The organism is Rhizobium sp. N621 (genome assembly GCF_001664325.1).
In the GTDB taxonomy this organism is placed as follows: domain Bacteria; phylum Pseudomonadota; class Alphaproteobacteria; order Rhizobiales; family Rhizobiaceae; genus Rhizobium; species Rhizobium esperanzae.
In genome coordinates, this window is sequence record NZ_CP013497.1 from 173015 (window position 1) to 230332 (window position 57318).

At 58.2% G+C, this 57318-nt stretch carries 54 protein-coding genes and 2 pseudogenes (2 of these 56 only partly in view); 41 read left to right on the top strand and 15 right to left on the bottom strand.

The features are described from left to right. The 5 genes from AMK00_RS23430 to AMK00_RS23445 form a co-directional block, all read left to right on the top strand. A protein-coding gene (locus AMK00_RS23430) for an ABC transporter substrate-binding protein (protein WP_004671529.1) crosses the window boundary here: on the top strand, positions 1-728 show its 3' portion. Its footprint begins 442 nt before the window's first position; 728 of the gene's 1170 nt are visible here — the last part of the coding sequence; the start codon falls outside the window, past its left edge; its stop codon occupies positions 726-728. Beyond that, on the top strand, positions 728-2023 hold the full coding sequence (locus AMK00_RS23435; RefSeq protein ID WP_406869908.1) for an LL-diaminopimelate aminotransferase: 1296 nt from the start codon (positions 728-730) through the stop codon (positions 2021-2023). The genes AMK00_RS23430 and AMK00_RS23435 overlap by 1 nt, the downstream gene beginning before the upstream one ends. A gap of 11 nt (positions 2024-2034) precedes the next feature. After that, entirely contained in the window at positions 2035-2433 is a 399-nt protein-coding gene (locus AMK00_RS31260; protein WP_010029274.1) for a GFA family protein, read from the top strand. A gap of 360 nt (positions 2434-2793) precedes the next feature. Further along, positions 2794-3312 (top strand): NAD(P)H-dependent oxidoreductase, encoded by a 519-nt coding sequence (locus AMK00_RS23440; RefSeq protein ID WP_004671524.1) that lies wholly within the window; start codon positions 2794-2796, stop codon positions 3310-3312. Positions 3313-3328: 16 nt separating this feature from the next. Then, entirely contained in the window at positions 3329-4609 is a 1281-nt protein-coding gene (locus tag AMK00_RS23445) for a bifunctional 3,4-dihydroxy-2-butanone-4-phosphate synthase/GTP cyclohydrolase II (RefSeq protein WP_004671523.1), read from the top strand. A 236-nt stretch (positions 4610-4845) separates the two neighbouring features. Here the strand turns inward: AMK00_RS23445 and AMK00_RS23450 are convergent, their stop codons facing one another. Both AMK00_RS23450 and AMK00_RS23455 read right to left on the bottom strand, forming a co-directional pair. Continuing rightward, positions 4846-5952: an NAD(P)-dependent alcohol dehydrogenase gene (locus AMK00_RS23450; protein WP_004671520.1), complete on the bottom strand. Its 1107-nt coding sequence runs from the start codon at positions 5950-5952 to the stop codon at positions 4846-4848. A 364-nt stretch (positions 5953-6316) separates the two neighbouring features. Further along, complete coding sequence (locus AMK00_RS23455; RefSeq protein WP_008534389.1) at positions 6317-6946, bottom strand: 2,3-bisphosphoglycerate-dependent phosphoglycerate mutase; 630 nt, start codon at positions 6944-6946, stop codon at positions 6317-6319. Between the two features lie 255 nt (positions 6947-7201). Here AMK00_RS23455 and AMK00_RS23460 point away from each other — a divergent pair, with 255 nt between their 5' ends. The 10 genes from AMK00_RS23460 to AMK00_RS23505 all read left to right on the top strand — a co-directional run bounded on the left by AMK00_RS23460 (position 7202) and on the right by AMK00_RS23505 (position 21437). Next, positions 7202-8290 (top strand): substrate-binding domain-containing protein, encoded by a 1089-nt coding sequence (locus AMK00_RS23460; protein ID WP_064811973.1) that lies wholly within the window; start codon positions 7202-7204, stop codon positions 8288-8290. A gap of 55 nt (positions 8291-8345) precedes the next feature. Continuing rightward, positions 8346-9875 carry a sugar ABC transporter ATP-binding protein gene (locus AMK00_RS23465; protein ID WP_004671513.1) on the top strand — a complete coding sequence of 510 codons (1530 nt, stop codon included), beginning with the start codon at positions 8346-8348 and terminating at the stop codon, positions 9873-9875. A 12-nt stretch (positions 9876-9887) separates the two neighbouring features. Next, on the top strand, positions 9888-10829 hold the full coding sequence (locus AMK00_RS23470) for an ABC transporter permease (protein ID WP_004671512.1): 942 nt from the start codon (positions 9888-9890) through the stop codon (positions 10827-10829). Between the two features lie 5 nt (positions 10830-10834). Next, positions 10835-11833, top strand: a complete 999-nt coding sequence (locus tag AMK00_RS23475; protein ID WP_026188838.1) for an ABC transporter permease — start codon at positions 10835-10837, stop codon at positions 11831-11833. A 58-nt stretch (positions 11834-11891) separates the two neighbouring features. Beyond that, on the top strand, positions 11892-12995 hold the full coding sequence (locus AMK00_RS23480) for an NAD(P)-dependent alcohol dehydrogenase (RefSeq protein WP_004671507.1): 1104 nt from the start codon (positions 11892-11894) through the stop codon (positions 12993-12995). Positions 12996-13007: 12 nt separating this feature from the next. Further along, the gene (locus AMK00_RS23485; RefSeq protein ID WP_004671505.1) at positions 13008-13319 is read left to right on the top strand and encodes a putative quinol monooxygenase; all 312 of its coding nucleotides are present in this window, start codon (positions 13008-13010) and stop codon (positions 13317-13319) included. A 62-nt stretch (positions 13320-13381) separates the two neighbouring features. Continuing rightward, entirely contained in the window at positions 13382-14647 is a 1266-nt protein-coding gene (locus AMK00_RS23490) for an NAD(P)/FAD-dependent oxidoreductase (protein WP_004671504.1), read from the top strand. Between the two features lie 296 nt (positions 14648-14943). Beyond that, positions 14944-15909, top strand: a complete 966-nt coding sequence (locus AMK00_RS23495; RefSeq protein WP_008534397.1) for a helix-turn-helix transcriptional regulator — start codon at positions 14944-14946, stop codon at positions 15907-15909. A gap of 292 nt (positions 15910-16201) precedes the next feature. Next, a complete protein-coding gene (locus AMK00_RS23500; RefSeq protein ID WP_008534399.1) occupies positions 16202-18463 on the top strand; it encodes a methyl-accepting chemotaxis protein in 2262 nt (753 codons plus the stop codon). 175 nt (positions 18464-18638) lie between these two features. Then, positions 18639-21437: a sensor domain-containing protein gene (locus tag AMK00_RS23505; protein ID WP_004671498.1), complete on the top strand. Its 2799-nt coding sequence runs from the start codon at positions 18639-18641 to the stop codon at positions 21435-21437. 747 nt (positions 21438-22184) lie between these two features. Here AMK00_RS23505 and groEL read toward each other — a convergent pair. Beyond that, positions 22185-22408 (bottom strand): annotated as a pseudogene (gene groEL, locus AMK00_RS33210) (chaperonin GroEL); the annotation flags it as partial. Between the two features lie 294 nt (positions 22409-22702). Between groEL and AMK00_RS23515 the strand changes: the two are divergent. Continuing rightward, the gene (locus AMK00_RS23515; protein ID WP_064811974.1) at positions 22703-23623 is read left to right on the top strand and encodes an ArdC family protein; all 921 of its coding nucleotides are present in this window, start codon (positions 22703-22705) and stop codon (positions 23621-23623) included. Between the two features lie 110 nt (positions 23624-23733). Here AMK00_RS23515 and AMK00_RS23520 read toward each other — a convergent pair whose 3' ends face one another. Both AMK00_RS23520 and AMK00_RS23525 read right to left on the bottom strand, forming a co-directional pair. Next, on the bottom strand, positions 23734-23916 hold the full coding sequence (locus AMK00_RS23520) for a hypothetical protein (RefSeq protein WP_016737443.1): 183 nt from the start codon (positions 23914-23916) through the stop codon (positions 23734-23736). A 771-nt stretch (positions 23917-24687) separates the two neighbouring features. Continuing rightward, on the bottom strand, positions 24688-25059 hold the full coding sequence (locus tag AMK00_RS23525) for a hypothetical protein (RefSeq protein ID WP_042120136.1): 372 nt from the start codon (positions 25057-25059) through the stop codon (positions 24688-24690). Positions 25060-25157: 98 nt separating this feature from the next. On the opposite strand from AMK00_RS23525, the gene AMK00_RS23530 reads away from it, so the two are divergent. The 13 genes from AMK00_RS23530 to virB11 are packed head-to-tail and all read left to right on the top strand — an operon-like array spanning position 25158 to position 35286. After that, complete coding sequence (locus AMK00_RS23530; RefSeq protein WP_064811975.1) at positions 25158-25694, top strand: hypothetical protein; 537 nt, start codon at positions 25158-25160, stop codon at positions 25692-25694. Between the two features lie 3 nt (positions 25695-25697). Continuing rightward, a complete protein-coding gene (locus AMK00_RS23535) occupies positions 25698-26357 on the top strand; it encodes a lytic transglycosylase domain-containing protein (RefSeq protein WP_064811976.1) in 660 nt (219 codons plus the stop codon). After that, positions 26354-26653 carry a TrbC/VirB2 family protein gene (locus tag AMK00_RS23540; protein ID WP_009997887.1) on the top strand — a complete coding sequence of 100 codons (300 nt, stop codon included), beginning with the start codon at positions 26354-26356 and terminating at the stop codon, positions 26651-26653. The genes AMK00_RS23535 and AMK00_RS23540 overlap by 4 nt, the downstream gene beginning before the upstream one ends. Positions 26654-26658: 5 nt before the next feature. Continuing rightward, positions 26659-26997, top strand: coding sequence for a type IV secretion system protein VirB3 (locus tag AMK00_RS23545; protein WP_009997888.1), 339 nt, complete (start codon positions 26659-26661; stop codon positions 26995-26997). Beyond that, positions 26990-29356, top strand: a complete 2367-nt coding sequence (locus AMK00_RS23550; protein WP_064811977.1) for a VirB4 family type IV secretion/conjugal transfer ATPase — start codon at positions 26990-26992, stop codon at positions 29354-29356. The genes AMK00_RS23545 and AMK00_RS23550 overlap by 8 nt, the downstream gene beginning before the upstream one ends. Continuing rightward, positions 29353-30054, top strand: coding sequence for a P-type DNA transfer protein VirB5 (virB5, locus tag AMK00_RS23555; protein ID WP_064811978.1), 702 nt, complete (start codon positions 29353-29355; stop codon positions 30052-30054). The genes AMK00_RS23550 and virB5 overlap by 4 nt, the downstream gene beginning before the upstream one ends. Beyond that, on the top strand, positions 30051-30284 hold the full coding sequence (locus tag AMK00_RS23560; protein ID WP_010007459.1) for an EexN family lipoprotein: 234 nt from the start codon (positions 30051-30053) through the stop codon (positions 30282-30284). Before virB5 ends, AMK00_RS23560 begins: the two co-directional genes overlap by 4 nt. A gap of 3 nt (positions 30285-30287) precedes the next feature. Then, entirely contained in the window at positions 30288-31220 is a 933-nt protein-coding gene (locus AMK00_RS23565) for a type IV secretion system protein (protein WP_040111793.1), read from the top strand. Positions 31221-31259: 39 nt separating this feature from the next. Then, positions 31260-31541, top strand: coding sequence for a hypothetical protein (locus AMK00_RS33215; protein WP_080771758.1), 282 nt, complete (start codon positions 31260-31262; stop codon positions 31539-31541). A 1-nt stretch (position 31542) separates the two neighbouring features. Further along, positions 31543-32214 (top strand): virB8 family protein, encoded by a 672-nt coding sequence (locus AMK00_RS23570; RefSeq protein WP_064811979.1) that lies wholly within the window; start codon positions 31543-31545, stop codon positions 32212-32214. After that, positions 32211-33068, top strand: a complete 858-nt coding sequence (gene virB9, locus AMK00_RS23575) for a P-type conjugative transfer protein VirB9 (RefSeq protein ID WP_064811980.1) — start codon at positions 32211-32213, stop codon at positions 33066-33068. Before AMK00_RS23570 ends, virB9 begins: the two co-directional genes overlap by 4 nt. 8 nt (positions 33069-33076) lie before the next feature. Beyond that, complete coding sequence (gene virB10, locus AMK00_RS23580) at positions 33077-34249, top strand: type IV secretion system protein VirB10 (RefSeq protein WP_064811981.1); 1173 nt, start codon at positions 33077-33079, stop codon at positions 34247-34249. An 8-nt stretch (positions 34250-34257) separates the two neighbouring features. Beyond that, positions 34258-35286 (top strand): P-type DNA transfer ATPase VirB11, encoded by a 1029-nt coding sequence (gene virB11, locus AMK00_RS23585; RefSeq protein ID WP_010008207.1) that lies wholly within the window; start codon positions 34258-34260, stop codon positions 35284-35286. Between the two features lie 43 nt (positions 35287-35329). On the opposite strand, the gene AMK00_RS23590 is transcribed toward virB11, so the two are convergent. The 3 genes from AMK00_RS23590 to AMK00_RS23600 all read right to left on the bottom strand — a co-directional run bounded on the left by AMK00_RS23590 (position 35330) and on the right by AMK00_RS23600 (position 38046). Next, entirely contained in the window at positions 35330-35908 is a 579-nt protein-coding gene (locus AMK00_RS23590) for a PIN domain-containing protein (RefSeq protein WP_064811982.1), read from the bottom strand. After that, positions 35898-36344, bottom strand: coding sequence for a DNA-binding protein (locus AMK00_RS23595; RefSeq protein ID WP_225881772.1), 447 nt, complete (start codon positions 36342-36344; stop codon positions 35898-35900). Before AMK00_RS23595 ends, AMK00_RS23590 begins: the two co-directional genes overlap by 11 nt. A 511-nt stretch (positions 36345-36855) precedes the next feature. Then, positions 36856-38046 (bottom strand): DUF1173 domain-containing protein, encoded by a 1191-nt coding sequence (locus AMK00_RS23600; RefSeq protein WP_064811984.1) that lies wholly within the window; start codon positions 38044-38046, stop codon positions 36856-36858. A gap of 310 nt (positions 38047-38356) precedes the next feature. On the opposite strand from AMK00_RS23600, the pseudogene AMK00_RS33220 reads away from it, so the two are divergent. From AMK00_RS33220 to AMK00_RS32705, 5 genes and pseudogenes are all read left to right on the top strand, one after another. Then, positions 38357-38616, top strand: a pseudogene (locus AMK00_RS33220) (toprim domain-containing protein); the annotation flags it as partial. A gap of 385 nt (positions 38617-39001) precedes the next feature. Continuing rightward, entirely contained in the window at positions 39002-39268 is a 267-nt protein-coding gene (locus AMK00_RS23610; protein ID WP_004676093.1) for a type II toxin-antitoxin system Phd/YefM family antitoxin, read from the top strand. Further along, positions 39265-39663: a type II toxin-antitoxin system VapC family toxin gene (locus tag AMK00_RS23615; protein WP_064811986.1), complete on the top strand. Its 399-nt coding sequence runs from the start codon at positions 39265-39267 to the stop codon at positions 39661-39663. Before AMK00_RS23610 ends, AMK00_RS23615 begins: the two co-directional genes overlap by 4 nt. A gap of 605 nt (positions 39664-40268) precedes the next feature. Next, positions 40269-40592, top strand: a complete 324-nt coding sequence (locus AMK00_RS23620) for a DUF736 domain-containing protein (protein WP_004676095.1) — start codon at positions 40269-40271, stop codon at positions 40590-40592. A 345-nt stretch (positions 40593-40937) separates the two neighbouring features. Continuing rightward, positions 40938-41105: a hypothetical protein gene (locus tag AMK00_RS32705; RefSeq protein ID WP_167377216.1), complete on the top strand. Its 168-nt coding sequence runs from the start codon at positions 40938-40940 to the stop codon at positions 41103-41105. An 81-nt stretch (positions 41106-41186) separates the two neighbouring features. On the opposite strand, the gene AMK00_RS23625 is transcribed toward AMK00_RS32705, so the two are convergent. Beyond that, entirely contained in the window at positions 41187-41492 is a 306-nt protein-coding gene (locus AMK00_RS23625; protein ID WP_012489498.1) for a WGR domain-containing protein, read from the bottom strand. A 501-nt stretch (positions 41493-41993) separates the two neighbouring features. On the opposite strand from AMK00_RS23625, the gene AMK00_RS23630 reads away from it, so the two are divergent. Together AMK00_RS23630 and AMK00_RS23635 are read left to right on the top strand one after the other, a co-directional pair. Next, positions 41994-42476: a hypothetical protein gene (locus AMK00_RS23630; protein WP_064811987.1), complete on the top strand. Its 483-nt coding sequence runs from the start codon at positions 41994-41996 to the stop codon at positions 42474-42476. 158 nt (positions 42477-42634) lie between these two features. Then, positions 42635-42904 (top strand): type II toxin-antitoxin system prevent-host-death family antitoxin, encoded by a 270-nt coding sequence (locus AMK00_RS23635; RefSeq protein WP_008536018.1) that lies wholly within the window; start codon positions 42635-42637, stop codon positions 42902-42904. Positions 42905-42912: 8 nt separating this feature from the next. Here the strand turns inward: AMK00_RS23635 and traG are convergent, their stop codons facing one another. From traG to AMK00_RS23650, 3 genes are read right to left on the bottom strand one after another with little or no spacing between them, the layout of a single operon-like run. After that, positions 42913-44832: a Ti-type conjugative transfer system protein TraG gene (gene traG, locus AMK00_RS23640; protein ID WP_064811988.1), complete on the bottom strand. Its 1920-nt coding sequence runs from the start codon at positions 44830-44832 to the stop codon at positions 42913-42915. Then, positions 44823-45062, bottom strand: coding sequence for a conjugal transfer protein TraD (locus AMK00_RS23645; protein WP_009983795.1), 240 nt, complete (start codon positions 45060-45062; stop codon positions 44823-44825). Before AMK00_RS23645 ends, traG begins: the two co-directional genes overlap by 10 nt. Next, positions 45052-45339 (bottom strand): TraC family protein, encoded by a 288-nt coding sequence (locus tag AMK00_RS23650; protein WP_004676102.1) that lies wholly within the window; start codon positions 45337-45339, stop codon positions 45052-45054. The genes AMK00_RS23645 and AMK00_RS23650 overlap by 11 nt, the downstream gene beginning before the upstream one ends. Before the next feature lie 173 nt (positions 45340-45512). Between AMK00_RS23650 and traA the strand changes: the two genes are divergently transcribed. Further along, positions 45513-50210 (top strand): Ti-type conjugative transfer relaxase TraA, encoded by a 4698-nt coding sequence (traA, locus tag AMK00_RS23655; RefSeq protein ID WP_064811989.1) that lies wholly within the window; start codon positions 45513-45515, stop codon positions 50208-50210. Between the two features lie 103 nt (positions 50211-50313). Here traA and rctB read toward each other — a convergent pair whose 3' ends face one another. Beyond that, entirely contained in the window at positions 50314-50781 is a 468-nt protein-coding gene (gene rctB, locus AMK00_RS23660) for an SMa0974 family conjugal transfer regulator (RefSeq protein WP_064811990.1), read from the bottom strand. A 67-nt stretch (positions 50782-50848) separates the two neighbouring features. Continuing rightward, positions 50849-51862 (bottom strand): class I SAM-dependent methyltransferase, encoded by a 1014-nt coding sequence (locus AMK00_RS23665; RefSeq protein ID WP_010007887.1) that lies wholly within the window; start codon positions 51860-51862, stop codon positions 50849-50851. A 289-nt stretch (positions 51863-52151) separates the two neighbouring features. Between AMK00_RS23665 and AMK00_RS23670 the strand changes: the two genes are divergently transcribed. The 4 genes from AMK00_RS23670 (at position 52152) to AMK00_RS23685 (ending at position 56606) form a co-directional block, all read left to right on the top strand. Continuing rightward, a complete protein-coding gene (locus AMK00_RS23670; protein WP_210289346.1) occupies positions 52152-53003 on the top strand; it encodes a helix-turn-helix domain-containing protein in 852 nt (283 codons plus the stop codon). 71 nt (positions 53004-53074) lie between these two features. Further along, complete coding sequence (locus tag AMK00_RS23675) at positions 53075-54331, top strand: MFS transporter (RefSeq protein WP_064811992.1); 1257 nt, start codon at positions 53075-53077, stop codon at positions 54329-54331. A gap of 2 nt (positions 54332-54333) precedes the next feature. Further along, positions 54334-55740, top strand: a complete 1407-nt coding sequence (locus AMK00_RS23680; RefSeq protein WP_010004793.1) for a hypothetical protein — start codon at positions 54334-54336, stop codon at positions 55738-55740. 380 nt (positions 55741-56120) lie between these two features. After that, complete coding sequence (locus tag AMK00_RS23685) at positions 56121-56606, top strand: helix-turn-helix domain-containing protein (protein ID WP_064812015.1); 486 nt, start codon at positions 56121-56123, stop codon at positions 56604-56606. Positions 56607-56673: 67 nt separating this feature from the next. On the opposite strand, the gene AMK00_RS23690 is transcribed toward AMK00_RS23685, so the two are convergent. After that, positions 56674-57318, bottom strand: the 3' portion of a protein-coding gene (locus AMK00_RS23690; RefSeq protein ID WP_064811993.1) for a CapA family protein. It continues 591 nt past the right edge of the window; only the last 645 of its 1236 coding nucleotides appear in the window; its start codon lies off the right edge, out of view — the gene reads right to left on this strand; the stop codon is at positions 56674-56676.

The following is a 57318-nucleotide window of genomic DNA, read 5'->3' on the forward strand; positions in this document are numbered from 1 at the left end:
AAGGCGTGCCAGTCTTCTCAGTCTCGGGCTATGTCACATCACCCTACGCAATCAATGCCACAGAGAATAACACCGACGGTGGCTACAAGGCTGCTGAATGGCTTGCCAAGGAAATCGGTGAAAAAGGCAACGTCCTGATGGTATCGGGCATCCCCGGTTTCGCATCATCGGACAGCTTCGACATCGGCGCGAAGAACGCGTTCGATAAATTCCCCGGTATCAAAATTGTAGGCACGATAGCTGGCAAATGGACCGACCAGGTCGCCCAGGTTGAGGTTCAGAAGTTTCTTGCCACCAATCTTGCTGAGGTTAATGGCATTCTCGTTCAGTCCGCTTCAGAAAACGGTGTCGTGAACGCAGTACAGCAATCCGGCCGCGACATGATGCCTATCGTGCTCGGGGGTGAGGCTTCGGCAGCCTGCTACTGGCGTAAGAACCCTGATTTCATAAGCAAGAGCTTCCATTTCTGGCCGCCGCGGTCTGATGCCCGCCTTGTGTGGGACGTCATGATGCGAACGCTCGAAGGCCAGGGACCAAAGATCCAGTCGATTCTTCGTCCTGCGCTTCCTTACACCATTGATGACGTGAAGGAAGTGCTGAAGGAAGATTGCGATCCCAATTCCACGGATTGGATCGAGCCGAAGAACAACGGCTGGTGGCCTGCAGACGTCGCTGCAAACTACTTCGAACGTCCTGAAGATCCGTTAGCTTGGCGGCCGAAGAAGTAATGAATGTTCTCCGGAAGGAGACCTCCCAGCCTCCCGCGTCGGTTTCTATAATCGGCGCGGGAGGTATCTGCGATTTGATTGGAAATAGTGTGCTGGACTTTCACAGAATTCAACGTTTGCCGCCTTATGTTTTCGAACAGGTCAACCGTTTGAAAGCAAGCGCGCGAGCGGGCGGCGCCGATATCATTGATCTCGGCATGGGAAACCCCGACCTTCCCACTCCTCAGTCGATCGTCGACAAGCTGTGCGAGGTCGTGCAGGATCCGCGCACCCACCGCTATTCCTCCTCCAAGGGCATTCCGGGGCTGCGCCGTGCCCAGGCCGCCTATTATGCCCGCCGTTTCGGTGTCAAGCTCAACCCGGATACCCAGGTGGTCGCCACCTTGGGCTCCAAGGAAGGCTTCGCCAACATGGCGCAGGCGATCACCGCGCCCGGCGACGTGATCCTCTGCCCGAACCCGACCTATCCGATCCACGCCTTCGGTTTCCTGATGGCGGGCGGCGTGATCCGCTCGATGTCGGTTGAGCCGGATGAGAGCTTTTTCCCGCCGCTGGAGCGGGCGGTCCGGCATTCGATCCCGAAGCCGTTGGCGCTGATCCTCAACTATCCGTCGAACCCGACGGCCCTCGTCGCGACGCTCGATTTCTATAAGGACGTCGTCGCCTTCGCCAAGAAGCATGACATCATCGTGCTTTCCGACCTTGCCTATTCCGAGATCTACTTCGACGGCGCTTCGCCGCCATCGGTTCTCGAAGTGCCGGGTGCAATGGATGTGACCGTCGAATTCACCTCGATGTCGAAGACCTTTTCCATGCCCGGCTGGCGCATGGGCTTTGCCGTCGGCAACGAGCGGCTGATCGCGGCGCTCACCCGCGTCAAGTCCTATCTCGACTACGGCGCCTTCACGCCGATCCAGGTGGCCGCGACCCATGCGCTGAACGGCGACGGTTCCGACATTGCGGAGGTTCGCAACGTCTACAAGCGTCGCCGCGACGTCATGGTCGAAAGCTTCGGGAAGGCCGGCTTCGACGTGCCGCCGCCGGCTGCCACCATGTTCGCCTGGGCAAAGATCCCGGAAAAGTTCCGTCATCTCGGTTCGCTGGAGTTTTCCAAGCTGCTGGTCGAGAAGGCCGACGTCGCCGTTGCACCGGGTATCGGCTTCGGCGAAATGGGCGACGACTACGTCCGTCTGGCGCTCGTCGAGAACGAACACCGCATCCGCCAGGCTGCGCGCAACATCAAACGCTGGCTTAGCGGCGACGAGAAATTTGAAATCAACGTAATGAATCAGTGAAAGGATACCCGATGCCAATCTTCGGATCATGCCAATGCAAAGCGGTAACGTACCAGGTTCAGGAAATTGATGGACCCATGTGGAATTGCTTCTGTCAAACATGCCGGAAGTCACACGCCGCTGATCACAATACCGCTGCGAAGGTGAAAAGCGAGCACTTCAAGATCCTTACAGGCCAAGATACGCTTCATAGCTTCGAATCGACGCCTGGAAAGCTGCGGTGGTTTTGTTCGGTATGTGGCTCGCACGTTTATGCGGAGCGGCCGGCCAGCCCGGAGCTCAAAGTCGTTAGAGCCGGCACGTTCGATACCGATCCTGGAAGTGTGCCGATGTCAAACGTATGGGTATCGCATGCGGAACCTTGGCTCGCCCATGATCCATCGAAGGCAAGCTCACCAGAGTTCCCGTAAGTGACCGGGATACTACCTGTCGTAACTGAGGTGGAGCCACGGCGACCGTATATCAAGCGGCAACGCCTCATTCCGTGTCCAGGAGGTTCTAACGCAAACGTGCTGGGTCGGTAAAAGCGGCAGGGATTGCAGACAGTAGGTGCGCTTGCACGGCGAGCCCACCCATTGAGAGAATAAAGTCGTACGAGACAGAAGACTTCTGCGAAGCAATCCAGCCTTCGAGGTTGGGAAATTACGGGTTGTGAGGGCTCAGGACACCGCAGGACTATTTTTGCCCCCACGGGTCCTCAACGACCTCCATTGCGGTGTGAGTGAAAATTGTAAGATTGTCTTATGCGAGAATGTTGGGAGTCCTGTGACATGAAAGTTGTTGTAATAACGGGGAATTTATCGCGCCCCTCGAAAACCCGGGCCGTAGCAGACTTCATGGTGGATCGGGTGCGCGCGTCCGGCAACGAAGCAAGCTGCTGGGACCTTGTCGACCTTCATCCGCACCTTGGGGCAACAGTGTTGCCCTCCAGCGCCGCTGAGATTGTTAAAGCGGCACTCAACGATATTTTGGCTAGTGACGTGCTAGTTGTTGGTAGTCCGGTCTACAAAGCATCTTACACTGGGTTGCTGAAGCATTTATTCGACCTTGTCGACATGAAAGCGCTTAAGGGCCGCTATGTGATCCCTTTTGCAACCGGTAAAGCATCGAGTCACAAGCCGCTCGTCGAAGCCTCGATGGAAGCCTTATTCGACTTTTTCGAAGCGCAAATACATAGCCGTTTCATTTTCGCTCTCGATGAAGATTTTCAGAACGATGCTCTTTCTGAGAACCTGCGCGCGCTTGTCGACAGAGAGCTCGATGCCGCGCGTCGCGCCGTCAGCCCATAATAAGGAGGAGGATTCCATGTCTTTTTCGAGCATAGATGAGGCGATCGAGGCGATCGAAGCGGGCGAGATGGTTATCGTGGTCGACGACGAAAACCGGGAGAATGAAGGCGACCTAGTCGTTGCTGCCGAAAAAATAACAGCTGAGCACATCGCTTTCATGATGAAATATGCGAGAGGCCTTATCTGCGTGCCACTTCCAGCCGAACGTCTCGACAAACTCGAGATCCCCCTGATGGTCACACGTAATTCGGACTCACTGCAGACGGCATTTACCGTTTCCGTCGATTGCAAACACGGCACAACGACAGGGATTTCAGCCGAAGATCGAGCAGCAACCGTCAAGTCGCTCATCGATCCGCAGACGCGGCCGGAAGACCTATCGCGACCGGGTCACATTTTTCCTTTGCGTGCAAATCGTCTCGGTGTCCTGGGCCGTCCTGGCCACACCGAAGCTGCCGTGGATCTTGCACGACTTGCCGGCCTGGCGCCGGCTGGCGTAATCTGCGAGATCGCCAATGACGACGGAACCATGTCTCGACTGCCAGATCTCGAGAAGTTCGCAATCGAACATGGCCTGCACATAGTAACGATCGACGCTTTGATTGAGTACTGCAGGAGTCGTGATACGAGGGTAAAGCGTTACGCGCAGTCCTTTATGCCAACGCGGTTTGGGGATTTCAAGGCAATTGCTTATCGCGATAGTTTGACGGGAACGGAACACTTAGCTTTGACACTTGGCGAGTTGTGCGAGAAGGAAGACGTTCTGGTACGGGTGCATTCTGAATGTCTGACAGGTGAGGCGTTCCGGTCCATGCGATGCGACTGCGGTCAACAGCTCGAAATGGCTCTTCGGGCGGTCCAGTTAGCGGGCGCTGGTTGCGTGATCTACATGCGTGGGCAAGAGGGGCGTGGCATTGGCTTAGGAAACAAAATTGCGGCTTACAGCCTGCAGGATCATGGTCGTGATACTCTTGAGGCAAATCGGGAACTCGGCTTCGCATCTGATTCCCGCGAATATAACGCAGCGGCGGATATCATCCGCGACCTCGGTATCGGCAGCGTTCGGCTTCTGACCAACAATCCTACAAAAATAGAGGCGCTGCGAACGTCAGGCGTCATCGTGTCGTCTCGCCAGAGTCTGATCGCCGCATCTAGCGCGTCCAACATCACTTATTTTAAGACAAAGCGCGATCGGTTTGGCCACCTGTTGGACCAGGACACGTCAGCTGAACACGTCGGCCGGAGCAACGTCTTTTCAGTGTTTGGCGCGCAGGTGTTCTCTGGACCCCTTGGATAACGGAGCCGCCCTCGCCACTTACCTGCCGGTGATTGTAGGGGGCCGCCTTTGACCGGCAGAGTCCTAGAGCTTTTGCGTGGGCCCTGCCAGCACATCATTCGTGCAGGCCTATCGGAGTGATGTGGCCCGCGATTGCATCGAAAGCAGCGTTCGACCATATCTCGTCTTGAGCACGGCTGTTCCGACGGATCGCATTTAATCGCGGTCCGTCTTGTCTTTCGAAAAGTCTCGCAAAACTAATGCTTCATGCGAAGGATCGGCTTAATGACTTTGCCGCTCTCGGAATCAGCCATCGCCTCGTTGATCTGGTCGAGGTCATAGAACTGAACCAGTTTGTCGAACGGGAAAAGTCCCTGCTGCCAATACTCGATCAACTGCGGGACGAACTCGGACGGAACGCTTTGTCCTTCGACAACGCCGATCAATGTGCGGCCGAAAAGGAAGTTCCCGATATCGATCGTGCCTTCAGTGCCGAGAGCGGACGAGCCAACGAGACCGCATGTTCCCGGCGTACCAAGGCAGTCGACTGCCTGACGGAAAACTCGCGGCGAACTCGTGCATTCCAAGCTGAAATCAACGCCTGCGGGGACGATCTTCCTGATCGCGGCAACGCTGTCCAATTTGCGGGCATTTATCGTGTGCGTCGCCCCGAGTTCGCGCGAAAGTTCCAGCCGTTCATCGTTCAAGTCGATCACGATGATGGTCGCGCATCCGGCGATTTTCGCGGCCATCGTAGCCGCCATGCCAACCGCACCAGCACCGAACACTGCTATTGACGAGCCGGGCTTCGGCTTGAGGCAATTCAGTACCGCGCCAGCACCGGTCTGAAGCCCGCACCCGAGCGGTCCGATCAACTCGAGTGGAACATCCTTTGCAACCTTCACGGCGTTTCGTTCGCTGGCGATGGCGTAGGTTGCAAATGACGACTGCTCGAAGAAGCAGCCACTAATCTGTTTCCCGTGAGAATCATGGATCGGGCAGGTGCCATCCGGACGAGTGCCGCGGAAATTGCGACCGAAGAAGTCCTCGCAGTAGAAAGGTGTACCGGAAAGGCACTTTTCGCACTTGCCGCAATAGGCGTAGCTCAAAGCAACGTGATCACCGGGCACAAGATCTTTAACTGCGCTCCCGACGGCCTCGACGACGCCAGAGCCTTCGTGTCCCAACACAACAGGTTGAGGTACGTCATATCCCTGGTCCCTGACCACCAGGTCGGTATGACATACCCCCGATGCGACGATGCGGACCAAAATCTCGTCTGCACGAGGTTCCTCAATCCCTATGCACTCCAAGATCAAGGGCTTCGCCTTTTCGCGCGAGACCGCCGCATATGCCTGCTTCATGTAACTGTTCCTCCAAGGCTCACAACGCAATTCGCGCGAACGTACTCATCGTCAGACAATCAGTCAATAATTACTCTATTAAATTAGATCAGTTCAACCGGAGCAGGGCTGCATTTTTGCAAAGTCACGAGTGAACGCTGATTTGAAGTGATCAAAGGGTTCCGATGCATGTTCGAAAGGGAGCATGCGTCTTGTCCCGCTTTGGGCTGAAAGATCGGCTGACGAAAATTTAGTAGCAACGTGTGAGGCGAGCCGGATGGCGTCGCTTGCCGACGTCGAGCCGGTTCTGAAGGCTATCGACAGCTTCGAGACACCGGTATTGCCAAGTTCAACCGACTACAAACGATGCTACTGCCAGCCAGGCTTAACAGACAGTACCAACCAGGACGTTAGTCTTCTCGATGATCGAGAGGTCCGACGCAATCCGGTATACAGTTGGCGCGGCGGTCGGTGACTCAATAGCGAGCGTATCCTGGATCGTGAGGCGTTCGATGCCCTGCTTTAGTGACCTGATCGTATTCCCGTGGGCCACCACAAGAACCGATTTCCCTCTCAACAAGGGGGGGAACACTTCGCTTATCAAAAAGGGCAGAACCCTCGCGCTTATGTCCCGTATGCTTTCTCCCCCAGGTGGTGGAGTGCTGTACGAGCGGCGCCAAACCTGGACAACATCCTGGCCCCACCGCTCACGTGCCACGTTCTTGTTGATGCCGGTGAGCTGTCCGTAGTCGCGTTCGTTCAACTCGGTTCTCCTGATTGGCTCCAGCAGATCGCCGTTGGTTTCGTTCAAAATCGCTCTGCAAGTGTCGACTGTGCGCAAGAGGGCAGAGCTAAACGCAATATCGAACGAGATGCCGAGGTTCGCGAGCAGTGAGCCGGCTCGCCTGCTCTCAGACCAGCCCTCCTGTGTGAGCGGCACGTCGCTCGTACCCGTGAACTCCCCGCGCGCGTTCCCTTCGCTTTGGCCATGCCGGACAATCACCAGAGTGGACATTCATAACCCTCCCATCGATTTAGCGAACACGAATATTGTCGCACCATCGGACAATCCGTCAAGTGCGACTATGTGCAAGTGAAAACAAAACGATGTCGAAAAAACAAACGTCGAAGTTTATATTTATTGACAGATTGTCTGATAGCTCATACCAATGCACTCCGCCGTATTGAGGAGAGTCCGGCACGGCTTGGGAAGGCAAGGCTCTCGCCTTAACAGACAATGCCGCCCAGAGCGGCCGGAGGAGGAATTTTCATGAAGAGACGTACATTTCTACAAGCGAGCGGGGCAATTGCTGTAGCCGGCACGTTCGGAATGCCGGGGATTCTTCGCGCCGACGACGCGATCAGTATCCTACCTGACACTTGGCCCTCCGAAGGCGCCAACCCAATTGTCGACGCGGGTAAGTTCAAGAAGTCAGGCCCGTGGAAGATCGGACACAGCCACTACGGCCTCGCTGGTTCAACGCATACCTACCAGACGGCGTTTGAAGCCGAATATGAAATAAAAAAGAACAAGGATCGGATCGCTGATTACCAGTTCCGGAGCGCTGATCTCAATGCCTCCAAACAAGTTGCCGATATCGAGGATCTGATCGCCCAGAAGGTCGATGCGATCATCATCGCACCGCTAACCACCGGTTCCGCCGTCGAGGGCATCAAGAAGGCAAAGGCTGCTGGCATTCCAACCGTAGTCTATCTCGGACGCGTCGACACCGAGGAGTTTACGGTTCAGGTCCAGGGCGACGACTTCTATTTCGGGCGCGTGATGGCTCAGTTCCTCGTCGACAAGCTTGGCAACAAGGGCAAGGTATGGGTTCTGCGTGGCGTCGCCGGGCATCCCATCGATGCAGATCGTTATGCAGGCGCCATGGAAGTCTTCAGCAAGTCTGGACTTCAGATCACGTCGACCCAGCACGGAAGCTGGTCTTATGAGGACTCAAAGAAGATCGCCGAAAGCTTGTATCTCTCCGACCCAGATGTCGCGGGCATCTGGACCGATGGAGCCAACATGTCTCTTGGCGTTTTGGATGCCTTGCAGGAGGCTGGCGCCTCAACGATCCCGCCAATCACGGGCGAAGCACTTAACGGCTGGATGCGTCGTTGGAATGACGAAAAACTTTCCTCGATCGGTCCGATTTGCCCACCCGCTCTGTCTACTGCCGCGCTACGGGCCGCCTTCGCCTTGCTGGATGGGAAGCCGATTCAGCGTAACTGGACGAACCGCCCCAAGCCGATCACCGACGAGACGCTCTCCCAGTTCTATCGCGCAGATCTCACTGATGCGTACTGGGCGCCGACCGAAATGCCGAACGAAAAGCTCCTTGATTATTTCAAGGCTTGATGAACTACGGGCACGATCACTCGTGCCCGTATCCCTGTCGAAGATGGAAATTCCCATGAGCACGCTTGTCGAGATGGTCGGCATCAACAAATCGTTTGGTTTCACGAAAGTCCTTTCGGACGTTCGCTTTTCCCTGGAACGTGGCTCCGTGCACGCTCTGATGGGGGAAAACGGCGCGGGGAAGTCCACCCTGATGCGTATTCTGGCGGGGGTATATCAGCCGGGCGCAGGAAGTGTTCGGCTCCGCGGGGAGGAAGTCAATTTCCGTTCCCCTAAGGAGGCACGGTTGGCGGGAGTGTCGACGGTGTTTCAGGAGTTTACCCTGATCCCCAATCTCACCGTTGCTGAGAACATGTTCCTGGGCCACGAACCTCGTCGCATTGACGGTTCGATCGATAGCGTCGAGGTAGTGAAACGCGCTCGCGCTTTGCTGGCTGACGTATTTCCACAGCTCGACGCAACCGCGATCGTCGAGACACTGACTGTCGCGCAGCAGCAGGCAGTAGAGATCGCGAAGGGACTTACGTCGAACGCGGACGTATTCATCTTCGACGAGCCAACGGCGGCGTTGAACTCGACCGATGTCGCGCATCTTTTCAAGGTTATCCGCGACCTTAAGGCTCAACATAAGGCTGTCGTCTACATCTCTCATCGCATGAATGAAGTCTTCGAACTATGCGACACCATCACCGTCATGAAAGATGGCGCTTGGGTAAGGACTGCAAGAGCGCAGGACTTCAACTTGCAAACGCTGGTAGCGACAATGGTTGGTCGCGAACTTCAGAACTTCTTTCCGCCGCGCTCGCAGGCCACCGGAGCGGCAATGCTGGAGGTTTCGGACTTGCGCCTCGACGACAGCAGCTCGACAGTCACTTTCGTTGTCAGAAAAGGTGAAATCATCGGGCTGGCAGGGCTCGAAGGACAGGGCCAGCGAGAGATAATGCGTGCCATTGTGGGCGTTGAATCGCCAAAGGCCATCGCCGTGTGGCGTGCCGGCCCCGACAACAGCATGCACGTGGTGAATGTAGGGTCAGGGTTCGCTCGCGCGGTCGCATCAGGAATCGGTTTTATCCCTGAGGACAGGAAGCAGGAAGGGCTGTTCCTGCGCCTGCCTATCTACGACAACATCGCGCTGGGAAAACAGCTCAATCGGAATATGGCAAGCGTTGCGTGGCGATCGGTGTCGAGGGTCCGCGAGGTGATCAAGTCGTTACGAGTTGCGGCCGCCGATCCCAATGCGCCCGTAGGTAAACTCTCGGGCGGGAATCAGCAGAAGGTGCTGCTGGGCCGCTGGTTGCTCTCCGGAGTGGACATCCTCGTTATTGAGGAGCCCACGCGCGGCGTCGACGTCGGTGCAAAGGCAGAGATTTACAGATTGCTGCGGGACTTCAGTGATCGTGGCGGTGCGGTCGTGGTTTCGTCGCGCGAGCACGCTGAGCTTATAGGGCTCTGCGACAGCATTTTGGTCGTTCATGACAGGAAGATCGTCGGGCAGATGTCCGCAGAGGGGGCGACCGAGGAAAGAATCCTCGAGACTGCGCTGGGGGCGAGTGCGTCACCGGATCCCCGTGCTGCGGTGCATTGAGGAGGATAACTTATGAATTCATTTGCCAGTCGCCTGAAGCTCCCTTATCGCGCGGGAGCGATCGGGCTTTCCATTGGAACGCTCCTGGTGATGGTTGTCGCCTCGGTAATATTATTGCCGGACTTCATGGATCCGGAGAATTTGTCTAATCTCCTGGCGCAATCGACGGTGCTCGTCATCTCGGCTCTCGGTCAGACGTTCGTCATTCTCACTGGCGGCCTCGACGTGTCGGTTGGGTCCGTCATCAGTCTAACGACGACGATCATGACGCTTGATCTTCCTGAGATAACCCGCGTGCTTATCTGCATCGCGGTGGCGATGGGGTTCGGAGTAGCGAACGGTTACGGTGTCGCGCGCCTCAATGTACATCCAATCATCATGACGCTGACAACAATGGGCATCGGCCAAGGTATCGCGTTGATCATTTTGCCAATCCCAGGCGGGCGCGTGCCGGAGTGGCTTTCCGGCTCGGTAGCCGGATCCATCGGCCCCGTACCTAACTCATTGTTTTGGTTGATCACGGCATCGCTCTTCGCATCCTGGATTCTCTATCGTCGTCCCTTCGGCCTCTACCTCTTCGCTTCCGGCGGCAATGACTTCAACGCACGGATGAACGGTGTTCCCGTCGAGCGCACCATCATCAAAGCGTATGTTCTTTCCGCTCTATTCGCATGCGCTGCGGGGATGTTTCTTGCAGGTCGCCTTGCATCGGGTGATCCTAAGGGCGGCGCTTCATTCGGGATTGAGTCTGTAACGGCTGCAGCATTGGGTGGGGTCCACCTCGCCGGGGGCATCGGAAGCATTGTGGGAACCGTCGTTGGCGCGGCGATCCTCGGGACAGTGAATAATGTGATGAATCTGGCCAACGTCTCTGCATTTCTTCAGTCGGTCGTCAAGGGTGTGTTGCTTCTCGTACTCGTCGTTTCGCAGCGACGCAAAACAATCGGACTTTGAAAGAAATGGACTTCTCGATGACCACATCAGACTCGAAAACTGAAGCACCATCTCGCTCATTGAGGGGTAAGAGCGCCATTTCGTGGATACTCGGGCTACCGCCCGCATACTATGTGCTCGCAATCCTGGTTGCGGTTGCTCCAGCAGTGAGCGCCACGCTCATAAATCCCAACTACTGGTTTGTAATCCTCAAGCAGTCAGCGCCGCTCGGGATCGCGGTGCTCGCCCAGTCGCTTGTCATGCGGGTGCGATCCATCGATCTCTCTGTCAGCGGTATTTTCGCGTTCGCGATTTATCTGGCCAGCTCGGGCCAGCTCAACAACTATCCACCGCTAATGACCGTCCTCATGCCTGTTGTGATTGGGCTAGCTGTGGGGGGTGTAAACGGAATACTCGTAGCATACGTGCGCGCTTCTGCCGTTATCTCCACACTAAGTGTTTCGGCCATTCTGATTGGGATCGTCCAATACATGAGCGCCGGCCGCGCGCCCGGTTCAACGCCAAGCTGGCTTCGAATACTTACGAGCGGCAATATCCACGGCCTTTCCTATTCCGTGGTCCTGTGGATCGTCATCGCCGCCCTGATTTCTATCGCATTTCGCTTTCTCATCGTCGGGCGTTACTTCAGGGCCGTCGGCGACAATCCGAGGGCGGCGGAAACTACAGGAATTCCGTTGGCACGTACGATTTTTGTCTCGCACACGCTCGCGGGCGCCCTGACAGGCATCGCGGCCCTGGTCCAGGTATCCGCGTTGGCGGTCGGCACCATCAAGCCAGGCTTCGACACCTTCATGAATGCTCTCGCCGCCACGATCCTCGGCGGTGTGACGTTCGGCGTCGACCGGGGCGGCGTCGCCGGGCCGTTCGTTGCCGTCGTTGCCTTCAGCTTCCTGTTCGCGATGCTGACCGTCTTCGGCATCCAGGAGCCGGGCAAGCTTATCGTCCAGGGCGTGATCATTGCATTTGCCGCAATCATCTACGGTGCGCGCGCGGGTCGCGTCTAGTCCGTCGGGCCGATCAAGTCATTCCCGTAGCAATTGCGGGAGAACGCAGGAGAATATAATGGTGAAAATCACTGCGGCTGTCGCCGTGAAGCCAAAGAGCCCGCTGGAGTTCCGTGAACTCGAACTGGCTGACCCCGAAGGCAACGAGATCCTGGTTCGCACGGTTGCGAGCGGGATCTGCCACACGGACTTGCTGCTTCGCGACGGTATTTTTGGCCCGCCGGCACCGGTGATCCCGGGGCACGAAGGCGTCGGCGTCGTCGAGGCGGTCGGACCAGAAGTTCAGAGCCTCAAAGTGGGTGATCACGTCGCACTGAGCCAGAGCTCATGCGGATTCTGCGCCGACTGCCGCCGTTCTCACCCAATGAACTGCCAAAATTATACCCAGTACAATCTTACGGGGCTTCGTCCGAATGGTAAGAAGGCATTGCTCTGCGATGAAGTTGGCATTGGCAGCAATTTCGTGGGCCAGTCGTCCTTTGCGACGCATATCCTTGCGACTGAAAACAATGCAGCGCTTTTGCCGAAAACAGACCTCGACCTTACCGACGCTGCGCCACTCGGGTGCGGCATGGCAACGGGTGCAGGAACAGTGATAAACGCGATGAAGCCGGAAATAGGGTCGACGATAGCCGTTTTCGGCGCAGGTGCTGTCGGCATGGCCGCCGTGATGGCCGCCAAAGTTCGTCGGTGCAGCAAGATTATCATCATAGATCTGAATCAGCAGAGGCTAGACATGGCCATGGGGCTTGGTGCCACACATGCGATCAACGGCAAAGATCCCGACGTAGTCAACCAGATCCATGCGCTGACGGGCGGCGGTGCCGACTTCGCGATCGACGCAGTTGGCATCATTCCGGTTATTCTGAACTCGATCAAGTGCACCCGTGCCGGCGGGCACGTTGTCTTGCTCGGCCTCGACGCGCTCGGGAACGACATTCCCATCCCCCTCGATCTAATGGTGTTCAATCGCAAGATCCAGGGTGCGATCCTTGGTGATCAGATTCCACAGCTGTTCATTCCGCAGATGATGGATCTTAATCAGGCTGGGCTTTTCCCCTTCCAAAAATTGATCACCAAGTATCCCTTCGAGAAGATCAACGAAGCGATCGCGGACGCCGAAGCCGGGCGAGTGATCAAGCCGGTCGTCGTTTTCAATTAGGAGCCAGCGCAAATGACATCGAAGAAGTCAGAGGAACAGCACCTTGTCGTTGAATTCAAAACCACGTCCCAAAATCGAAATCGCGTAAAAGAACTCCTTCAGGAATTCATTGGACCCGCCCGCGAAGAGTCTGGTTGTCTCTACTACGACCTCTACCAGCGGTCGGACGATCCGAACACTTTCATCATCTTAGACGGCTGGCAGAATGAGGCGGCTGTCGTTGGCCATGGCGAACATCCTAATGTCAAGCGGGTGCTGGAGCCTCTTCTTCCACTGTTGGTGAGTCCACCGTCGATTAATGTAAATACCCGTATCAGCGACTGATCGGGCGCAATGGCCATTTCTACGAGGCGCGCGCCCCGAGCGCGCAGGTTTGGGGAGACGAAATGGATACGCATCGAGTTGTCGTAGTCGGCGGTGGCTTTGCCGGACTCCAGTTAGCGAAGGACCTCAAGTGTCCCGACACTTCCATAACGATCGTCGACAGGCGCAACCATCACCTCTTTCAACCGCTCCTCTACCAAGTTGCCACGACTGTATTGGCAACCTCGGAGATAGCCTGGCCCATCAGAGCATTGTTCAGAGGACGAAAGGATGTATCGACGCTGCTGGGCGAGGTTGTTGGCGTTGATACCGAGGCACGCGTAGTATCGCTCAAGGATGGGAATGCTATTCCCTATGACACGCTCGTTCTCGCGACAGGTGCAAGGCACGCCTATTTTGGCCGGGACGAGTGGGAGCCGTTTGCGCCCGGGCTAAAGGCACTCGAAGACGCGACGACCATCCGGCGGCGGCTTCTTCTCGCGTTTGAGAAGGCCGAATTGGAGGCTGATCCCGAACGGCGGAAGGCAATGCTCACGTTCAGCATAATCGGAGCAGGCCCGACAGGCGTGGAGATGGCTGGGATTATAGCGCAACTGGCCCAACGAACCCTTGTTGAGGAGTTCCGTAGCATCGACACCAGATCGGCGCGCATCCTTCTCATCGAGGCAGGTCCACGTGTCCTACCCGTGTTCCCGGAAGCACTTTCGAGATATGCCGAGCAGTCGCTAATCAAGATGGGCGTCGAAGTGAGAACAGGCATTCCCGTGACGGCATGCAACGAGAACGGCATCGCGATCGGAGATGAGTTCGTTTCAAGCCGGACCGTCATCTGGGCTGCGGGGGTGCAAGCGTCGAACGCCGCCGCCTGGGTCGGTGCTGAAAAGGACAGGGCGGGTAGGGCGGTCGTGCAGCCAGATCTGACTGTTGGCGGTAAGCCCGAGATTTTTATTATTGGAGATACTGCCTCCGTGAAGGCCGCTGATGGAACACCCGTCCCCGGAGTGGCTCCCGCCGCCAAACAGCAAGGCAAATATGTCGCTTCGGTAATTGAAGCACGACGTCTGGGTACACCCACTCCAAGTGCGTTCAGATATAGGCATCTGGGAAACCTGGCTACCATCGGGCCGAATTCGGCTGTTATCGACTTTGGGAAGATCCGGCTCAAGGGCGGAATTGCATGGTGGATTTGGGGGCTTGCCCATATCTACTTCCTGATAGGTACGAGGAGCAGATTGGCAGTGGGACTAAGCTGGCTATGGATCTTTGTTTCCGGCCATCACTCCGCACGTTTGATCACGCAAAAAGAAACCTTAAAGGATGAGGTTTAGTCGCTAGCGCGAGCACGCCCGAGTCTGCTGGGCCGTGAATGGAGACCATCAAAGGCCAGACATTTGGGAATCGGTTGCGAAGCGATGGTTGGCAGCAGGTAACAATTCTGTCGGAGTTCCATATATAACAATGATTGATCTTCGCACTATCAACTTAGGCGACTTCGACTGCGTCGAATTCACGGCGAGGACTGGCCGCGACAAGTCAATTGCCCTGTCCGCCTGTCGTTAGCGATAAGCGGGCCTCATGCTTGAATACCGTTTCGGGAAGGAAGTGATGATGTGGAGAGTTGAGAGTGTCCCCCTCTAAGATTGACCATTTCTCGCTCAAAGGTACCTGCAGCGAGGAACTCGCGGCAGCGCTTTCGAGGCTTTCCCCGCAATCTGAAGCGCATGTACATGGCGATAAGACGATCGCCTACGATGTACATGCGATTACCAATGGTCCGATTGCAGTTATTGCCGCGCACTACGAGGGCGACCTAACCGTCCAGCACCGGGGACCGGCGGAGGCAAACATCATCATGCTTCCACTACATGGGCGATCGGTCGTTACCGTTGACGGCAGACAAATCCCGTCAGAGGGAACGCGGGGCGTTTTCGTGAACAGTATGTCGGCGAGTACGACCCAATTCATTGGGCCCAGGAAACATTTGGGGCTTAGGATCGCCCATGATGAGCTGACGCGCCGTTTGGGATGTCGGCTCAATACGCCAATAAGAGGCAGCCTCGATTTTTCGCCAGAAATCGACCTATCGGTCGGGTTCGGCTCCCTTTTGGTTCAACTGGTACCAGTGCTGTATGCTGGATTACGAGACGGAACCCTCCTTCAATCACCGATAGCACTTCATCACCTCACTGAAACGACGATGGAGCTTTTGATCGAAGCTGCGCAGCATCGCTACTCATCTGAGTTATGCCGCGTTGCTGAATCACCCTTACCCAAGGCCGTTAAGCGGGCGGTCGACTATATGCGTGCCAATATTACTCGGCCGCTATCTCTTGAGGAAATCGCAACGGCTTGTGGCGTAAGCCGACGCACTCTTCAAAGCGGTTTTCGCAACTTTCGGAATACGACCCCTCTGGCATTCCTGCAGCACCTACGGTTGGAATTAGTGCATCAGGAACTGATGACAGGCGAACCTGGCCTCTCGGTCACGCAGGTCGCTCTGAAATGGGGCTTCGTGCATAGAGGCAGATTTTCTGCGGACTATCGCAAGCGCTATGGGGTACTTCCCTCGGAAACATTGCGTATATCATAAGCAGATTGCGCCGACCGAGCTACGATCAGCCGGCACGCTCGACCGTCCTCAAGGCTTGCAGCAACAGCACTCTCCAGAAAAGCCGACTGCCTCGGCCCAAGATCTGTCTTGCAGATGATCCCCTGAACGCGACGATGTTCCGATCTGCGCAACGCAGTTCAAGACCACTACAGGGGTTAATCTTATAGTAATTATGCCGAGGTCATCTCACACATAGCGGTCAATGTCGCAATGTTCTGGACCGCGTCGCTAATGGAAGCCGGTGTAATTTATAGTCGTCTATGAGGAACATATGTCGAGACTGCCGCTATCTCTACTTTTAATGATTTTGGCAATTATCCCGTTGACGGCGTTCGTAATCATCGGAGTATCAACATCACTGGGATATTACCGAGAATACTCTACCTTCCGCAGCGCACAAACAACGCAGCGACTTGGGCGGGAAGGCGGATTCCTCGCCCAAGCTATAGCGGCGGAAGCGTTTGCAGGCGCCGACGTGCGTCGGGCAAAGCAAGCTGCATCGGACAGGGCTTTTACAGCGGTCTTTTCCGCTTACGACTCTTGGAAAAAGGCATTCGACGATCCGGCCATAGAACGGGCGGTACAGATCATTCGTGAAAGGCGGGACAATATCGATAGCTTCCGCCGGCGCGTCGATGACGGAACGGCTAGCGAGGCGGAGGGAGCTGTTGCTTTGCGCCCAGCTGCCCTTGCGGGCTTGGAGCTCGTCCGTCGCACTGGGGCGACTGTCAATGATTTGGATTTAGCACGCCAAATTACCGGTTTTCACGCGCTCATGCAGATCACGGAAGCTAGTTTGCTGGAGATCAGGCCCGGCCGAGCCTACGTCAAAAATTCAGCCATGTCCGTCGATCTATTTTCGTCCCTCTTACAGTCAAAAAATCTAAAGCAGCTTTATGTGCCTGCGATGCAGGAATTTCTCCCCGCCGATCTCGTCAAATCTTATGACGACTTCGAGGCCAGCGCCGCAGGCAAGTTCATCGCGGGCGTTCGCGATCAGATGTATGCAAACCAGCCGGGCGTTTCCTTCCCCCCCGAGACGTTGGATCGATGGAATGAAATCACCCAACAGCGGGCTGCTTTGTTGACCGCACTCATTATGCGCACCGGCGACGAGTTGGACGAGATGGCATTTCAGCGTTACGCCGATCTTCGCAATGCCTTTATCGGCTACTCCGGCGCCACGCTTCTGATCATGTCTACGGTACTCATTTTGTGCATTTCGGTCGTTCGGAGAATTTCAAGCTCCATTCGGACTCTGACAAGCCGAATGAAGGCACTCGCAGAAGGCGATACGTCGGCGCCGGTGCCCTTGACGATCCGACGCGACGAGATCGGGGACATGGCGCGTTGCCTTGAGTTTTTCCGCGGCGCGGCCATACAGAAAAGTAACCTGGAGACATCCGCGGAAGCTGAGCGCATTCGTTCTGACCAAGAGAAGCTGGATATTCAGGTAAGGGCGGAAAAAGAAGCAGAAGAGCGCCTCATCCGAGCGACGACGGCATTGGCAACCGGGTTGAAGCGGATGGCGGATGGAGACTTGATTTATGAAATTGAGGAGCCGTTAGCGCCACAGTTTGAAAGTTTGCGCAGGGATTTCAACGCTTCCATTCGTCAGCTCCGGGACGTGCTTGTTACCGTCGGCCATTCAGTCGAAACGGTCACGAATGGCAGCTCGGGCGTCTCGGCCGCATCTGAAAATCTTTCAAGACGCACGGAGCAGCAGGCGGCTTCGCTCGAGGAAACTGCAGCGGCGTTGGAGGAGATAACCGTCAACGTTGCATCGACCACGAAGAGGACGGCTGAGGCGCGCGGAGCCGTCCAACAGATGCGAGATCATGCGGAAATGTCCGGTCGGGTTGTACGCGATGCTATCGGCGCCATGAATCGCATTGAAAACTCCTCCAAGCAGATTTCCCAGATCATCAGCGTCATCGACGCGATCGCCTTCCAAACGAACCTCCTGGCGCTGAACGCCGGCGTCGAAGCAGCGCGTGCTGGCGACGCGGGAAAAGGCTTTGCGGTTGTTGCCCAGGAGGTCAGGGAGCTTGCACAGCGCTCAGCGACAGCGGCAAAAGAAATCAAGGATCTCATCGGCAATTCAGCTCTTGCCGTCGACGAAGGCGTAAGGCTCGTGAGTGAAACCGGATCGGGCCTGAGAACGATTGAAGAGCTTGTGCAGGATGTAAATCTTCATATGGACGCAATCGCAACGGCCTCCCAGGAACAATCGTCGGGCCTGCGCGAGATCAACGGCGCGGTTAACCATATGGACCATGCCACTCAAGAAAATGCGAGCATGGTCGCGGAGATGAATACTGCAGGATCGCACCTCGCTCAAGAGAGCCAAAGCCTAGCCGCACTGTTGAAACATTTCCACTTCAAAGACGAGAGCGGGAAGCCACAGAAGGTCACGGGCGAACTTGGGAAGAGCTTCCCGCCCGGTCAGACAATGGTTGACCGCGGAGACTATCCGATGCGCCGTGGTAACCTGGTGCTCGCGCCTTCGAATGATGATTGGCAAGCGTTCTAAATGATATGGGCGGCGTCGCCGACCACATGCAAATACACGTCTTTGATGATTCTGAATGAGAGCGATATCCCGGTGGGGTAGCGGCATGGTACTCCGCCAAATGACTTGTGCGGTCCTAACAAAATGCTGGCTTGACGCATGATTGCTCAGCCACGTGACAAAGCAGGACAGGCACATGAAACACGTACGTCAATCGGAACGCACATCCCGCCCCGAACAGCCTGTGGAAGTGCAGATGCCGACTGATGCTCAAATCGACCAGGGGCGTGGAGCCTTCCGCAACGCGGTCAATGCCAGCCCTCCGCTTGCCACGGGCACGGCCCCGCCATTTTCGGAAGCCTCCGTTGTCCGGCCATCGCACGGTCACGACGCAGATGTCGCAAGTCTGAAGCAACCGTTTGAGAAGGCTTTCCGGGCGAATCCCCGGCATCCTGCGACAAACATCGACTTGCCATTCAACGCCGAAGAGATGTCCAGTGCCGTCGTACTCGACGCGATCCCGTTACCCGTCTTCTTCAAAAACAGAGATGGGATACACCTTGGTTGCAACAGGGCCTTCGAAAGCTTCTCCGGCCGCTCAAAGGGAGATATTATCGGAAAAACCGTTTTCGATTTGGTGCCCGCACCCATAGCCGAGACGTATGCCGCGTTGGACGAGGCGCTTTTTGCAAATGGCGGTGTTCAGCAATATGAAGCAAAGGCCACCACCGAGAATGGTGGTGTCGTTGATCTTTTACTCAGCAAGACCGCAATCACTGATATCGCTGGTAACAGGATCGGCTTGGTTGGCGCGATGTTGGACATCACAGAGCGAAAACGTGCGGAGCATGATCTCAAAGAGGCTCTTGAATTCGCAGAGGGAATTATTGCCGCCATTCCTGACGTTCTGTTCGAGGTAAATGCCGACGGTCGCTACCTGCAGGTCTGGGCAAGGAATCAGGAGATCCTGGCGCAGCGAAAAGAAGTGCTGCTCGGCAAGCTTGTCCGCGATGTGCTCCCTCCAGATCAGGCCGACATCGCTATGCTGGCTCTTGAAGAAGCCGATGAAACCGGCGCCTCCTACGGTCGTTGTGTCCGTATAGCCCTACCAAACGGCGAATCCCGTTGGTTTGAACTGTCGGTCGCAAGGCGACCAAGCAGCAATCACTCAACCGTCACTTTTCTGGTGTTATCTCGCGATATTACCGAACGAAAGCACGCCGAGGGCACGACTATTGAAGCTCGGGCTCGCCTCCTAAGTGTCCTGCAGACCATTCCGGATATGGTATGGCTGAAAGACGTAACAGGCAAATATCTGTTGTGCAATCATGCCTTCGAAGAATTGGTCGGCAAGGCAGAAGCGGAAATCGTCGGGAAAACGGATTATGACCTGTTTACTCCCGAACTCGCCCAGTTTTTTCGTGACAAGGATGAGGAGGCCATGCAAGCCGGCCGTATTCTCATCAATGAGGAACGGTTTACCGCTCACGAGGACGGTCGATCAACGCTTTTGGAGACTCGTAAGGTTCCGGTATTCACGGGGGGAAAGCTGATGGGGATCCTCGGCGTCGCCCGCGATATCACCGAACTGGACACGTCCCGTAAGAAAATCCATCAGATGGCATTCTACGATTCTCTGACCGGCCTGCCTAACCGGACACTTTTCAATGAACGGCTACGCGAGATGATCGGGGACGCGGCTTCGGCGGGCCAGCGAGCCGGGGTGATGCTGATCGACATGGACCATTTCAAAGCGATCAATGACACTATGGGACATCCCGTCGGTGACGAGTTGCTGCGGCAGGTGGCGACACGCATGAAAAAAGGCGTCCGTGCCAGCGACACCGTGGCGAGACTCGGTGGAGATGAATTTGCAGTCTTGCTGCCCAATGTTCAGGACAATGACGATTTGGCTCAAATTGCCAGCAGAATGCTTGCCGCATTCGGCGAACGCTTCATGCTTTCCGACAGGGAGATCTTTGTATCCTGCAGCATCGGGATATCGGTATTTCCAAATGACGGCGACGCTCCCGACGATTTGGTGAAATATGCGGATTCTGCGATGTATTTGGCGAAGCGCTCGGGGCGTAGCAACTTCCGCTTCTACTCAAAGGATCTCACGATTGGGGCTGAAAAGCGCCTAGCGCTAGAATCAGACCTACGCCTAGCTTTGAAACATGAGCAACTTGAACTCCATTATCAGCCAAAGGTCCTATTGGACAACGGAAAGGTGATCGGTTCAGAAGCACTGCTACGATGGCATCATCCGAAGATGGGAATGATCCCTCCGGGAGAATTCATAGGTGTCGCCGAGGAAACGGGATTGATCATCGATCTTGGACGATGGGTGCTGCATGAGGCGTGTTGCACGGCTGCCGTCATGAATGCAGATGGACTGCCCCCGCACAAGATTGCGATAAATTTGTCTCCTAAGCAGTTTCAATGCCCGCGTTTGTCGCAAACGGTGGCGGACGTATTGCAGGAAACCGGTTGTCGTGCGGAGTGGATCGAGGTTGAAATAACTGAGAGTCTCCTGCTCCATAACTGCGAGGGCGTTTCGACGACACTCTCTCAATTGCATGCGAGCGGAATTTCCATAGCGATCGATGATTTCGGCACCGGCTACTCATCTCTGAGCTATTTGGCTAACTTTCCCATTGATACCCTCAAAATTGACCGGTCATTCATCAATCGATCCGACAAGCGAAGTAGAGAACTGGTCAAGGCAATTCTCTCAATTGCGCGCTGCCTAGGGCAAAATGTAGTCGCTGAGGGCGTGGAGACGGTCGATCAAGAAAAATTCTTGGCTGAAAGCGGCTGCGCTGTGGCACAGGGGTTCTACTATAGCAAGCCCATCCCGAAGTCCGAACTTCTCGCTGCAAACGCAGTGCTCGAGTTCTCTCGCGGTGATTCCCATCTTACGCCGATGCCCGCAGAGGAAGGGGTGGCACTCATGCGCTTGCCTCCCGCATCTGTTGGGACCCGAACCGCGTGAAGCCTACGGCTAACAGCGCGCAGGATCCACGCCACCTGCGGCGCTGTTTATACCGCACTCATCCAACGGAAGCCCAAACTACTCTGGGCGATTGGATAAAACGCGGACCAATAGGAACTACTTAAAACTTCAGGTGCTTTGATGTTCCGAAATATGCAGGCCCTGTACCGAATTGCGCGACGAAACATACGTTGACGTGTTTTCGCTTTCGATTGCCATTGCAAAGACTTGCCCAGTACAATCTACTATTCTGCGTCAATATCGTCAAAAGCATAACCGTGCAAAAGCTCATCCCATTTCCCCATCCGAATAGAAGTTCTGCGGATTTGAAAAGTTCAACTGCGAATTCGAATGGCTCCGGACATTTCGACATCATCCAATCGCTGAAATCGGAACTTCACGATTTGGCTAGTGCCGTAAATCAGTTGGAGGCGCTATGTGAGTCATACCGATCCCAAGCTGATACGTGCTCGCAACCTGACTGAACGACTGAGCGTCCGCGCTTGTCATCGTATTCCCTATGACCCTCTCTGGGCGTGGCGGCCAGTGGTTCGTTGAATCTTGCCAAACGTTCCCGGATCCCACCACTTCCCGAACACGGGAGCTTCAATTCGATCAACTCGAAACTTTCGGCCATTTGAACGGGTGGCGGAAAAAAACGCCAGCGATTGCGCCGTGATTTCGTAATGGTTCTGCCTATTTGCTGAAGGCGGTCGGCCGATTGGAATGCTCCATCAGACCTCAACTTACCGGCAGCAAGGACTGCAGGTTCGATAGCTTCTTTTCGTGGATGAGGATATACGGATCCTCGAACTCTACCCGCATCTTGTCCTGGTTGGCGACGAAGTAGGGGCTGAGGTACGGGTCGAATTGCATGCGCGCGAAGACTACGAGTTTGGTCTCGGCGGTCTTGGCTTCCTCGACGAAATGGCACTCTCGTTGCTAACCTTCTCCATTGCGTCGACGAGGAACGGCCGCGCAAGGTCGATGCCACGCTTCGGGTCCATCGATTCATCCCGGACGCTCCCGCCTTGCGTAATAGACTGGATTTTTCATTTCTGCCTGGGTTTCAAACCTGTCTCGCCGTGGTGTTGCTGCATCCCGTCCTGCCCCGGCTTTTGGTCCTGCCAGGCTCGCGCTGCCCGCAACGGCTTTGCCGTCCTTCACTTCGTTGCGGCCCTGCGGGTGCTGGCCGCACTTGCAGCCTGGCTTTTGGACCGCCGTAGCAGGTCGCGATGGCCGCGACCTCGAACGGAGGTTCAGAGATGAACAGGCAGCAATCCAATCAACGATCCGATATCTACAGCCGCATCACCACCAAGATCATCGCCGATCTCAAACAGGGCGTCCGTCCATGGACCAAGCCATGGACGACGGGAGGCTGGACAGCCGAGGTCAGCCAGCCACTGCGCCACAATGGCCAACCCTACACCGGCATCAATGCTCTGCTCCTCTGGTCTGAAGCCATCGCCCGCGGCTTTGCATCACCAAGGTGGATGACGTTTCGCCAGGCAATCGAGCTCGGCGGCGCCGTCCGCAGGGGCGAAACCGGCACGACCGTCGTCTTCGCCAGCTCTTTCATCCGCGCCGAGACGACGGAGACAGGCGCCGAAATCGAACGCGACATCCCCTTCCTCAAAACCTACACCGTGTTCAACACCGACCAGATCACCGGCCTTGATGGCCTTGCCCATTCCATCGCGCCTGACCAGGATTGGATGAGCCGCATCGGTGCTGCCGGCCGCTTCTTTGCCAATACCGGCGCCCTGATCCGCCATGGAGGATCGGCGGCCTATTATGCTGCTGCCCGTGACTACATCCAGATGCCGTGCTTCGACGCCTTCCGGGACGATGCATCCTATGTCGCCGTTCTCAGTCACGAGATGACGCACTGGACCGCTGCACCGCGAAGGCTCGATCGGGATCTCAGCCGCTATGCGAAAGACAGGAGCGAACGCGCCCGCGAAGAGCTCATTGCCGAACTCGGCAGCTGCTTTCTCTGCGCCGATCTTGGTATCGTCCCCGAGCTCGAACCACGCCCCGACCATGCAAGCTATCTCGATGACTGGCTCAAGGTTCTCGGCAGCGACAAGCGTGCCATCTTTTCAGCGGCAGCTCATGCCCAGCGCGCGGTCGACTATCTGCATGACTTGCAGCCGGACCTCAACGAGGAGGAGGCGGCGTGAGCCGTCTCCTTCTTAGCCACCCGGACGCCGCCCACTGCCGCGACCCGACGGCCGCAAGCTCCTATCCCGCGAACCGGCGTCTAAAATCGTCAGGCATTGACCTCGCGCAGCTAGTGGGGCGTGTTCACCGGCATATTGAAGTGACGCGCGAAGTATTCCGACGGCGTCGTCATGCGGCCCGTGGTGAGAACCAGCGCATCCCCTCGACCGTCGATGCTGAAAATCACGCGACTGTGCAGGCTTGCAACCTCCTCCGGCAGATCCTCCCTTAGCATCGCGATGGCGGAAGCCATCGTCCGCCGAGGGCGAACGAGAACGATGTCCCGCGCGAACGAGTCGTCGTGCGTAGCATCGAGAGAAGCGTTGATGACAGCGGGTCGTCGGATGATCTATTTGGAACTAGCAAAAAATATTGCTTTGATAAATTTGCGCTGACAGCTTTGGCCGCGGCCTCAACACGAGCGGGTGCCTGCAGCCGCTGGCGCGCATTGGAAAGATGGAGGCGGACGGTTTGAATGGATAAGTTTCAGTCTCCTATGGATAGCACCGTCACTATCGCCGTCGGATAAAAGCTGCAAACAACGTCTTTCCTGTTTCGTCAGATCCTGCCTGGGATTAGCGATCTCTCCGTCCAAACGCGTTGGACCCGTTCATGAAATCTGTTTTCGCTTGGCGCGTAATGCCGGATAGACACTGGAGAGCCAACCATCGGCGCCCTCACCGGTAGGTCATGTTCCAGCCGAGTTCGCCGGTGCGCAACGCGCTCCATATGCTGAGCGGCGACGGAGATAGGGAACGCACGGGCGGGGGCAGTCGGTCCCGCCTCCCTTGACGGCCGCTATGCTGAGGCTCCTGCGGCTGCCCTTGTTCCGCCCTTAGCGTGGCGAGAATTCCCGAAATCCGCCTCACGGCGCCGCTATGCTGATTTCTCCGATACTCTTCATTGTTTGATTGGAACCCGCCTGCGGGCGGGTTGCCCGATCGTCCCTGATGGCTGCCGGCAGCCATGCGATCGGGAGTTGTGAGTGATTCGCCATCTCGCCTCATCAAACATCGAAAATCAGTCAGTTTAACCCCGCCTCCTGGCTGGCGCGGAAAGAGCTCAGCTTGCTCAGGAGGTCCTGAGAGATCTCGAATTGCCGCGCCGTCCCCCGGCCCATGGCGTTCTTCCCCATCGTCTCCAAAAGCATTCCTCGCTTTACCAAAAGGTCGACCGTCTCCTTCACACCGCTGCGTGTTAGCTCGGTAATCTCAATGATATTAGAGAGTGTTAGCTTCTGGTGGGCCTGAGTCATCGTATAGAGGATCGTCATCATGCCGATCTGCTTCAGCCTCGCCTGGGGGGTCTCGTCCTCCAGCGGATGGTCGAGGATCTCATGGAGAATGAGTCCGGAGAAGGCAAGGTTGTGCCATTGCGTTTTAATCGCGCTTGTCATGTCATTTAACTGTGTTATATACGGCAGTATGAATGCGGGCAGGCAGATTGGGTCTCCCGAAACGCAATAGGGCGCCATCGTCTCGAAGGATCCTGTTCATGAAAAGCCTTCTCCTGAATTCACTGCTTACAGTCTGCTTCGTTGCGCCAACCTATCTTATTTTCGGCAGTAAAGCGCGGGCCGAGGATTGGGGATGCCAGGTTATCCTATGCCTTTCCAATCCCGGCGGGCCGACGCAATATGCAGAATGCCGGCCGCCAATCCAGAAGCTGTGGCGGGAGCTTGCCGAGGGGCACTCATTCCCGACCTGCAGCGGCGTCGGTTTTCAGAGTTCGCAGCCGGGCTATGAACCCTATTATTGCGATGCGGGGTACAAGCTCACGACTGATAGCGGTCGCGGCGGTCGGCAAGCAACCTGCGTGTCGACATCGCCGCAGCCGGTGAGCAACAGCCTCTGCTGGGATGGGAACGACTATACTTCCCGCGACAATTCGGTCCTGTCGCCACATTGGCAGCGCGTGGACGGGCACCGCCAGTGCATGGGCTATCTGATAAGTCGTCCGAATGTGCGATCGCAGCCGCACTATGTCGATGTCACCATCGACGGCGCCGGTAAACAGCGCGTTTGGTACTGACCGATGGGTGCTGCATTCGTCGAAATCGCGCAAACCTGTGCGCCGATGGTTCAGGTCGAGACGCTGGCCGGCATTGTCAGCCTTGAGAGCCGTTTTCAGCCTTTCGCCATTCGCATCAACAGCGGCCCGCCACTCGCCGCCCAACCCGGATCGAAGGCGGAGGCGATTGAGATTGCGACGTCTCTGATTGCCGATCACCAGGCTATTCAGATCGGGCTCGGCGGCATCGCGATAGAGGACCTTCAAAAACTGAAGCTATCCGTGGCCGACGCCTTTGATCCCTGCCTGAACCTCAATGCGACGGCCAGGCTTCTCGACGGATACTACCGCGCCGCATTACGCGCGGGGGATCCGGCTCAGGCCGAAAGGGTGATGCTCCAGTCCTACTACGGCCGCGATGATCCATCCCTCGGCGCCATGGTCAAATATGACGAGCAGGTACGCCAGGAAGCAAAGCGGTTATCGCCGATTGCTGCCTCCCTTGTGATTGGCGAGCCCGATGGCCGGGCCGGGCCTGGAGAGCCGACGCAAGATCAGGTGGCGCCGGCGCTTGCGAAGCAATCCTTCCAAACCGCCGAGGCCACATCCTGGGATGTTTTCAGCTCAGGTCGGCAATCCTCGGTTCTCGTTTTCCAGAATGATCGATCGGAGCAGAGTGAATGATATCCAAAGCCAGACTTCGCCCCCTTGCGGCATCCACGCTGATGGCGGTCGCCATTGTCATGTGCCTGGTCGAGCCAGCCTTCGCCCAGGCCGCCGGCATCGAAACCGTGCTGCAGAACATCGTCGACATGCTGACCGGCAATATCGCCCGTCTGCTGGCCGTCATCGCCGTCATCATCATCTGCATTGCCTGGATGTTTGGCTACATGGATTTGAGGCGGGCCGGCTTCTGGATTATCGGGATCGGCGGCATTTTTGGCGCCACCGAGCTGGTCAACACCATCGTCGGAGGCTGACCGGCATGGCAAGCGCTCCCAGCCTCGAAGAAGACATCCTGTTCCTCGCCTGCACCCGCCCGGCGATGATCGCAGGCGTGACGATGGAGGCGATGGGCGTCAACATCATGCTGACGACCATTCTCTATATCACAGCGGGGTCGATCGCCTATGCGCTGATCGGCGTCGTCTTCCACGTCGTGTTCCGGGCGCTCGTCAAGCACGACCACAACATGTTTCGGATCCTGATTGCGTGGATCGAAACCCGTGGCCGCTCCCGCAATGCGGCCTATTGGGGCGGCACCACGCTCTCGCCTCTGACGCTCACCCGACGTTATGACGAAAGGGATCTCAGCTTTGTCTAACATTGCGACGCTCCGGTCGCGCGAGCTCGGGCCGCAGACCTTCATTCCCTACGTCAGGCATGTCGACGAGACGACCATTGCGCTCGAATCCCGAGCGTTGATGACAATGATCGCTCTCGACGGCGTTTCCTTCGAAACATCAGACGTCAGGGACCTCAACGGCCTGCACCGCAGCCTGAACACGCTCTACCGCAATATCGCCGACGAGCGGCTGGCGCTCTGGACGCATGTCGTGCGCCGCCGCGACAATGCCTATCCCGAGGGACGCTTCGCCAATCCCTTCTCCGACGGTCTGAACGCGAGATATCGGGAGCGGATGGTGAGGGAAGACCTGTTTCGCAACAATCTCTACCTCACCCTTGTCTGGCATCCCGGCCGGGATCCTGCCGAAAAGGCGGCCAAGCTTCTCTCCCGGCTGCGCAAGGCCCGCCGATCCGATACCGAGCTCGACGGGCAGGCTCTGAAGCATCTGCGTGACCGCGTGGCGGATGTCGTCGCCGGCCTGCAGCGCTTCGGGCCGCGGCAGCTCACGCTTCACGAACATGACGGCATCCTGTTCTCCGAGCCGAGCGAAGTGCTCCACCAGATCGTCGGCGGCCGGCGGGAACCGATTCCGTTGACGGACGGACGAATTTCCTCGGCGATCTATTCCGACCGGGTAATTTTCGGGCGCGAGACCGTCGAGATCCGTCACGAGGCCGACAGCCGCTATGCCGGCATGTTCGGCTTCAAGGAATATCCGGCGACCACGCGCAGCGGCATGCTCGACGCTATCCTGACGGCACCTTTCGAGCTCATCCTGACGCAGTCCTTTGCCTTCACCTCAAAGGCCGATGCCCGCACGATCATGGGCCGCAAGCAGAACCAGATGGTCAGCGCCGGCGACAAGGCAGCCTCGCAGATCGAGGAACTCGGCGAGGCGATGGACGATCTCGAATCCAATCGCTTCGTTCTTGGGGAACATCACCTTGCGCTTGCCGTCTTCGCGCCCTCGGTCAAGGAGCTGACCGATCACATGGGTAAGGCGCGCGTCTACCTCACCAGCGGCGGCTCGGTCGTCGCCCGCGAGGATCTCGGGCTCGAGGCCGCCTGGTGGGCGCAATTGCCGGGCAATTTCCGCTATCGCGCGCGCTCGGGCGCGATCACGTCGCGCAACTTCGCAGCCCTGGCGCCCTATCATTCCTATCCGGCAGGCAAGAAGGACGGCAACGAGTGGGGACCGGCGGTCGCCATGCTCAAGAGCGCGTCCGGCTCACCCTTCTATTTCAACTTTCATCACGGCGATCTCGGCAACAGTTTCGTCTGCGGCCCGTCGGGTACGGGCAAGACGGTGCTGTTGAACTTCATGCTGTCGCAGCTCGAAAAGCACGATCCGCATATGGTCTTCTTCGACAAGGACCGCGGCGCCGACCTCTTCGTACGCGCAGCCGGCGGTACTTATCTGCCGCTGAGGAATGGTGTCGCCACCGGCTGCGCGCCGTTGAAAGCACTGGAATTCACTGCGGAAAACAAAATATTCCTCACCGGTTGGATCGCCAAGCTGGTCCGATCCGGATCTGGCGAACTATCGATCACCGAGTTGCGCGACATCGCCTCGGCGGTCGACGGGGTGGCGGACCTGCCGGTGGAGCGTCGCTCCATCGGCGCCCTGCGCACCTTCCTCAACAACACCGATCCCGAGGGCATTGCCGCACGTCTGCGACGCTGGGAGAGGGGCGGGCCGCTTGGCTGGGTCTTCGACAACGAAGCCGACGATATCGGCATTGGCGCCAGGTTCATCGGCTACGACATGACCGATTTCCTCGACAACGAGGAGATCCGCACGCCGTTGATGGCGTACCTGTTCAATCGTATCGAGCAGCTGATCGACGGGCGTCGCATCATCATCGTCATCGACGAGTTCTGGAAGGCGCTGCAGGACGAAGGTTTTCGCGATCTCGCCCAGAACAAGCTCAAGACCATCCGCAAGCAGAACGGTCTCATGCTGTTTGCGACCCAGAGCCCGCGCGACGCCATCGTATCGCCGATCGCCCACACGATCATCGAGCAGTGCCCGACCCAGATCTTTCTTCCGAACCCGCGCGGCGACCGCGCCGACTATGTCGACGGCTTCAAGCTGACTGAGCGCGAATTCGAGCTCGTCTCACGAGAGCTCTCCGTCGAAAGCCGCCGGTTCATCGTCAAGCAGGGGCACAACAGCGTTGTCGCCGAATTGAACCTCAGCGGCTTCGACGACGAGCTCGCCATCCTCTCCGGCCGGACGGCCAATGTCGAGCTTGCCGATGCCATCCGATCGGAGATCGGCGAGGGACGGGAGGACTGGCTTGCCGTGTTTCACCAGAGGAGGAAGACAGCATGATCCGTACAGGAACGATGCGGCCATTGTTCGTATCGGCCGCTCTTTTGGCGTCGGCGGTGCTGGCATCGGCGCAGGGCATCCCCGTCATCGATCAGACATCGATCGCCAAGCAGATCGAGAGCATTACGCAGCTGAAGTCCCAGCTCGACACCCTGAACCAGCAGCTCCAGCAGGCCCAGCAGCTCTATGGATCGCTGAACAAGATCACCAACATGGCCGACGTCGCCAACCTGCTGAACGATCCGTCGATCCGCAAGGCGCTTCCGCAGGACTTCAACGCGATCGAAGGCCTGTTCAAAGGTTCCGGCAGCGGCGTCTTCGGCAGTTCCGCTTCGAAATTCCTTCAGGATAACTCCAGCTATCGCACCGATGCCGATGATTTCTATGCGCAGGAACTGTCGCGCATCCAGAACCAGAACGCCGGCCAGATGAGCCTCGGCCAGCAGATCTACGATGCGGCGACCAAGCGCATCGACGGCATCGATGAGCTTCGCCAGAAAATCTCCGGTGCGGCCGACGCCAAGGACATCGCCGATCTGCAGGCCCGCCTCCAGGCTGAAACCGCCTTCTTGCAAACCGACGTCTTGCGCATGCAGGGCCTGCAGATGGTCCAGCAGGCCCAGGTGCAGGTCGATGACCAACGCAAGGCTGAGGACTGGCGCAAGCGCATGGACACGATGGGAGCGGCGCTCAAATGAAGCGGCTTCTTTCTAGCGCGGGAATGCTTTTTCTGGCGGCCTGCTCCCCGCAGGCGGAGAAGATTTACACGGTCGATGAGTTCATGGCGGACGATGCTCTGCTCGCGAAAATCATCGTCGAATGCCGCAACAATCCCGGCGAACTCCGAGATACGCCCAATTGCTGCAACGCCGAGGCCGCCGACGGCAAGCTGCGGCTGGAGCGCATGCGCAAGTCGCTCGGGGGCTGAGCGATGTATCAGGTCTTCAGCTTCGTCGATGGGCAGTTCAAGGCACCGCTCGAGAACTTCATTTCCTCGGGCACGTCAAATATTGCCAGCTGGGTCAGCGGCCCGCTGACGGCGGCACTCACGCTCTATGTCGTGCTCTACGGCTATCTCGTTCTGCGCGGCTCCGTGCAGGAACCGATACTCGAATTCGCCTTCCGCGCAATGAAGCTCGCCATCATCGTCATGCTGGTCAGGAATGCCGGCGAGTATCAAACCTACGTCACCAATATCTTTTTCGATGCGCTGCCGCGCGAAATCTCGCAGGCGCTGAACTCCGGCACGGCGCCGAGCGCATCGACCTTCGACAGCCTGCTCGATAAGGGCCAGAAATGCGCCTATGAGATCTGGTCGCGTGCCTCCTGGCCGGTCGATATCGTCACCGGCATCGGCGGCATGATGGTCATCGGTGCGAGTTTCATCGTCGCGGCGATCGGCTACATCGTCTCGCTTTATGCCCGGCTGGCGCTTGCCATTGTGCTGGCCATCGGACCGATCTTCATCGGGCTCGCCATGTTCCGGTCGACCCGCCGGTTCACCGAATCCTGGATCGGCCAGCTCGTCAATTTCGTCATCCTTCAGGTTCTGGTCGTTGCCATCGGTTCGCTGCTGATCACCTGCATCGACACGACGTTTACGGCGATCGAAGGCTATAGCGACGTCCTGATGCGGCCGATCGCGCTCTGCGCCATCTGCCTTGCCGCTCTTTATGTCTTCTACCAACTGCCCGGCATTGCTTCGGCTCTTGCGGCGGGCGGGGCGTCGCTCACCTATGGCTACGGCGCTGCCCGCGATGCGCATGAAAGCACGCTCGCCTGGACGACATCCCACACAGTCAGAGCGGTCGGCCGCGGCGCGCGTTCCGTCGGCCGCCGTCTGACTCCAGGCCGGACGGAATGACGGCCCCCAATGCTTCAGCTAATTGAACAGGTTTTAGGGATGCTCCGAATCGTTTTATCGCTTTTTCTGACCGCTGGCCTCTTAGGCTGCGGTTCGATTTCCCACCCGTTGCCCAAATGTGATGGTTATTCCCGCCGGCCGCTGAACCGCGCCATGTGGCAATGGCAGGACAGTGGAGGCGAGCAGCCGGCGACCCGGGCCGTTCCCGCTGAGCCGACCAGTCACGCCGCCGCCTATGTGCCGGAACCATCTTCAGCCACACCGGCCGCTTTCGCGCATTTCGATGTCGCGGGCTCCTACCGTCCATGCGAGGGCGAATGACATGGTGACCACGAATAACCTCAAAAGTTACTTCGACAAGGCCCGCCGGTTCGATCAGGACCGGATGATCCAGGTCGAGCGTTCCGCCCGCATCGCTTGGTTCATCGCTGCTTGCGCCGGCACGCTTGCTGCCGTTTCCGTCTTTGCCGTTGCCGGCCTCACTCCTTTAAAAACCGTCGAGCCCTTCGTCGTGCGGGTCGATAATTCCACCGGTATCGTCGATGTGGTCTCGGCGCTGACATCCACCGCCGGCACCTACGACGAGGCCGTCACCAAATATTTCGCGGCCAAATATGTCCGCGCCCGCGAGGGCTACGTCTGGAGCGAGGGCGAGGAGAATTTCCGCACCGTCGCCTTGCTGTCGACGCAGCCGGAACAGACTCGATTTGCCGCAGTCTACCGCGGCAGCAATCCCGATTCCCCGCAGAACATTTATGGCCGCAGCGCCACGTCGCGGATCAACATTGTTTCCATCTCGCTGATCAACGCCAATGTGGCATCCGTCCGCTATATGAGGACCGTGACCCGCGGTGACGAGGTGCGCACCACGCACTGGGTTACGACCCTGACCTTCTCCTATGCCAACGCTCCGATGTCCTCGACCGACCGGCTGACCAATCCGCTCGGCTTCGTCGTCAGCGAATATCGCGCCGATCCGGAGGCCATCAATTGAGACCGCACTTTCTCCTTCCGCTCATCCTGGCCACCGGGTTTTCGTCTGCAGCGCTCGCCCTCGAGACGCCGCGCGGCGCCGTGCAGGACAGCCGCATCCGTTTCGTCGACTACCAGCCCTATAACATCACCAAAGTCGTCGGCACACTGCGGTCTTCGGTGCAAATCGAATTCGCCGCCGACGAGGAAATCGCTCATGTGGCGCTTGGCAACAGCGTTGCTTGGGAAGTGGCGCCGGCCGGCAACATCCTGTTCCTGAAGCCCAGGGAAAATCAGCCGGTGACGAATATCTCGGTCGTGACGACACGACGGGACGGCTCGACCCGCAGCTATCAGATGGAACTCACCGTCCGCGACGGCAGCGTCGAAGCCGGTCAGAACACCTATTTCTATGTAAAATACCGCTATCCCGCTGATGAGGCGGAGCGGCGCCGGCAGGAAGCAGCTGCGCGCGCGCAGGCGGCACAGGCCGGCGAGGCTGATCGCGTGCTTGCCCTTCACGAAGCTTATGGACCGCGCAACTGGCGTTATACGGCGCAAGGGTCCCAGGTGCTCGAACCGCAAGCGGTCTATGACAACGGCAAGGTCACCACCTTCGCCTTTGCCGGCAACCAGGAAATGCCGGCGATTTATATGGAAAACTCCGACGGCAGCGAAAGCCTGGTTCCGAAGTCAGTCGACGGCAATCTCGTCCTCGCTCACGCGATCAGCCGCAAGTTCATACTGCGCCGTGGCGGCGACGTGCTTTGCGTCTTCAACGAAGCCTACGATCGCGTCGGCACCAATCCCGAGACCAACACGACGTCACCATCGGTCGAGCGCGTCGTCAAAATGCCGCCCGGCGCGGCGCAATAGGAGGTGACATGGCCGAGGAAGAGATTACCCAAATTCCGGGCGAGCGTGCCGAGACGTCGGCCGGCAGCCGGCTCGACAATAACCCGATCCTCAAACGCGGCGCTGTCGCCTTGGCGATCGTCGCCTTTGTCACGTTCGCTCTCTGGTCGATGCGAGGGCAGGACAAGCCGTCAGACGGTGCCCAGCCGGAGCGCGTTGTCATCCGGCAGACATCGGATTTCGAACCGGCGAAGGAGCCACAGCCGGTGGCGACACCGCCGCAGGTTCAGCTCCCGACGCCTGTCGCCGCCGAGCAGGCGCCGACCGACGATGACAAGCTGCTCGACGCTGCCCGCCGTGCGCCGGTCATCGCCTATGGCGGCGAGAAATCGCCGGCGACGCGGCGGCAGGATCAGAATGCGGCGGCGGATCAGGCCTCGAATTACGTGCCGCTCGGCGCCAATCCCGGCGGCTTCGCCTCGCAGGGCGAAAACGAAGATCAGCGCTTCAACCGCTTGCTGACGCCGACGCAATTGCAGGGATCGCGTGCAGGGACGTTGGGCAATCGCGATTTCATCGTCGCAATGGGGACATCCATTCCTTGCGTTCTCGAGACCGCGCTCTCCTCCGATCAGCCGGGGTTCACGAGCTGCGTCATCAACCGGGACGTTCTTTCAGATAACGGCCGCGTTGTGCTGATGGAAAAAGGCACGCAGGTCGTCGGCGAATATCGCGGCGGCATTCGCCGCGGGCAAAAGCGCGTGTTCGTTCTCTGGAACCGGGCGAAGACGCCGAAAGGCGTGATCATCACGCTGGCATCGCCGGCAACCGATGCGCTTGGCCGGGCGGGCATCGACGGCTATGTGGACACCCATTGGTGGGAGCGGTTCGGCAGCGCAATGCTCCTGTCGATCGTCGGTGATGCCAGTTCCTATGCCAGCAGCCGGCTGCAGGACAGCGACGTCGAAGCGCAAAATACCACCAGCGCCGGTCAGCAGGCCGCGGCGATCGCCGTCGAGCAGTCGATCAACATTCCCCCGACCCTGATGAAACATCAGGGCGAGCTCGTTTCGATCTTCGTCGCACGCGATCTCGATTTCTCCAGCGTCTATCGGCTTCGCGTGACGGAGCCCCGCAATCGCGTCTATGACCGCGCCGTGCTTGGGGATTTCGGCCCCTCCTCGAAGCTCGTGACAAAATAGGTTCGGCAATGACTGAAGCTGCCGACTCCGGCGTCGTGCGAGAACTGCTTTCGCCGCTATCACGCTTCCTGCGCGACAAGACGCTCTATGAGGTCATCGTCAACCGGCCGGGGCAGGTCGTCACGGAGGGTAGGGAGGGATGGCAGACTTATGAGATGCCCGAACTCTCTTTCGACAGGTTGATGCGTCTCGCCCGCTCGGTCGCGAGCTTCTCCAATCAGTCGATCGACGAGACGCGACCGATCCTGTCGGCGACCTTGCCGGATGATGAGCGAATTCAGATCGTCATCCCGCCGGCAACGACGAAGGGAACCGTCAGCATCACCATCCGTAAGCCATCCTCCGTGTCGTTGACCCTGGAGGATCTCGATCATGGGGGATTGTTCGCCGATGTTGTGCCGGCCCAAGACGACGGGCGACGATCAGACCATAGGCTGTTGGAATACTATCGCATCGGTGCCTACAAGGCGTTTCTCCGGGAGGCGGTGTTTGCAAGAAAGAACATCATCATCTCCGGCGCCACCGGGTCGGGAAAAACAACTCTATCGAAAGCGCTGATCCGCCACATTCCGCAAAGCGAGCGGATTATTTCGATCGAAGACACTCCGGAACTGGTGGTCCCGCAGCCCAACCACGTTCGACTGTTCTATTCCAAAGGCGGCCAGGGATTGTCTAAAGTCGATGCGAAGGATCTGCTGGAATCCTGCTTGCGCATGCGGCCCGACCGCATCCTACTTCAGGAGCTCCGAGACGGCACGGCCTTCTACTACATCCGCAATGTCAACTCCGGCCATCCTGGCTCGATCACCACGGTCCATGCCGACTCCGCCCGCCTCGCCTTTGAGCAGCTGACTTTGCTGGTCAAGGAGTCGGAGGGTGGTGGGGACCTCGAACGGCACGACATCCGCGAGATGTTGACGATCGCGGTCGACATCATCATCCAATGCAAACGGATCGACGGCCGGTTTCGCGTGAGCGAGATTTACTATCGAGACGCCGCGACTGACCTCGGCCGCTCTTCGTCGGATCGAGCTTAACGGGTTGCGTCCGGGCCTCTAACAATTCTGTCGGTCTCGACCGTCAGTCCAATTGTGCGGCCTTCTCACGCAGGACCACTGAAAACGCGCGGAGTCCCTGATGGTCCAGTGCATCAATGAATTCGTGAACCGCCGGCACCGTCTTGCGTAAATTCAACCGGGCGCGCCTGATGCTGTCGATCAATGCGCTCGAAAAGGTGGAATGGAGGCCCACGAGGAAATTGTCTGGCGATACGCAGGCCACCCCATGAGGCCGAAGGTCCGCGGCTGGGAAATCCTTGAGATTCCACGTGACAATCACAGAAGCCTTTCCGGCGATGGCTGCAGCTAAAACATGACGATCATCCGGATCCGGTAGCGAGAGGTCGGGGATGAGAATTCGGTGGTTGCCGACATCGGCATCGGGCAAGACTTTTTTGATCCGATCACGGGTCGCTTCCAGACGGGGGAAGGGTATCTCGGGTGAGCCGATGGCCAGATTGCGAATCCACTCGGCGTGGATGTCGTCGGTCCAGCGTGCGTCGACGAGACCGTCGAAAGCACACTGGACCAAGACATTACGCAAATGGAAAGGGTAGAGGACGCAGGCATCATAGACCGCGACAGGCGGCTTAGAGGCCATGATTGACGATCAGATCCTCTGTGTCCTCGGCCAGCGCGTCGAGGCTTTTCTGGCGAGCATCGAGCTTGGCCTTGAGCGAGAGAACATCCTTCAACTTGGCTCGGCGGTGCTTGCCGACATAGCGGAAGGGCAGATCGCCGCGATCCATGCGCAGCACCACGAGAGGACGTGAGATGCCGAGGATGGTGGAGGCGTCGGCCGGGCTCAATTCCTGATCTTCCGTGAGCAGGGCAACACGTTCGCCGCGCAACAGATGATCGAGGAGTGCCTCGACAGGCGCGAGAGCCGAGGCTGGAAGAGAAAGGGTTTGAAGTTGTCCACTTTCACGGCGAATCCGTAGTTCCAGTTGGTCGCCCTCCGCCAGATTTGGCATAGGCGCGACGGCCTTGCGGTCGCGATCCGACAATTTGGTAAATTGAAGAACATGGCTGGTCATGGCGAACACCTCTGACCATGTATATAGGGCAAGTCGCTCATAACTGCAATAACTGAAATATCTTCCGCTTTCCATCTCCGATTTCCGGGTGCCATAGGAGCGCGCGGCGAACGAGCTCGACCCGCCAACTTGAAGCGGTTACCGCCAACGGCAAGCGCTCCGCTTCCGATGTGATCGTGCAATGCAAAGGGGGCCGTCTCACCAACTATGCAGAAAAATAGGGCCGCTGGAAAACCAGGGCCCTTTAAGGTGTGAAGGTCAATAACCTCCAGAGGGGAACAGCTGATACGATGGCACTGGGAGGAAAACCATCGACTGCATCAACTGGAGGCAATATGCTCATATTTTGACCGCTTGGTAAAACATTTTTTTGTGCAGTGCAGCTATGCAGAAATGGCAGAGAGTTCTCTGGGCCGATTTGACCGGAATATAGCTTCACGCAGTCGAAATCGCCCGGGCGATGGCTTCCTTTTAGGGCGCCTACGTCGCTGACCAAGGAGGCTGGTGTGGATCATGGCAGCCGCGGCATTTCGCCGTCGGCCACACGCCAGATCCACGGCGTCATCTCGGCTCTCGCGGCGATCATCTCATTCAGTGCAACGTCATAGTCTTCGTCGGCCTTCGTCGGAACGATGAACATGGCGATCGGCGCTGGCTTTGCCTCCGGTAAGGTCACGGAGGCAATCGGCTGGTCGCGCGAAAGATCGAACCGGAGTCCTTTCACGCTTCTTCGCTTCAGGCTTGAGAGCCGCTCCAGGAGACGCTGTTCATGGATGGTTTCGAACGGGATCCAGTTCTCGTTGACCACCATCAGCGCCACTTCCTCGACCGAAGCTATCCCCGCTCCCGAAATGCCGAACGTGGCGATGACGATGAGATGAAACCCCTCGTTGGATCGCCACAGTTCCAGTTCGGTTTCATATCGGGCATTCAACCGTTTCCACGCACCCTCATCGAGCATGAAGGGGAAAGGCAGGTGGCGCACCAGCATCTTCTGGCCATCGCGCGCTGAGGAAAATTCCTTTACCTCTCCGACGGTCATCATCAGTTTCCGCGGACCGGGACCGGTTAACTGGGCGCCGGCCAACATAGCCGCACGCCGCGCTGAAATCCCCTCTTTGTCGTCCTGATGAAACACTTCCGGGACAAACAAGATATCGCTGAGAGGGCCGCCGCGGACGATCATCTGCTTTGCCGCGTTCACCAGACTGCTGCGCACGCGCCCCCAGCCGCGTTTCCCGGCCCATAGCGAGGTCCATTCCGTCAGCTCCCCCATGTCCCAGAGATAATGGAGCATCGCGCTGAGCGAGAGCTTCTTGGGCTCGCTTCGCACAGTCTCCGACGGCTCCGAAGGCGATGTCGACGTCGATCGGCCCCCTCGTTTCGACAGCGAAAAATCGAGTTTCAGCGTTGCCGCACCGGTCGCCGCGTCGATTTGGATGGCGTTGCCGATCAACGGCCCGAGGCCGGATAGCTCATACGGCGGGTCGTAAGACGAGCAGCCGGGATCATGCTGCCGGCCTGAGAGCGGCATGCGTTTGATCAGGAATTGGCCATCCATCCGGGCAATGTACATCGGCACCGGCGGTTGCCGACACGGGCAAGATGGCCTGAGCTTCTGTTCGTAAGCGCGTTCGAGCTGCGGCAGAAACTCTGGAGAACTGTCGTCGAACGCCTGGTTGCCGATCAAAAACTGTCGCACGTCGTTCCTCCCTTGCCTGACCAAAGGCTGATCGAGCCGTAAAAGGAAGGCGTAGCATGAGCTTCGCGGACTTTACTAGCGCAAATTAGTTAGTATGTAAATGTTACGGCCGCTGGGGCCGATTTCAACGCCATAGGCAGGAAAGAAGATACGTGCATTCCAGCCTCCAAAAATTAAAATTAACGATCATGATAATTAGAAGTCAACGGTGCGTTGATTAGACATCAGCCCGTCAAAATGTAGAGGCTGCGCCAGCATAAAGTGAGTTCTAATCGCGGGCTACCCAGCCCTTCGAGCCGGCCGGCGCTGAACCGCCAATCACCTTGCCGCCTTCCGACTGCCCGATGGCTGCCGGCGTCTCTACATCGCAGCTGACGTCGATGCGGCCGGCCGGCACGTATCGAGGGATTGAGCTGCCGCGCCCAGGCGCTGGGGATCCTGCCGCTAGTGCTTGCCCCGGAGCTCGGCGACTTCAACGAGGATCTGCGCCGGCTCAGCCCGGAACGGCTCATTGCTAATCTCAGGGCGCAGCTCGTTCTGGAAAACGCTCTGGCCTTTCTGCCCGCATGATCGAGCCGGACGGGGAAGGTGAGGGCGTGAGGGCCTACAGGATGGCCGGTCTCTGCCGGTCGCCGCACGGGTAGGCGCCCGCCCGCGGGCCTGCCGAGAGGCGACCCTTACCATGCGGCGGGCGGGCCTTCAGCGGGTCGCTCAGGTTTCTTCCCCTGGCTTCCCGCCGCAATGACGACATGCTCTCGGTCATGCGGCTGGCGTCGTCATCTTCCCCGGCTCCGGCATTACCGGCAATCTGGCCGACAAGGCCCGCCGACTTGGCATCTCCGTTTGGCAAGCGGCGGGAGATGGCGCGTAAGCGCCATCTGTCCATACGGCTGAAGGAGATGCTTGCATTTCGTAAAAATTGTGTACACATTTGCCGTTGAAACGGAGCTTCGCCATGACCCAATCTCGGCAGCAGATACCATCTCCCCGCCGTGTCGGCGTGCGGGAATTTCGCGGCAACCTGACGTCTTTCCTCAAGCAGGTCGAAGACGGCCAGCGGTTCGTCCTGACGTCCCATCACAAGGTTGTCGCCGAAATCGGCCCGCCGTCAGCCGGCGTCGTCATGCGGAAACCAGGCGCGCTGCGCGGAAAGATCAAAGTTGCCGATGACTTCGATGGTCTGCCGGCGGATGTTCTGAAGTCCATGGAAGACGGGACGTGAGGCTGCTGCTCGATACACATGCCTTGCTGTGGTGGCTGAACGACGACGAGAAGCTAGGGAACTATGCGCGTCGCCTTATCGGCGATCCCGAGAATGATGTCCTCGTCAGTGCTGTCTCCCTTTGGGAAATCACTGTGAAGCTGCGCATCGGCAAACTTGATGCCGATATCGAAGAGATTGTTGCGATTTTGCCGGATCAAGGTTTCGACCGGCTGGATATCTCGGACGCGCATCTTATCGCTCTCGCTGCTCTTCCACTTCATCACCGCGATCCTTTCGATCATCTGCTCATGGCGCAAGCCGGGGCGGAGGGAGCGTATTTGGTTTCGGACGATCAAAATGTCGCGCTTTATGGCATTCCGTTTGTGACTTGCTCCGATCCTGTTGCCTTGTGATCTCACCGAGCTTGGCTCCGCGGATGAAGCCGGCTCAGATCGTTCCGGTTGCGTGTTTGCCAATGGCGATGTACCTGGCGACCCATCGGCGGCTCAGGTGCTTGGGAGCGGGCACGTTTGGGGAAGATCACTCATTCGACGCCCGCGTGAACAGCTTCACCCGGGATTGGAGCACGGTCTGCAAACGGCAATGCGGTGCCGCGGCGACCTCGCCGATCAGCAGAAATGTTATCGAGGTGCTCACAGCCTGCCGCAGCCGGGAGCGGGCGAGGGTATTATGTTGATCGACATGCGGGCGAAGCGTCCGTGGAGTGTGCGGCCAATATCCCCCAGTGCTTGGACCGGGGGGCCATGGTTGTTGTCTCCTTCGATTGCCCCGAACCATTCCTGTTTTATATCGCTCGTATAGACGACCGCCTGCTTTGGCGGCCAACCCCTGAAGGGGTAAGACTCGCCCGAAATTTTTGCAAAATTCGATTTCGGTTCGTTTATCCTGGTGGAAAATAGAATTTTGCAAAATTTTCAGGCGAGCTGACCGCAGCAGGTCGGCCGTCTCTTCGTGCGCCATCGGGAATGGTCCTGAGCAACCGAAGGAGACAACAACCATGGCCACCACGATCGCAACGCTCACGCAGAAGACCGACGGCATCCTCGAAGGCGTCTTCGCCACGATCCGGGTCAACGCCCCGATCGCCATCGTCCCAAATGCCAGCAAGGCAAGCGAAGAAGCGCCCGACTACCGCGTCATCCACCGCAAGACGGGCTTCGAGATCGGCGCCGCCTGGAACCGCATCGCGCGGCAGACCGGCGAGGAATACCTCTCAGTGAAGCTTGAGGCCCCCGAGATCGGTGTGATCTTCGGCAATCTCGCACCGGCACCCGGCGGCGATCCGAGCAAGAAGGTGATCCTCTGGAACAGCCCGAACTGAAGAACAAAGCGAGCGGCCCCGAGCAATCGGGGCCGGCTTCGCCGTATCTCAGGTTTTGCGCGCAACAGCGGGATTGAAAGCGGGCATCGAGCCCGCTTTCAATCCTCCTGTCGTGCCACACGAGACCAAGGACACTGGCTGCTCAGATACTTGAAGTCTGCCGTGAGGCTCGTGCCGCCTCAAGGACTTCGCGGCCCCTCCAATTTTCAGCCGACGCCCTGAAGGGCACCGTCAGAAAATCGGTTCCTCCGCTCGCCGGCTCCGCCGGTCGCTGACGCGATCCTTGACCCGGCCCGATCCTCACGACCCCGGGCGTCATCTTTCACATTTCAGGAGATGACGACGATGACGATTCCACTCGAAATTCAGGTTGAGGAACTGCGGGCCGAGCTCAGGAACGCCGATCCGGCTGAGCGCCGCCAGATCGAAGCGGAGCTGGAGATCGCTCGGGCCGAACTGGGGGTAGCGATCGCCGAGCAGGAGGGCGCCATCGACGCCGCGCCACCCTTCTGAGGGCGGCGTTTGCCTCCTCGCCTGGGCCGGCGCGCCGGATCGACCGGCGCGTCGACCCGAAGCTGCGCTTCACGCCGATAATTACCGGCAAGGACCAGGAAGACTTCCGCGGACAGCCCGGACCATGGGTTCCCGTCCGGCATTTGTGTTCGGCCTATAGCCGCGCGCCCGTTTTGATCGGAGAAGTTCGAGGAACATACGGACTGCATCCTCCTCTCTGTCGAAGTGATGCACCATGGCTTGTCCGATCGTTCCGATGCGTCCCCATCGCCGCGTCAGGCAAGGTGTGCCGAACAACGTCGGTTCGATTGCGAGCGCGTAGAAGCGCGCCATGTTTTTCGTCGCGTCCGTGCGTTCGATGTAGAGCTGATAGGGTTGAGTGAGCATGACGGAGAGTCGCCTCTTCCAGCTTTTGCGTCTAACGACACTTATGAATCGATCGGCCCACACCGATTCATTTTTGTGATGATCGTCGAAGCCGAAGATCATGGATTTGGGCGAGCCGGCCAATCGCCGGCCGGGTGCTATTCGCTCCGCTCACGGAGCCCGAACACCGTCTGCGCCTCCGGTCACGCCCCCTCTCGCGGAATGACGTGAGCGAATTGCCCAGCCGCAGGGCGGGGTTCTATCCTCGACACCTGCTGCCGGCTCACGCCGGAAACGGTCGCGTACCCTTCGGGTCCGCGGGTCTCTTCTCTCTCTGACGTCCAATTTTACTCCAGCAAATCCGGCGTCAAGGACGGCGCGCCTCCCAATTTTTCCGCTGCTGCGTTTCACTGCGCTCTGGAAAAATCGGTTCCCCCGCTTGCGAGCCGCGTTCCGCGGTCCTTGACCCCTCTTCGCAACAGAGTGGCCGGTCTCCGTCATCAAGATGAAGGAGATCACATTATGACAACCGATCAGAACCTCATGCTCTACACCAAGCTTGCCGGCTTCCGGCTCGTCGTCCTGGCAAACCGCTTCGGCTGCGACAGCGATTTTTCACGAGAGCTTCACCATCGCCTGGTTGAGGGGCTCGACGCGGCAATCGATCGGATCCGCGTCATCATGGAATTGGAACGAAGTGTTCTCATCGGGGAGGATGAATTCGCCGAATATCAGCTGGAGGGCGAGATCGAGATTTTCGGGCGCTTCACTATCAATCTGCTGGACGAACTCGAAATTGATTACGACACGCATGAATTCCGCGTCAACGGCGGCGATTGGATGAGCGCTTGGGCTGCCGACGACACTGGCGTCGATATCAACTATCCTGAGCTCGTTGCGCTGATTGCGGACGAACTCGGCTCGCTGGCGCCGATCATCAAGGATATCACGTTGGCAACTCGCATCCCGGTCTATGCGGGGCGCGCCGTTTGGTCATGGTGGTAGCAGCACCATCTCACATACTGAGAGGCGACAGACGAGGTTGCCTCTCAGTTGCCGATGGCCCTCAAGTGAGCCGAGGAAGGACGGCTGCGAAGTTTCACAACAATCGCAGTAATGTTGTAAATGCTGTAAATCCCAGCGATAGCAACAAGGAAGCCCATATGCCGAAGCCAAGCGGGACGTATTCAACCAGCGACCTCTCACGTAAATCCGGCGACATCATCGCCGAGGCGCTGCGTCATCCGGTGACGATCACCCAGCGGAACAAACCCCGGCTGGTTCTCCTCAATATCGAAGATTATCAGCAACTGATCAGGCAGGCAGACCGACGCACCGTCGGCACTATCGAAACGATGCCCGACGAGCTTTTTGCCGAACTCGAAAACGCCGTCGACGCCTATGCCGGCGAGGACGAGGTGGGCCGCTCATAAAACCACGATCATAGCACGGGTTTGACGAAACGATTGACCTTAGCTGCCTGATCCATCTCCTTTCGCCGGAAGTAGATCGCCCGACCGCAGCGGATCGGACTATGCCCCTGGACGATGATGATCTGCTCGTCCTTCCTCATCGACTGGGTGATCTCGTGCGGCATGATCAGCGGCCGGCGCTGGAAGGTGACGTTCTCGGATCTCCTGGATGCATTGTTCTTCGTGTCCCAGCCGATGTTGCGGGAACTGCCCTTCACCTCCACCGTCATCTCGCCACATTGCGCAGAGACGTTGCGCGCCGTGTCGAGCGCCTTGATCGCTGCGTAGGAGGCGAAAGCGCAGCCATCGATCCATGACGTCGCGCCATCCTTCCCGAAATGCCGCTCCAACTGCCCGACCGACTGGTACATCAACATCATCGAGATGCCGTACTTGCGGCCGCGGTCGCGCGCCTCCTCGAGCACCCTCATGTAGCCGAGCAGATCGACCTCATCGAGCATGAACAGCGCCCGGCGCTGGAAGGCGCCGTCGGCCTGCACCATGGCGTTGATGAGCGAGCCGATGATCACACGAGCGATGCCCGGATAGGAGCGCAGGATCGATGCGGGGATGTTGAGGAAGACGTCCTTCTTGCCCGAAACGATATCACTCGATTTGAAGGCATTGCCGCAGACGAGCGCGGCATAGCTGTCGAGCGACAGCCACTGGGTATCCTTCGATGCTGTGGAATAGACGCCCGAAAACGTCTGCTCCGTCATGTTGGTGAAGACGCCGAGCGTTTCGCGGATGAAGGCCGAAGCGGAATGCTCCTGAATGTCGCGCAGCATAGCGAGCACCGAGGGCTCCGGTTCCGAAACGATCTGGCGGAGACTGCGCAAGCTTCGCCGGCCCTCATATTCGGGCGAGAGCATCACATGGGCGAGCAGACCGGTCAGGAGGTTGTGCGCCTGGTTCTGGAAGTAGGATCCCGTCGAGCTTTCGAAGCGAAGGCTTTCCGACAGCAGCATATGGGCAATGCCGACGATGTCCTCTTCCTTTTGCTTGGATGCTTCGATCCCGTCGAGCACGTTGAAGCCCATGATCGGGTTCGTCGGATCGAGCACCATGACCTCGCGCTTGAGGGCGCGGGCTCGGTGTTCGGCCACCATTGGTGCGACCTCGGTGGAGGGATCGAGGCAGATCAACGGCCCGCTATAGCGCAGCGCCGTCGGGACGACGTTGCTGGTGGTCTTGTATCCGCCCGATCCCGCGAAAAACAGCATATGGGTGGAATCGAAGTCCTGTCTGTAGGTGAGCAATGGCGCCTTCCCGCCCTGTCCCCAGGTGCTACGATCGTTTGCATCGAAGGGAAGCGCATGGACGATTTCCTTGTCGACCCGATAGCGCTCACCGACGACGATTTCCCCTTCCGGCGGAAACAGTTTTCCTGCTGCCCTCATGGGCAGCCAATCGGCATCTCCAAATATTCCACGCCGGGCACGTTTTATTTCATCTGGGACGACGACGGAGATGCGGGCCGACATCGCCACTGCCATGAAGCCGGCGACGGCGGCGATGACTGCGACCATATCAAGATAGGACAGCGCTCGATCCCATGTGATCACTTCGGCCTGCACAGCAGGTGCAAGCCGGCCGAATTCGCGCAGCGCATAGAACGCGGCAACACCGAGAAAATACAAAAGGCTTGCCATGGCGACCGGCCTTCGCCGATGCAGCGGCAAGGCCCAAACTGTCAGAAGTCCGGCAAGAGGTCCGAACAGTAGAGGCGGCACAGGTGCTGCGCGCAGGAACCAGTGTTCTATCTTCCCGGACATGCCGGCGGCGAGTCCCGGCCATCGCCAGCCAACAATGTAGATTGTGATCGTGGTGACGGCGATCGGTACCAAAACGAGTAACAGGCTCGGATGCGGTTTCCCTCTTAGGCCCATCTTACTTTCTCCTCGAGATGCGATGAACCGTTCCTCAGAGAGGAGACCTTGAAAGCCTCTTCGCCGATATCGCGCAGCCGCCGATGCTCGATGGAGCCTGGGACGAGCCTTGCCATTTCTATGAGGCCGCCGAGCAGGAACGCCCGATCCGCCTTCGATAGCCCGGCTTTGACGACGATCCCGCCGAGCAGGATCTTTTCGCGCGTGTCGCGCTTGCGGTCAGCCGTCATTTGGAACCTGCCCCTGCGCTCCAGCGCCGCTATCTGCTGGTCGACGCGTTTGAGGAGTGGGGCCAGCGGCGCCTTTCCTTTCCCCCTTCCGAAATCGCGCGGCGATTTCCTCGATGATCCGATCGACCTCCTCGTCGGCGATCTCCATCTCCGCCAGCCCGGTTCTGGTCGCGGCGCGGGCAAACCGCTCGGCCGATTTAACTATCAACAATCGTTTGCGTTCGCGCAGCTTTTCGATCTGGGCGTCGAGATCGGAAATCGATGATTTTGTCGCCATTCCTGGTTCCTTTTCTGCTTTGATGTCGAAGGTGCGATTATACTAACTAGAATAAAACAGTAAAATGCGCTACCGTGCAACCGGAAAAGCGGCATCGGCCCTTCGGTCCGATCTGTTTGAGGGCGCAATATACGTCGCTGTCGCGACGTGCTTGGGCCAGTCTGGAGACGCCAGTGGCGATCATGTTCGTCAGAGCGCAGGTGATCAGCAGGGGATCGGGACGCAGCATCGTCTCGGCTGCCGCCTATCGCCACCGCGCCCGGATGATGGACGAGCAGGCGGGAACGTCGTTCAGCTATCGCGGTGGGGCGGGCGAACTGATGTATGAGGAACTGGCGCTGCCGGATGAGATCCCGGATTGGCTGCGGTCGGCGATATCAGGTCAGTCCGTCAGCAAGGCCAGCGAAGTGTTTTGGAATGCCGTTGACGCCTTCGAGACGCGGGCAGATGCGCAGCTCGCCCGCGAACTGATCATCGCGCTGCCGGAGGAGCTGACGCGGGCCGAGAATATCACGCTGGTGCGCGATTTCGTCCGCGACAATCTCACCTCGAAAGGAATGATCGCCGACTGGGTCTATCACGACAAGGACGGCAACCCGCACATCCACCTGATGACGACGCTCCGGCCGCTGACGGAGGAGGGGTTCGGGGCAAAGAAGGTTCCAGTGCTTGGTGAGGGTGGCAAGCCGCTGCGTGTCGTCACGCCGGACCGCCCGAACGGCAAGATCGTCTACAAAGTCTGGGCCGGCGATAAAGAAACATTGAACGCCTGGAAGATCGCCTGGGCGGAAACGGCCAACCGGCACCTGGCCCTTGCCGACCATGACATCCGCCTCGATGGCCGCTCCTATGCCGAACAGGGCCTCGACGGCATCGCGCAAAAACATCTCGGGCCGGAGAAGGCGGCGCTGGCGAGGAAGGGCAGGGAGCTCCACTTCGCGCCGGCCGATCTCGCCCGCCGCCAGGAGATGGCCGATCGGCTGCTGGCAGAGCCGGAGCTTTTGCTGAAGCAGCTCGGCAATGAACGCTCTACCTTCGACGAGCGCGACATCGCCAGGGCGCTGCATCGTTATGTCGACGATCCCACCGATTTTGCCAACATCCGCGCCAGGCTGATGGCGTCGGACCAGCTGGTCATACTGAAGCCGCAGGAGATCGAGGCAGAGACAGGAAAGGTGTCGGAGCCCGCGATGTTTACGACGCGGGAGATGCTGCGCATCGAATACGACATGGCGCAGTCGGCGCGGGTTTTGTCGGAGCGCCGCGGCTTCGGTGTTTCCGAGCGGATTGTGACGGTGGCGATCGAACGCGTGGAGAGCATCGAGAGCGGCGATCCCAAAACTCCGTTCCGGCTCGATGCAGAGCAGGTCGATGCTGTCCGTCATGTCACCGGTGACGGTGACATTGCCGCTATTGTAGGCCTTGCCGGCGCCGGCAAATCGACGCTGCTTGCTGCCGCACGTCTTGCCTGGGAGGGCGAGGGACACAGGGTGATCGGTGCAGCCCTTGCCGGCAAGGCCGCAGAAGGGCTGCAACACAGTTCCGGCATCAAGTCGCGGACACTTGCCTCCTGGGAACTGGCCTGGGCCAATGGCCGCGATACGCTCCATCGCGGTGATGTGCTGGTGATCGACGAGGCCGGCATGGTGGCCTCGCAGCAGATGGCCCGCGTGCTGAAGATTGCCGAGGAGGCTGAGGTAAAGGTCGTGCTGGTCGGCGATGCGATGCAGCTGCAGCCGATCCAGGCCGGTGCTGCCTTCCGGGCAATTACCGAACGCATCGGCTTTGCCGAGCTTGCCGGCGTGCGCCGCCAGCGTGAGGCCTGGGCACGTAATGCCTCGCGGCTGTTTGCCCGCGGCGAGGTCGAGAAGGGCCTCGACGCCTATGCCCGGCATGGCCATCTGGTCGAGGCAGGGTCACGCGAGGAAACGATCGATCGCATCGTCTCCGACTGGGCTGCTGCGCGCAGAGAGGCAATAGAGCGATCAACGTCTGAGGGCGGGGATGGCCGCCTTCGCGGTGATGAACTGCTGGTGCTCGCCCACACCAACGACGATGTTCGCAAGTTGAACGAGGCGCTGCGATCGGTGATGACGCAGGAGGGAGCGCTTGGCGAAAGCCGAAGCTTCCGGAGTGAGCGGGGCGCACGGGAATTTGCCGCCGGCGATCGGATCATCTTCCTGGAGAACGCCCGCTTCCTTGAGCCGCGCGCCAAGCACTCCGGGCCACAGTATGTGAAGAACGGCATGCTCGGCACCGTCGTTTCCACCGGCGACAAGCGTGGAGATCCGCTGCTTTCGATTCTGCTCGACAACGGCCGCAAGCTCGTCTTCAGCGAGGACAGCTATCGCCATGTCGATCACGGCTATGCCGCAACGATCCACAAATCGCAGGGTGCTACCGTCGATCGCACCTTCGTGCTGGCAACCGGGATGATGGACCAGCATCTGACCTATGTGTCGATGACGAGGCATCGCGACCGCGTCGATCTTTATGCGGCCAAAGAAGATTTTGCGGCAAAACCTGAATGGGGACGCAAGCCGCGTGTCGATCATGCCGCGGGTGTCACCGGCGAGCTTGTCGAAACCGGCGAAGCCAAATTCCGGCCTGATGACGAGGATGCCGACGACAGCCCTTATGCCGACGTCAGGGCCGACGGCGGAACCGTCCATCGGCTTTGGGGCGTGAGCCTGCCGAAGGCACTCGAGGAGGCCGGCATCCAGGAAGGCGACACCGTGATGCTCAGAAAGGATGGTGTCGAGCGGGTCAAGGTCCAGATTACCGTTGTCGACGAGAAGACAGGTCACAAGCATTACGAGGAGAGGGAGGTCGATCGCAACGTCTGGACAGCCAGTCAGGTCGAGACCGCTAGCGCACGACAGGAGCGCATCGAGCGGGAAAGTCATCGGTCGGAACTCTTCAATCCGCTCGTCGAACGCTTGTCGCGCTCCGGTGCCAAGACGACGACGCTCGATTTTGAGAGCGAGGCCAGTTACCGCGCACACGCTAACGACTTCGCCCGGCGCCGCGGGCTCGATCATCTCTCGCTTGCCGCCGCCGAGATGGAGGAAAGCCTTACCCGGCGCTGGGCGTGGATTGCCGAGAAGAGGGAGCAGGTGGCGAAGCTCTGGGAGAGGGCAAGCGTGGCGCTCGGCTTTGCCATCGAGCGGGAACGGCGGGTCGCCTACAATGAAGAGCGGAGCCAGACGATGGTCGAAGCGACGTCCAGTGACGCGCGAACTGCATCCCACTCCGTCTCGGGCGCAAGTGCTGCTGAAACACGCTATCTGATCCCGCCGGCCACGTCCTTTGTCAGCAGCGTCGAGGAGGATGCGCGGTTGGCGCAGCTTGCGTCGCCGGCCTGGACGGAGCGGGAGGTGATCCTGCGGCCGCTGCTGCAGAAGATCTACCGGGATCCGGATGCAGCGCTCGTCTCCCTGAATGCACTGGCGTCGGATATCGGGGTCGCACCCCGCAGGCTCGCCGACGACCTTGCCGTAGCCCCTGGTCGGCTTGGCCGGATGCGTGGTTCCGAGCTGATCGTCGACGGACGCGCGGCGCGTGAAGAGCGCAATGTCGCTGTTGCGGGCGTGAAGGAACTGCTTCCGATAGCCCGTGCCCATGCAACCGAGTTCCGCAGGAACGCCGAACGGTTCGAACTGCGCGAGCAGACGCGCCGCGCGCATATGTCATTGTCGATCCCGGCGCTCTCCGAACGCGCCATGGCACGTCTTATGGAAATCGAGGCGGTGCGCCGCCAGGGCGGGGACGATGCCTACAAGACGGCCTTTGCGCTTACCGCCAAGGATCGATCGGTGGTGCAGGAGATCAAGGCGGTGAGCGAAGCTTTGACGGCCCGCTTTGGCTGGAGCGCATTTAGCGCGAAGGCGGATGCGATCGCTGAACGCAACATTGTCGAGCGCATGCCGGAGGACCTCACGGATGAACGGCGCGGAAAGCTGACCCGCTTGTTCGAAGCCGTGCGACGCTTTGCGGAAGAGCAGCACCTCGCCGAACGTCGGGATCGCTCAAAGATCGTTGCCGGCGCCAGTGTCGATCTGAGGACAGGGACGGAGAAGGGGGTGGGGAAGGAGAACGTTCCCATTCCCCCGATGCTCGCCGCCGTCACCGAGTTCAAGGTCCCCGTTGACGACGAGGCGCGATCTCGGGCTCTTGCTTCGCCTCTCTACCGTCAGCAGCGTGCGGCACTGGCGAACGCGGCAACGACAATCTGGCGCGATCCGGCTGAAGTCGTCGGCAAGATCGAGGAACTTCTCCAGAAAGGTTTTGCCGCCGAGCGCATTGGAGCCGCGGTGACCAACAATCCTGCCGCCTATGGCGCCTTGCGTGGTTCGGATCGCCTGATGGACCGGATGCTGGCCTCCGGCCGAGAGCGGAAAGAGGCGACGCGGACCGTGCCGGAAGCTGCAGCGCGTCTGCGCGCGCTCGGTGCGGCCTACGCCAATGCGCTCAACTCAGAACGCCAGGCTATCACGGACGAACGGCGGCGCATGGCGGTTGCCATTCCAGCTCTTTCGAAAGCTGCGGAAGAGGCGTTGGCGCACCTGACGGTCGAGGTGAGCAAGGACAGCAGGAAGCTGAATGTTTCCGCCGCTTCCCTCGATCCGGGCATTGGCCGGGAGTTTGCCGCTGTCAGCCGAGCGCTCGACGAGCGCTTTGGTCGCAATGCCCTCGTCCGAGGCGATAAGGATATCGCCAACGTAGTGCCACCGGCGCAGCGCGGAGCTTTCGCGGCGATGCAGGAGCGGCTGAAGGTCCTGCAGCAGACTGTCCGCCTGCAGAGCAGCGAGCAGATCATAGTGGAGCGGCGCCAACAGACCGCCAACCGCAGTCGCGGCATCAACCTCTGAGGGTCGGGAAAAAGAAAGCGGACAAATGTATGGTTGATTGAAAAAGCACCATCACCCGATTGTCCGAAGATCGATCTTTCTTTGGGTGGCGAAGCGGACGAAATTATGCATCCGTTCCGCAACGGTCGTTGTAGAGGCGATTGCAGGTTTCACCAGATCGCGTGCTGTCTGCGTGAAGCCACTCTATAGCCCCCTCGGACACGGACGTGGCCAGAAACAAGCCTGCTTCCAGCAGCGCGCGGATGCCACAGAAAGTGACGAGGTCTCGCGCTGAAACCGTGAAGAACAGGCTTTCACTGGTCGGCCTTATGATCGCGCCTCCACCTTCGAAAGCTAGAAGTCTGTCAGGTCCCACGGAGACGAGGGATTGGTAGAAGTCCTCGATTTGCGTGCAGATCTTGTCGGCAACGTGCTGCGTGCGCGAGATTGCGACACACGCTTCGGCGACGTGCACGCACTTTGGAACATCTTCCTCACCCGCGAATGATGGCGCCCGTGGCAGGACCAGATGCGCGTTGCACGGCGGGCTCAGCTCAACGAAGTGACGGACTTCGCCAATCGATTTCTTCATGCTGTTCCTGCCTGTTCGTGAAGACGTGACGCAGTTGCGCTCACGCGACGGTGAAGATGAGGAATCGCTAAAGGGTCCAGGATCGCCCCGATAGCCGCCTTGCCTCGGATTCCGGATAAAGGCGGTAGGGAAGGTCCGCATAGACATATTCTGCCGGAATCGCGGGTGGGGACAGCTTCGATAGGAATAGGTCGAGATTCTGCTGACTGTTGCTGGAGACAAGCGTGTAGAAATTGCCGCTGTTCCAGGTGACGAATGAGTGTCCAAAGAACCGGCGTAGTGTTTCGCTCATCTCCGAAAGGGTGACTTCGTTTCGATCCATTCGCGTCAGCACCGTCTCTTCCTTCGCGCGAATATCTGACGCGCTGAAGAAGCGAGCTTTGAAGCTATGGTCCTTCTGGCGTTCCCGCCGCCGATATTCCTCGTCGTCTTCATGCCTGAACTTCTCGACGAACATGAAGAGCCCGTTGGTCTTGAGATGCTGCGAGACGAAACGGATCTGATCGAAGCGATTTGGCGAATACATCTGGAAAGTCGTGTCCTCGAGGATGATATCGAAACCGCTGCCAAACTTTCGGAGCTTCACGTCTTCTTGGACCCTTTGCGATGTCAAATGATGAAATGGTCCGTGAAAAAACATGGCATGAGGAGGAACGCCATAGGCATAGAAGCTTCTAAGGTTTTCGACGTTGGGACTGCATGACAGCGTTTCTATCCTGCCCTTGCCAAGTTCGCCGATCACACGAGCCATCGTCCCCTCGGCTGTACCTAGCGTGTAGAGTTGCAGTTGACCCTTTCTGGCCCGCGCGTATTTGAGGATCGCGCCGCCTATGCGGCACTCCTCTTCGAGGCGGTAGGGTATGCTGCTCAAGTAGTGCTTATCGAATGGACCTCGGCGCAGCGGATGAAGGGCTGAAAAGCGCCTGAACGTCATGTCCACTGGGAACAAGCGGCGATCGAGCTCGGGCGGACGGATAGGCATTCCGGCCTCACCGGATGCGGTGGTCGAAAAAAACTCAGAAAGCTCGTTAAGGCGAGGGGCACGGTCGCACTCCTCAATGAAGTCGGCAAATTCACGCATGCGAAAGCCTGCCTTTCTCTCGCACCATCGCGTTTTTGGGATTCAGGAGGGAAATCGCGCATCCCGAAAAGATTGTGCCGTCAGCGATGATGTCGGCAGAAGATGATCGCGAACGTCATGTTTTCGCATCCACGATTTTGATTGGTTTTCATGAAATTGACATGAAATTCGACCTGAGGTTAAAGCCTGGCTTGTTGACAACTTGGGGTGAGGTAGGGTCGCTACCACACCGGTTTTTCAGGGGAGCAGCTTTCGAGTGGGGATCATTCCATCAATTCACCCCGAGAGGATGAAGAAGTCACAAGGGGAGATCATCCTTCACCAGCAAGGCCTTTGGAGCCATGCCCGCGCTGATGTCGTTCGCCGGCGCAGTCTCGGGCGACAGGTTATCGACGTTGTCGCGGATGACCACCTGATCTTCCTCAACATAAGGGGTACGGCGGCATCCGGGGAAAACTTTCTGGACGGACGAAAAGTCGAGTTCAGTCCGCGTCCAGACGGCTCGCTTGTTTACATTCCGCCCGGTTGCCATTGGAGCGGTTGGGATGAAGGGGATGCTGAGGGTTGTTATCTTATGATAACCGTGACGCAGGATTTTTTTTCAAACCTCACGACTAAGCTGCCGCGCGTCGGCACCTTGCGTCCGGAGCTTGGATTTAGAGATCTGCCGATCCAATGCTTGGCGCGGCAGATTGCCGGAGAACTTTCACACGACGATTCCATGGGGAGTGTGATCGTGGAAGGGCATCTCGCGGCCATCTTCGGACTTCTGCAGCGCCGCTCCGGCACATCTGGCAGATTGTCTCGAGGAGGATTGTCGCCTACCGTTCTCAAGCGCGTGATAGGGCGGATTGAAGCTCACATCGATCGACCTCCAAGCGTGCGCGCTCTGGCTGAAGAGGCGGGATTGACCTACGAGCATTTTTCCCGCGCTTTCAAGCAGTCGCAAGGCTCGACGCCCTATGGCTTCTATAACCAACGCCGTCTTGAACGCGTGACCGACCTTCTCCGCACGACTGCGATCAGCGTGACCGAGATCGCCATCGCCTGTGGCTACTCCAGCGGGAGCCACCTCTCGACCAGATTTCGCCGAGAGACGGGATTTTCCCCTGCCGAGTACCGGGCGCTCTGGAAGGAGTAGCCTGGTTCTGAACTAGAGATAATATCAAATTCGTGAAAGCCGCCAGCTCTTCAGAAGAATAGCATGTCCCCATGAACCTGCCAGTAGGGAGTGTGGATGAAGTGGGCGCAACAAAAAGCAGCGGCATAGGGTGTTATGCCTCTCGCGGCATCTATCTCTTCTGTGTTCTGGCGTCGGCCACTGGCCGGAATGTCTACTTCGTGCTGGCGGCATGGGTTGCGACAGATGTCAGCAAGAGCGCGAGCGCTATAGCTATCCTTTTGGCGCTCGGCAGTGCCGCCGAGTTGCTCACCAGCAACGTTGGCGGCGTTCTAGTTGATCGATTTGATCGTCGCTTCGTCTGTGTCGCTTGCGATTTATCAAGGTTGATCCTCATATTTTCAACGGGCATTGGTCTCTCGTTCGGTGACCCACTTGGTGTTCTTTGCCTATCGTGGACCATCTTCGCGTTCATCGACAGAACCTATTCGACTGCGCTGCAGGCCATCATTCCAGACATCGTGCGTCCTAAGAACCTCACTTCATTCAATTCGGCGTCTTATATTGCGATGCAGGCGGGCAATCTCATCGCCGCTATCGTCACCGGGTACAGCTTAACCGCCATCGGGATGAATCTGACGTCGATCCTGCCTTCCGCCTTTTTCTGCCTATCACTGTTGGGGCTGCTGGCACTGCTCGGCCGGCAGCCGCCTTCTCGTTCTCGATCGGATTTGCAGGCAAAGAGCATTCGTCGGATGGATCTGTTGCCGACGACCTTCGTTGTTCACCCACTGAAGACCATCGCCGTCATGTATGCGTTGACCTATGCGATGGGCATGCTTGTGAGTGTATTGGGCGCCGTATATGTCACGCGCGAACTCAAGGGGTCGGCGCTAGAGTTCGGTTATCTCGAGGCAGGCTGGGCCCTCGGTTCGATTGCGGGCTGTTCAACCCTTCTTCTCAGAAGGGCGCGTTCGCGACGACAAAGCATCCTCTTCCAGTCGGCGCTCGCTGGCATTGTTCTGTTGGGCTTTCCGGTTTTCCAGAGCTTTTTGTCCGGGCTCGTTCAACTGGTGTTGCTTGGCTTCTGCTACAATGTCACGCGGATCCTGATCGATGTACGGGTTCAATCGACCGTTTCAATTGACATGTTGGGGCGGGCGCGAAGCCAGATCCACACGATCTGTGTTTCGATAGGGCTTCTTGCGTATGGCATCATCGGGACGATCGGAGACGCAATTCCACCTTCGGGGATTTTCGGCCTCTTCGGGGCGCTGATGGTGACCGTCGCGCTCTTCTTTTACTTTAACATGGATCGGGGAGCGCCGGCGGAAAGCCGGTTCGTCTGAGGATGGAGACGTCGCCCAATAGCGACCTGGTTTCAAAAGGTGAGGTGTTGGCCCTCATTTTTGAATTATTCCCTTGGTTGCGTCAGTTTGAGCAGGCATCGCTGAACGACTACGCAAAGGCGGCTTTCTCGGTTGGATCGGATCAATCGGGGTGCGTCGCGCGAAGCCAGGCAATGTCTCTATTGCGGTCACGCGTGGCGGCCGTCGCGCAACGTCAGGGTTATTCAGCAGGGGCCGTGACGCGCTTTCAAACCGAAATCGAAGTCGCTCCGGTGCTGCAGTGTGGCCCCCACCTCCACCTGTTGATCGAGCCTGACGCATTTTACACCCATCTGTTCTCCCTGATGGGACTTCGCGCGCATGGCAGGACATCCTATATCTCCTACGCTTGCTCGACAGTGAAGTTCGTAGAACGCGGTCGCAAGGGTCCGGCCTGGCTCCACGTCGATGGCGATGCAGTCAATGTCTTCGGCCTGTCGCGCAGCAAAATGATCCCCTACAGCATTCTTGGCAGAAACGGCTGCTACAGATTCCATCTTCAAAACGTCGACAGGCCCGGTGATGACTCGGAGGCAATTTCCTACTTGCGAGACCTTTTGCCTCTTGGCGAATTCCAGTCGGCGGCAGAGGCGATCAAAGCGGCAAATCTTTGCCTCTGGAAGCGGTATTCTGAGAGCCAGGTGGACTTTCTTCAGCTTGATGATAGCGACGTTGCCGATCTGGTCGCGGACCACCTTTCCGATGGCCGGTCCTGGCTGCGAGCCTCGTTGATCGAGGACCGAGCATTCGCGATGCGCCTCATCCATTTCATCGATCAACTCGCTGACACGGCTTGGCGAGGCTGGCTGAAAAACTCGACGCATTTTTTCTGGGGCTGCATTGAAGGGCGGCTTTTTCCACTTTGGCTGGATGGCAGGGTCCTCCGGTCGAAGGAGACAGATGATGTCTGTGTTGAATTCTCGCCGCCAAGTCTTGTGGAGGCCCTGAGAACTGGCCGGATCGTTCCGAACCTTCTGCTGATGTTCATCGTAACGTCGATCCTGCCTGGCGTGCGTGTCCTGGGTGGAAGTCGGCATACGATCTATTATCCGTTGATGCGCTGGGCATTCTGCGAGGCGTTGAGGAACAACCATCGTGACACACAGCTTCTCAACGCACTGTCAAAGGACGAACGGCCGGGGGTTTGGGGCCATCGCATCATCTCCTCGCCGTGCGAGCCATTTTCGCTGTTGAATGCTTTTAGCCGTGGGGGAATTGAAACGCTTCTCGGGCAGTTCGGCAAGATGAGCATTATCGACGCTTGCGGGCCCCTTTCCAGCTTCACCCAGGACCCCCTATGGGCGGAGCTTGCGGTAGCCTATTCCTCCGGGAGAGTGGGCAGACAATCCTCGCAATGGGCGTTCCGCTGATCGCACCTCCTTTGATTTTCTGACCACTTTACCGCCCGAAGCGTGACCTCTCGCTTTTGAGACAAGTGTCCGCGCGTAAAGCGAAGCTATTGAATCTTGTAAAGAATTCGGTTGCGCGGCGGGCGGATTTCAACTAAGTTTGGCAGCGAGGCAGTACGCGCTGCCTTGGGGATTAGAACCCCCTACGAGCGGTTGGTGCCGGCCGATTCGGCACCACACTCCTTGACCTTCGGTCGAGGAGCCTGTGGCGTATGTCCAGGTTCCTCGGAACTAAAGGCCATAGGGCCGTCTCGTACGGTGTTCTAACTCCCCGATCAGTGGGTTGAGCGAGTTATTCCGCGGGGGCGCACCGCGTGAAACTCGCCATCGGGGTGACCACCATGAAGCGCCATGCAGCAGCCCAGGTCCGGACTTCGAGGCCTGCGCAAGCCGAACTGTCGAATGTTGCACGCGAGTCGGTGCATCCGGTCGATCGGCATGTCGGACAGCAAATCCGTATCCGTCGAATGCAGTCGAATGTATCCTTAGGGGATCTTGGCGCCGGCATCGGGGTGAGCTTGCAGCAGGTGCAAAAATATGAAAGCGGCAAGAACCGCGTCAGCGCTTCGATGCTCTACGAGCTTGCCAATTGCCTCAAGATCCCTGTTTCGAGGTTTTTCGAGGGCCTTCCAGATCCCGAAACCCTTCAGGGCCAGCAATTCATAACAGAGATCGATGAGAAGATTGCCTACATTTCCACGGCGGAGGGACGGCGTCTGATAGACGACGTTTTGCTCCTTTCCCCGCGTGTGCGCAGCCGGGTCGTTGCCCTCGTCAGCTCGATTGTCGATGAAGAGATGGAAGAACACAAGGACGTTTCCCCATGAAAAGACAACAAGAGCGCGGCCCCAAATTGGTCAGCGTTCGTAAAGTTCTCGTCGCATACTTCAGGTTCTAAAAAGCGATCTGGCCAACGTTCTTCTCTCGGTCAAGCACAGTGCCAAAACCGGCACTGCGGTCGGCAAGATCGTCAAGGATGTCTGCCGCCACTCTGCCATCGGCGAGCACAGGGAAGGGGAGGCGATCGCGTGCAGGATTCGATAATGCGTCGGTTCCACCGATCACAATCGGACGCAAGCGTACATTTTCCAGCTGTCCGCTAGATCCAAAATTGCAGGTCGCGATGACGCTCCTCCACACTTCCGGCGGGCTCCATTCCTGTTCGTCCTTTTCCGTATGGAAGAGGAAGTTGCCAAGGCCGTAGAAAATTGGCGTACTGCGATATATCTCAGCCGCTTGAAGGACCGGAGCGCCATGGCTGACAAAGAGGCCAGCGCCCGCGTTCACGCAATCGTGCGCGAATTCCCGGACCCAGGCGGGGACTTGTTGCCAGTTCGGCTCCCAATGGTGATGATGCAAATACACGATGACGAATGTGTCGCGGCCCGCTTCTTCCGCAATCGCGGAAAGGTGAGCCCAGGCGCTGTGCCGGTCCACCACAATGCGGCGAGCTGTCTCTTCTGATCTGCAAAACACGGTTCCGTAGAAATCGATTTCGTCTTGGCCATGAAGATCAGGCGGATCTTCCGGCTGGGCATA

What these genes read in the sequence shown, in the direction of transcription:
- AMK00_RS23435 (WP_406869908.1), top strand. Translation starts at nt 728, where the DNA reads ATGAATGTTCTCCGGAAGGAGACCTCCCAGCCTCCCGCGTCGGTTTCT.
- AMK00_RS31260 (WP_010029274.1), top strand. Translation starts at nt 2,035, where the DNA reads ATGCCAATCTTCGGATCATGCCAATGCAAAGCGGTAACGTACCAGGTT.
- AMK00_RS23440 (WP_004671524.1), top strand. Translation starts at nt 2,794, where the DNA reads ATGAAAGTTGTTGTAATAACGGGGAATTTATCGCGCCCCTCGAAAACC.
- AMK00_RS23445 (WP_004671523.1), top strand. Translation starts at nt 3,329, where the DNA reads ATGTCTTTTTCGAGCATAGATGAGGCGATCGAGGCGATCGAAGCGGGC.
- AMK00_RS23450 (WP_004671520.1), bottom strand. Translation starts at nt 5,952, where the DNA reads ATGAAGCAGGCATATGCGGCGGTCTCGCGCGAAAAGGCGAAGCCCTTG.
- AMK00_RS23455 (WP_008534389.1), bottom strand. Translation starts at nt 6,946, where the DNA reads ATGTCCACTCTGGTGATTGTCCGGCATGGCCAAAGCGAAGGGAACGCG.
- AMK00_RS23460 (WP_064811973.1), top strand. Translation starts at nt 7,202, where the DNA reads ATGAAGAGACGTACATTTCTACAAGCGAGCGGGGCAATTGCTGTAGCC.
- AMK00_RS23465 (WP_004671513.1), top strand. Translation starts at nt 8,346, where the DNA reads ATGAGCACGCTTGTCGAGATGGTCGGCATCAACAAATCGTTTGGTTTC.
- AMK00_RS23470 (WP_004671512.1), top strand. Translation starts at nt 9,888, where the DNA reads ATGAATTCATTTGCCAGTCGCCTGAAGCTCCCTTATCGCGCGGGAGCG.
- AMK00_RS23475 (WP_026188838.1), top strand. Translation starts at nt 10,835, where the DNA reads ATGGACTTCTCGATGACCACATCAGACTCGAAAACTGAAGCACCATCT.
- AMK00_RS23480 (WP_004671507.1), top strand. Translation starts at nt 11,892, where the DNA reads ATGGTGAAAATCACTGCGGCTGTCGCCGTGAAGCCAAAGAGCCCGCTG.
- AMK00_RS23485 (WP_004671505.1), top strand. Translation starts at nt 13,008, where the DNA reads ATGACATCGAAGAAGTCAGAGGAACAGCACCTTGTCGTTGAATTCAAA.
- AMK00_RS23490 (WP_004671504.1), top strand. Translation starts at nt 13,382, where the DNA reads ATGGATACGCATCGAGTTGTCGTAGTCGGCGGTGGCTTTGCCGGACTC.
- AMK00_RS23500 (WP_008534399.1), top strand. Translation starts at nt 16,202, where the DNA reads ATGTCGAGACTGCCGCTATCTCTACTTTTAATGATTTTGGCAATTATC.
- AMK00_RS23505 (WP_004671498.1), top strand. Translation starts at nt 18,639, where the DNA reads ATGAAACACGTACGTCAATCGGAACGCACATCCCGCCCCGAACAGCCT.
- AMK00_RS23515 (WP_064811974.1), top strand. Translation starts at nt 22,703, where the DNA reads ATGAACAGGCAGCAATCCAATCAACGATCCGATATCTACAGCCGCATC.
- AMK00_RS23520 (WP_016737443.1), bottom strand. Translation starts at nt 23,916, where the DNA reads ATGGCTTCCGCCATCGCGATGCTAAGGGAGGATCTGCCGGAGGAGGTT.
- AMK00_RS23525 (WP_042120136.1), bottom strand. Translation starts at nt 25,059, where the DNA reads ATGACAAGCGCGATTAAAACGCAATGGCACAACCTTGCCTTCTCCGGA.
- AMK00_RS23530 (WP_064811975.1), top strand. Translation starts at nt 25,158, where the DNA reads ATGAAAAGCCTTCTCCTGAATTCACTGCTTACAGTCTGCTTCGTTGCG.
- AMK00_RS23535 (WP_064811976.1), top strand. Translation starts at nt 25,698, where the DNA reads ATGGGTGCTGCATTCGTCGAAATCGCGCAAACCTGTGCGCCGATGGTT.
- AMK00_RS23540 (WP_009997887.1), top strand. Translation starts at nt 26,354, where the DNA reads ATGATATCCAAAGCCAGACTTCGCCCCCTTGCGGCATCCACGCTGATG.
- AMK00_RS23545 (WP_009997888.1), top strand. Translation starts at nt 26,659, where the DNA reads ATGGCAAGCGCTCCCAGCCTCGAAGAAGACATCCTGTTCCTCGCCTGC.
- virB5 (WP_064811978.1), top strand. Translation starts at nt 29,353, where the DNA reads ATGATCCGTACAGGAACGATGCGGCCATTGTTCGTATCGGCCGCTCTT.
- AMK00_RS23560 (WP_010007459.1), top strand. Translation starts at nt 30,051, where the DNA reads ATGAAGCGGCTTCTTTCTAGCGCGGGAATGCTTTTTCTGGCGGCCTGC.
- AMK00_RS23565 (WP_040111793.1), top strand. Translation starts at nt 30,288, where the DNA reads ATGTATCAGGTCTTCAGCTTCGTCGATGGGCAGTTCAAGGCACCGCTC.
- AMK00_RS33215 (WP_080771758.1), top strand. Translation starts at nt 31,260, where the DNA reads ATGCTCCGAATCGTTTTATCGCTTTTTCTGACCGCTGGCCTCTTAGGC.
- AMK00_RS23570 (WP_064811979.1), top strand. Translation starts at nt 31,543, where the DNA reads ATGGTGACCACGAATAACCTCAAAAGTTACTTCGACAAGGCCCGCCGG.
- virB10 (WP_064811981.1), top strand. Translation starts at nt 33,077, where the DNA reads ATGGCCGAGGAAGAGATTACCCAAATTCCGGGCGAGCGTGCCGAGACG.
- virB11 (WP_010008207.1), top strand. Translation starts at nt 34,258, where the DNA reads ATGACTGAAGCTGCCGACTCCGGCGTCGTGCGAGAACTGCTTTCGCCG.
- AMK00_RS23590 (WP_064811982.1), bottom strand. Translation starts at nt 35,908, where the DNA reads ATGGCCTCTAAGCCGCCTGTCGCGGTCTATGATGCCTGCGTCCTCTAC.
- AMK00_RS23595 (WP_225881772.1), bottom strand. Translation starts at nt 36,344, where the DNA reads ATGACCAGCCATGTTCTTCAATTTACCAAATTGTCGGATCGCGACCGC.
- AMK00_RS23610 (WP_004676093.1), top strand. Translation starts at nt 39,002, where the DNA reads ATGACCCAATCTCGGCAGCAGATACCATCTCCCCGCCGTGTCGGCGTG.
- AMK00_RS23620 (WP_004676095.1), top strand. Translation starts at nt 40,269, where the DNA reads ATGGCCACCACGATCGCAACGCTCACGCAGAAGACCGACGGCATCCTC.
- AMK00_RS32705 (WP_167377216.1), top strand. Translation starts at nt 40,938, where the DNA reads ATGACGATTCCACTCGAAATTCAGGTTGAGGAACTGCGGGCCGAGCTC.
- AMK00_RS23625 (WP_012489498.1), bottom strand. Translation starts at nt 41,492, where the DNA reads ATGCTCACTCAACCCTATCAGCTCTACATCGAACGCACGGACGCGACG.
- AMK00_RS23630 (WP_064811987.1), top strand. Translation starts at nt 41,994, where the DNA reads ATGACAACCGATCAGAACCTCATGCTCTACACCAAGCTTGCCGGCTTC.
- AMK00_RS23635 (WP_008536018.1), top strand. Translation starts at nt 42,635, where the DNA reads ATGCCGAAGCCAAGCGGGACGTATTCAACCAGCGACCTCTCACGTAAA.
- traG (WP_064811988.1), bottom strand. Translation starts at nt 44,832, where the DNA reads ATGGGCCTAAGAGGGAAACCGCATCCGAGCCTGTTACTCGTTTTGGTA.
- AMK00_RS23645 (WP_009983795.1), bottom strand. Translation starts at nt 45,062, where the DNA reads ATGACGGCTGACCGCAAGCGCGACACGCGCGAAAAGATCCTGCTCGGC.
- AMK00_RS23650 (WP_004676102.1), bottom strand. Translation starts at nt 45,339, where the DNA reads ATGGCGACAAAATCATCGATTTCCGATCTCGACGCCCAGATCGAAAAG.
- rctB (WP_064811990.1), bottom strand. Translation starts at nt 50,781, where the DNA reads ATGAAGAAATCGATTGGCGAAGTCCGTCACTTCGTTGAGCTGAGCCCG.
- AMK00_RS23665 (WP_010007887.1), bottom strand. Translation starts at nt 51,862, where the DNA reads ATGCGTGAATTTGCCGACTTCATTGAGGAGTGCGACCGTGCCCCTCGC.
- AMK00_RS23670 (WP_210289346.1), top strand. Translation starts at nt 52,152, where the DNA reads ATGAAGAAGTCACAAGGGGAGATCATCCTTCACCAGCAAGGCCTTTGG.
- AMK00_RS23675 (WP_064811992.1), top strand. Translation starts at nt 53,075, where the DNA reads ATGAACCTGCCAGTAGGGAGTGTGGATGAAGTGGGCGCAACAAAAAGC.
- AMK00_RS23680 (WP_010004793.1), top strand. Translation starts at nt 54,334, where the DNA reads ATGGAGACGTCGCCCAATAGCGACCTGGTTTCAAAAGGTGAGGTGTTG.
- AMK00_RS23685 (WP_064812015.1), top strand. Translation starts at nt 56,121, where the DNA reads ATGAAGCGCCATGCAGCAGCCCAGGTCCGGACTTCGAGGCCTGCGCAA.